The sequence below is a fragment of the Stenotrophomonas sp. CCNWLW57 genome (assembly GCF_037203925.1).
In the GTDB taxonomy this organism is placed as follows: domain Bacteria; phylum Pseudomonadota; class Gammaproteobacteria; order Xanthomonadales; family Xanthomonadaceae; genus Stenotrophomonas; species Stenotrophomonas rhizophila_A.
This window is the reverse complement of the sequence record NZ_JBBCBJ010000004.1, coordinates 343,461-401,131: the sequence shown is the minus strand read 5'-3', so window position 1 is coordinate 401,131 and position 57,671 is coordinate 343,461. Positions and strand designations below refer to the sequence as shown.

The 57,671-nt window shown below is 65.5% G+C and carries 45 protein-coding genes and 1 tRNA gene (2 of these 46 cut by a window edge); 14 read left to right on the top strand and 32 right to left on the bottom strand.

All coding sequences use genetic code 11. The annotated features are described in order from the left end of the window. Nucleotides 1-202, bottom strand: the 5' end (the start) of a protein-coding gene (locus V9K91_RS12280; RefSeq protein WP_249833968.1) for a ferredoxin reductase. Its footprint begins 872 nt before the window's first position; 202 of the gene's 1,074 nt are visible here — the first part of the coding sequence; its start codon is at nt 200-202; its stop codon lies off the left edge, out of view. Nucleotides 203-295: 93 nt separating this feature from the next. Here V9K91_RS12280 and fabR point away from each other — a divergent pair, with 93 nt between their 5' ends. After that, nucleotides 296-961 (top strand): HTH-type transcriptional repressor FabR, encoded by a 666-nt coding sequence (gene fabR, locus V9K91_RS12275; protein ID WP_068850302.1) that lies wholly within the window; start codon nt 296-298, stop codon nt 959-961. Nucleotides 962-965: 4 nt separating this feature from the next. Here fabR and V9K91_RS12270 read toward each other — a convergent pair whose 3' ends face one another. The 5 genes from V9K91_RS12270 to V9K91_RS12250 all read right to left on the bottom strand — a co-directional run bounded on the left by V9K91_RS12270 (nt 966) and on the right by V9K91_RS12250 (nt 10,793). Further along, on the bottom strand, nt 966-4,949 hold the full coding sequence (locus V9K91_RS12270; RefSeq protein WP_306989357.1) for a hypothetical protein: 3,984 nt from the start codon (nt 4,947-4,949) through the stop codon (nt 966-968). 211 nt (nt 4,950-5,160) lie between these two features. Further along, nucleotides 5,161-5,478 (bottom strand): glycine zipper 2TM domain-containing protein, encoded by a 318-nt coding sequence (locus tag V9K91_RS12265; RefSeq protein ID WP_237334345.1) that lies wholly within the window; start codon nt 5,476-5,478, stop codon nt 5,161-5,163. A 176-nt stretch (nt 5,479-5,654) separates the two neighbouring features. Next, nucleotides 5,655-6,629: a DUF1684 domain-containing protein gene (locus V9K91_RS12260; RefSeq protein ID WP_306989359.1), complete on the bottom strand. Its 975-nt coding sequence runs from the start codon at nt 6,627-6,629 to the stop codon at nt 5,655-5,657. A 5-nt stretch (nt 6,630-6,634) separates the two neighbouring features. Continuing rightward, nucleotides 6,635-9,622 (bottom strand): TonB-dependent receptor, encoded by a 2,988-nt coding sequence (locus tag V9K91_RS12255; protein ID WP_306989361.1) that lies wholly within the window; start codon nt 9,620-9,622, stop codon nt 6,635-6,637. After that, complete coding sequence (locus tag V9K91_RS12250; RefSeq protein ID WP_336442818.1) at nt 9,603-10,793, bottom strand: OsmC family protein; 1,191 nt, start codon at nt 10,791-10,793, stop codon at nt 9,603-9,605. The genes V9K91_RS12255 and V9K91_RS12250 overlap by 20 nt, the downstream gene beginning before the upstream one ends. A 173-nt stretch (nt 10,794-10,966) precedes the next feature. Between V9K91_RS12250 and V9K91_RS12245 the strand changes: the two genes are divergently transcribed. After that, the gene (locus V9K91_RS12245; protein ID WP_336442819.1) at nt 10,967-11,371 is read left to right on the top strand and encodes a barstar family protein; all 405 of its coding nucleotides are present in this window, start codon (nt 10,967-10,969) and stop codon (nt 11,369-11,371) included. Between the two features lie 189 nt (nt 11,372-11,560). Here the strand turns inward: V9K91_RS12245 and V9K91_RS12240 are convergent, their stop codons facing one another. Beyond that, complete coding sequence (locus tag V9K91_RS12240) at nt 11,561-12,379, bottom strand: hypothetical protein (RefSeq protein WP_336442820.1); 819 nt, start codon at nt 12,377-12,379, stop codon at nt 11,561-11,563. A gap of 309 nt (nt 12,380-12,688) precedes the next feature. Here V9K91_RS12240 and mutS point away from each other — a divergent pair, with 309 nt between their 5' ends. The 3 genes from mutS (at nt 12,689) to katG (ending at nt 18,481) form a co-directional block, all read left to right on the top strand. Continuing rightward, entirely contained in the window at nt 12,689-15,244 is a 2,556-nt protein-coding gene (gene mutS / locus V9K91_RS12235) for a DNA mismatch repair protein MutS (protein WP_068854588.1), read from the top strand. A gap of 166 nt (nt 15,245-15,410) precedes the next feature. Next, a complete protein-coding gene (locus V9K91_RS12230; protein WP_095363377.1) occupies nt 15,411-16,058 on the top strand; it encodes a DUF937 domain-containing protein in 648 nt (215 codons plus the stop codon). Nucleotides 16,059-16,243: 185 nt separating this feature from the next. Then, nucleotides 16,244-18,481, top strand: coding sequence for a catalase/peroxidase HPI (katG, locus tag V9K91_RS12225; protein WP_068850291.1), 2,238 nt, complete (start codon nt 16,244-16,246; stop codon nt 18,479-18,481). A gap of 60 nt (nt 18,482-18,541) precedes the next feature. Here the strand turns inward: katG and V9K91_RS12220 are convergent, their stop codons facing one another. Together V9K91_RS12220 and V9K91_RS12215 are read right to left on the bottom strand one after the other, a co-directional pair. Further along, nucleotides 18,542-18,952, bottom strand: a complete 411-nt coding sequence (locus V9K91_RS12220) for an RNA-binding S4 domain-containing protein (RefSeq protein WP_068850289.1) — start codon at nt 18,950-18,952, stop codon at nt 18,542-18,544. A 9-nt stretch (nt 18,953-18,961) separates the two neighbouring features. After that, nucleotides 18,962-19,282 carry a hypothetical protein gene (locus V9K91_RS12215; protein ID WP_336442821.1) on the bottom strand — a complete coding sequence of 107 codons (321 nt, stop codon included), beginning with the start codon at nt 19,280-19,282 and terminating at the stop codon, nt 18,962-18,964. 64 nt (nt 19,283-19,346) lie between these two features. Between V9K91_RS12215 and V9K91_RS12210 the strand changes: the two genes are divergently transcribed. After that, the gene (locus V9K91_RS12210) at nt 19,347-20,813 is read left to right on the top strand and encodes an MATE family efflux transporter (protein ID WP_306989372.1); all 1,467 of its coding nucleotides are present in this window, start codon (nt 19,347-19,349) and stop codon (nt 20,811-20,813) included. A gap of 84 nt (nt 20,814-20,897) precedes the next feature. Here V9K91_RS12210 and rplS read toward each other — a convergent pair whose 3' ends face one another. The 7 genes from rplS to ffh all read right to left on the bottom strand — a co-directional run bounded on the left by rplS (nt 20,898) and on the right by ffh (nt 26,524). Further along, nucleotides 20,898-21,305: a 50S ribosomal protein L19 gene (rplS, locus tag V9K91_RS12205; protein WP_068850284.1), complete on the bottom strand. Its 408-nt coding sequence runs from the start codon at nt 21,303-21,305 to the stop codon at nt 20,898-20,900. Between the two features lie 174 nt (nt 21,306-21,479). Then, nucleotides 21,480-22,223 carry a tRNA (guanosine(37)-N1)-methyltransferase TrmD gene (gene trmD / locus V9K91_RS12200; protein WP_093533114.1) on the bottom strand — a complete coding sequence of 248 codons (744 nt, stop codon included), beginning with the start codon at nt 22,221-22,223 and terminating at the stop codon, nt 21,480-21,482. Between the two features lie 3 nt (nt 22,224-22,226). Next, nucleotides 22,227-22,739: a ribosome maturation factor RimM gene (gene rimM, locus V9K91_RS12195; protein WP_095363379.1), complete on the bottom strand. Its 513-nt coding sequence runs from the start codon at nt 22,737-22,739 to the stop codon at nt 22,227-22,229. A 42-nt stretch (nt 22,740-22,781) separates the two neighbouring features. Beyond that, the gene (rpsP, locus tag V9K91_RS12190) at nt 22,782-23,042 is read right to left on the bottom strand and encodes a 30S ribosomal protein S16 (RefSeq protein ID WP_068850278.1); all 261 of its coding nucleotides are present in this window, start codon (nt 23,040-23,042) and stop codon (nt 22,782-22,784) included. A 176-nt stretch (nt 23,043-23,218) separates the two neighbouring features. Next, on the bottom strand, nt 23,219-24,007 hold the full coding sequence (locus V9K91_RS12185; RefSeq protein WP_095363380.1) for an aminotransferase class IV family protein: 789 nt from the start codon (nt 24,005-24,007) through the stop codon (nt 23,219-23,221). Beyond that, nucleotides 24,004-25,080: a nitronate monooxygenase gene (locus tag V9K91_RS12180; RefSeq protein WP_095363381.1), complete on the bottom strand. Its 1,077-nt coding sequence runs from the start codon at nt 25,078-25,080 to the stop codon at nt 24,004-24,006. The genes V9K91_RS12185 and V9K91_RS12180 overlap by 4 nt, the downstream gene beginning before the upstream one ends. Nucleotides 25,081-25,144: 64 nt before the next feature. Continuing rightward, nucleotides 25,145-26,524 carry a signal recognition particle protein gene (ffh, locus tag V9K91_RS12175; protein WP_068850272.1) on the bottom strand — a complete coding sequence of 460 codons (1,380 nt, stop codon included), beginning with the start codon at nt 26,522-26,524 and terminating at the stop codon, nt 25,145-25,147. 96 nt (nt 26,525-26,620) lie between these two features. Between ffh and ccsA the strand changes: the two genes are divergently transcribed. After that, nucleotides 26,621-27,415, top strand: coding sequence for a cytochrome c biogenesis protein CcsA (gene ccsA, locus V9K91_RS12170; RefSeq protein ID WP_068850270.1), 795 nt, complete (start codon nt 26,621-26,623; stop codon nt 27,413-27,415). A 30-nt stretch (nt 27,416-27,445) separates the two neighbouring features. Here the strand turns inward: ccsA and V9K91_RS12165 are convergent, their stop codons facing one another. The 3 genes from V9K91_RS12165 to radA form a co-directional block, all read right to left on the bottom strand. Then, the gene (locus V9K91_RS12165; RefSeq protein WP_336442822.1) at nt 27,446-29,752 is read right to left on the bottom strand and encodes a hypothetical protein; all 2,307 of its coding nucleotides are present in this window, start codon (nt 29,750-29,752) and stop codon (nt 27,446-27,448) included. A 41-nt stretch (nt 29,753-29,793) separates the two neighbouring features. After that, nucleotides 29,794-31,650: an ATP-binding protein gene (locus V9K91_RS12160; protein WP_095363383.1), complete on the bottom strand. Its 1,857-nt coding sequence runs from the start codon at nt 31,648-31,650 to the stop codon at nt 29,794-29,796. Nucleotides 31,651-31,737: 87 nt separating this feature from the next. Then, entirely contained in the window at nt 31,738-33,114 is a 1,377-nt protein-coding gene (radA, locus tag V9K91_RS12155) for a DNA repair protein RadA (RefSeq protein ID WP_093533108.1), read from the bottom strand. Between the two features lie 170 nt (nt 33,115-33,284). On the opposite strand from radA, the gene V9K91_RS12150 reads away from it, so the two are divergent. Next, the gene (locus tag V9K91_RS12150; RefSeq protein ID WP_336442823.1) at nt 33,285-35,342 is read left to right on the top strand and encodes a bifunctional diguanylate cyclase/phosphodiesterase; all 2,058 of its coding nucleotides are present in this window, start codon (nt 33,285-33,287) and stop codon (nt 35,340-35,342) included. Between the two features lie 207 nt (nt 35,343-35,549). Here the strand turns inward: V9K91_RS12150 and cyoD are convergent, their stop codons facing one another. From cyoD to cyoA, 4 genes are read right to left on the bottom strand one after another with little or no spacing between them, the layout of a single operon-like run. After that, complete coding sequence (cyoD, locus tag V9K91_RS12145; protein WP_093533106.1) at nt 35,550-35,897, bottom strand: cytochrome o ubiquinol oxidase subunit IV; 348 nt, start codon at nt 35,895-35,897, stop codon at nt 35,550-35,552. After that, entirely contained in the window at nt 35,897-36,538 is a 642-nt protein-coding gene (gene cyoC, locus V9K91_RS12140; protein ID WP_068850257.1) for a cytochrome o ubiquinol oxidase subunit III, read from the bottom strand. Before cyoC ends, cyoD begins: the two co-directional genes overlap by 1 nt. Continuing rightward, the gene (gene cyoB, locus V9K91_RS12135; protein ID WP_068850255.1) at nt 36,535-38,538 is read right to left on the bottom strand and encodes a cytochrome o ubiquinol oxidase subunit I; all 2,004 of its coding nucleotides are present in this window, start codon (nt 38,536-38,538) and stop codon (nt 36,535-36,537) included. The genes cyoC and cyoB overlap by 4 nt, the downstream gene beginning before the upstream one ends. A gap of 2 nt (nt 38,539-38,540) precedes the next feature. Next, nucleotides 38,541-39,584 (bottom strand): ubiquinol oxidase subunit II, encoded by a 1,044-nt coding sequence (cyoA, locus tag V9K91_RS12130; protein ID WP_068850252.1) that lies wholly within the window; start codon nt 39,582-39,584, stop codon nt 38,541-38,543. Between the two features lie 895 nt (nt 39,585-40,479). Here cyoA and V9K91_RS12125 point away from each other — a divergent pair. Then, on the top strand, nt 40,480-40,812 hold the full coding sequence (locus V9K91_RS12125; protein WP_176472625.1) for a SymE family type I addiction module toxin: 333 nt from the start codon (nt 40,480-40,482) through the stop codon (nt 40,810-40,812). An 80-nt stretch (nt 40,813-40,892) separates the two neighbouring features. Then, entirely contained in the window at nt 40,893-41,399 is a 507-nt protein-coding gene (locus V9K91_RS12120; protein ID WP_336442824.1) for a hypothetical protein, read from the top strand. Nucleotides 41,400-41,414: 15 nt separating this feature from the next. Here V9K91_RS12120 and V9K91_RS12115 read toward each other — a convergent pair whose 3' ends face one another. Both V9K91_RS12115 and V9K91_RS12110 read right to left on the bottom strand, forming a co-directional pair. Beyond that, nucleotides 41,415-42,419, bottom strand: a complete 1,005-nt coding sequence (locus V9K91_RS12115; RefSeq protein ID WP_095363387.1) for a 2-hydroxyacid dehydrogenase — start codon at nt 42,417-42,419, stop codon at nt 41,415-41,417. A 100-nt stretch (nt 42,420-42,519) separates the two neighbouring features. Beyond that, entirely contained in the window at nt 42,520-44,235 is a 1,716-nt protein-coding gene (locus V9K91_RS12110) for a hypothetical protein (RefSeq protein WP_217977542.1), read from the bottom strand. A gap of 510 nt (nt 44,236-44,745) precedes the next feature. Between V9K91_RS12110 and V9K91_RS12105 the strand changes: the two genes are divergently transcribed. The 3 genes from V9K91_RS12105 (at nt 44,746) to V9K91_RS12095 (ending at nt 47,755) form a co-directional block, all read left to right on the top strand. Beyond that, a complete protein-coding gene (locus tag V9K91_RS12105) occupies nt 44,746-45,510 on the top strand; it encodes an EAL domain-containing protein (RefSeq protein ID WP_336442825.1) in 765 nt (254 codons plus the stop codon). A gap of 128 nt (nt 45,511-45,638) precedes the next feature. Continuing rightward, entirely contained in the window at nt 45,639-46,445 is an 807-nt protein-coding gene (locus V9K91_RS12100) for an alpha/beta hydrolase (RefSeq protein ID WP_336442826.1), read from the top strand. 71 nt (nt 46,446-46,516) lie between these two features. Further along, a complete protein-coding gene (locus tag V9K91_RS12095) occupies nt 46,517-47,755 on the top strand; it encodes a GGDEF domain-containing protein (protein ID WP_336442827.1) in 1,239 nt (412 codons plus the stop codon). Nucleotides 47,756-48,120: 365 nt separating this feature from the next. On the opposite strand, the gene V9K91_RS12090 is transcribed toward V9K91_RS12095, so the two are convergent. The 3 genes from V9K91_RS12090 to V9K91_RS12080 form a co-directional block, all read right to left on the bottom strand. After that, nucleotides 48,121-49,272 (bottom strand): Abi family protein, encoded by a 1,152-nt coding sequence (locus tag V9K91_RS12090; protein ID WP_141236228.1) that lies wholly within the window; start codon nt 49,270-49,272, stop codon nt 48,121-48,123. Between the two features lie 262 nt (nt 49,273-49,534). Further along, nucleotides 49,535-49,610 (bottom strand) — tRNA-Thr (locus V9K91_RS12085). A 116-nt stretch (nt 49,611-49,726) separates the two neighbouring features. Continuing rightward, nucleotides 49,727-51,331 carry a hypothetical protein gene (locus tag V9K91_RS12080; protein WP_095363393.1) on the bottom strand — a complete coding sequence of 535 codons (1,605 nt, stop codon included), beginning with the start codon at nt 51,329-51,331 and terminating at the stop codon, nt 49,727-49,729. Nucleotides 51,332-51,560: 229 nt separating this feature from the next. Between V9K91_RS12080 and treA the strand changes: the two genes are divergently transcribed. Next, entirely contained in the window at nt 51,561-53,177 is a 1,617-nt protein-coding gene (gene treA, locus V9K91_RS12075; protein ID WP_095363394.1) for an alpha,alpha-trehalase TreA, read from the top strand. Nucleotides 53,178-53,373: 196 nt separating this feature from the next. On the opposite strand, the gene V9K91_RS12070 is transcribed toward treA, so the two are convergent. From V9K91_RS12070 to lspA, 4 genes are all read right to left on the bottom strand, one after another. After that, nucleotides 53,374-54,060, bottom strand: a complete 687-nt coding sequence (locus V9K91_RS12070; protein WP_095363395.1) for a lysoplasmalogenase — start codon at nt 54,058-54,060, stop codon at nt 53,374-53,376. After that, entirely contained in the window at nt 54,057-55,940 is a 1,884-nt protein-coding gene (locus tag V9K91_RS12065) for a M61 family metallopeptidase (protein ID WP_095363396.1), read from the bottom strand. Before V9K91_RS12065 ends, V9K91_RS12070 begins: the two co-directional genes overlap by 4 nt. Before the next feature lie 370 nt (nt 55,941-56,310). Continuing rightward, nucleotides 56,311-57,261: a 4-hydroxy-3-methylbut-2-enyl diphosphate reductase gene (ispH, locus tag V9K91_RS12060; protein ID WP_217536857.1), complete on the bottom strand. Its 951-nt coding sequence runs from the start codon at nt 57,259-57,261 to the stop codon at nt 56,311-56,313. A gap of 33 nt (nt 57,262-57,294) precedes the next feature. Then, nucleotides 57,295-57,671, bottom strand: partial view of a signal peptidase II gene (lspA, locus tag V9K91_RS12055; protein ID WP_095363398.1) — the 3' portion only. Its footprint extends 142 nt past the window's final position; the window shows 377 of its 519 coding nt (coding positions 143-519); its start codon lies beyond the right edge, outside the window; its stop codon occupies nt 57,295-57,297.

The following is a 57,671-nucleotide window of genomic DNA, read 5'->3' as shown; positions in this document are numbered from 1 at the left end:
CGCGGAAATGCCGGTTCGGGCGCAGGACCAGAGTGACCGCGTCGGCGCTGGCCGCATTGCGGGACACCAGCCGTGCCCGCGCCCGGCGCAGGGTCCATAGCGGATGCAGCCGGCCGGCCCAGAAGTCGAAAAGCTCCTCGGACACCCAGTGGCGGGGCGAAAGGGACGAACGGCGGGCGGCGGGACGAGGGAGTGCGCTCATGACGCCACTATACGGCCGAGCATACAGGTGTGTATACACTTGTATATTGCCCAGACCGGCTATGATTCAGGGACTTGACCGTCTGGCCTCTGGATGACCCCGCCCGATTCGCACCTGACCGTCCACGACGACGCCCTGCCGGCCCGCAAAGCCTCGATTTCACGTGAGGACCTGCTGGCCGCCGCCCTGACCCTGATCGGCCCGCACCGCAGCGTGTCGACCCTGAGTCTGCGCGAGGTTGCCCGCGAAGCCGGGATCGCCCCGAACTCCTTCTATCGTCAGTTCCGCGACATGGACGAACTGACCGTGGCCCTGATCGACCTGGCCGGCCGTTCGCTCCGCACCATCATTGGTGAGTCACGGCAGCGCGCGGCATCGTCGGACCGCAGCGTCATTCGCCTGTCGGTGGAAACGTTTTTTGAACAGCTGCGCGCCGACGACCGCCTGCTGCACGTATTGTTGCGCGAAGGCAGCGCCGGTTCGGATGCGTTCAAGCAGGCCGTCGAGCGCGAACTGAACTACTTCGAAGAAGAGCTCTGCGTGGACCTGATCCGGCTGGCGCATGCCGACAACGGCGCGCTGCTGCATGAGCCGCACCTGGTCGCCAAGGCGATCACGCGACTGGTGTTCGCCATGGGCGGCACCGCGCTGGACCAGCCGCCCGAGCGCGACCCGGAGATGATCGAACAGACCGCGCAGATGCTGCGCATGATCATCACCGGGGCGCGGACGATCGCGGGGTACCCACCAACGCGCTGATCACTCAGGGTTCCTCGGCCGGGTTGCGCGCCGCCGTATCCTCGACCGACATGCTGGACACCAGCCCATCAATGGGCTCGCCGTGGACCTTGATCGTGTATGCGCCGTCCGGGCCGGTCACCGGCGTATCGAAGCTGTTGATCTTTATCAGGGCGCTGTTGGCCTTGATCGCCCGGATGCAAGTATGGCCGAGGCTGACGCCCTGCCCGGTGCCACCGTAGTAGCACAGCTCCATTCCTGGCAGCGGGAAGTGCCAGATTGCCGAGCTTGCGGCGTCGTTTGGACACTCGCTCCCTTCCCCGGCGCCGAAGTCGAAGGCATGGCCATCGAGCACGCGATGCGTGCAGATCTTTCCGGATTGGTTGTTCCTGGAGAACAGCTCCACGTAGCTGTCGCCGAACATGGCCATGCTTGAGATCTTGCCATCCAGCACATCGCTGCCATGCTTCTCCACCTTCACCGTATCGTTGGTATAGCTGCGGTCGAAGCTGCCAACCAGCACGGGGGCATTGATGTCCTTGAGCACGGTGACGAAGGTGTACCCCTGGTCTTTGCCGTGCCCCCAGTTGCCGAATGCCCGGAACATGGTGCCCTTGACAGCCTTCATGATCCGCATCGACTTGATCTCATCGTTGTCGCAACCGTGCGGTCCGTTGAGGTCGAATGGCTGGAAGGGCAGCAGGATTTCGCAGACCACGTCCTCTGTGCCATTGTTGCCTTCGTAAAACACCACCCGAGGCTCGGTGAAATCACCCTCTTCCGTGCCCATCGAGATGCTCGAAACCTTGCCATCCAACACGGTGCTGCCCATCTTGTGGACCGTGTAGCTGGAGGTGGTCAGATTGCGATCGAAACTGCCCACGGTGACGGGAAGCAGGACGTCCTGGGTCAGCGTGATCAACGCATGGCCTTCAGACTGCTGGTGGTCCCACGCCCCATACAGCCGGATCACCGTATCCTTGGGAGCCTTGAGAATGCGCAGTGACCGGATCTCGTCGTTGTCGCAGCCATGCGCGCCCTGCAGATTGAACGGGGAAAATGGAATCGCAACCCGGCACAACTCATCCTGGGTTCCATCGTTCCCTTCGAACGCGACCATCATGCTGTCACTGAAGTCGATCCCGGGCAGCGCTGGCTCGGGCCTAAGCGGGTATTCGCCTACCTTCACGCGGGCCGCGTGCCCCGCGGCAGGCGGAACCTTGTAGACGATGAACTTATTCGTTGCGTACTGCATCTCAACGATCAGGTAGCTTCCATTGGCCAGTGCGCCGCTCTTGAAGACAGGCACGTCGCCGAAATTGACCATGCCATGGACCTCGCCCAGCATGGCATGTTCATGCCCCACGAACGCCGCCTGGACGCCGTACTGCTCGATCATCCTCCTGAATCGTGAGTAGTCGCCTTGCCCCCACTCGCCTCGACGATGCAGGTTGATCAGGATGCGCTTGTCGGCGACGCGCGCGGCACGCAGGGCGCCCTCCAACCAGGTCAATGCATTGCGCACCGCGAACTCGGTGCGACCGTTTTCCCTCATGTTCACGATGGTGCGCTCATACAAGGGGGACTCGTTGAGCTGGATCATCGCCACGTCGCCGACATACACCATGTACGAGTAGCTGCCGTCGTGGACATTGATACCACCGTTGACGTGTTCGCCGTGGTGATAGTCCTGGGTGACGGGCTTGATCTCGTCCACCCACTGAAGCGTATCGCAGATGCTGTCGCGCACGCAGAAGTTCTTGCCCTCTGACAAGCAGATGTCTACGTTGTCGTTGTAGTCGCGATTGCCCAATCCCGGAAGGAACAACGGCTCGCCGTTGCCGCCGGCCAGCGTCGGGTACAGCGCCTGCATGGTGTAGCGCTCGTATTCGAGGCCGCCATCGGTATTGTCGCCATTGACGATCAGCGGAACCGGCCCATCGCTGGCTTTAGCCTTGCGGAACGCACTGATGTCGGCGAACACGGCCTTCAACGTATCGTAGGCCGGGTCGTCGAATGCGGCACCCGGCTGCCCGCGTTTCGTGGTGTCCACTGCGCGCAGCGCCCCGCTGTATTCCGGATCGCTCGCAACCACCAGCCAGCGCGGCGAACGGCTGTTCCAGCCCGCGGTGATGTGACTTTTGAGCGATCGGGTCAGGGTGGGGGCGCAACCCGGCATCGTATTGGCCGGCGGATACGGGAACAGGTTCTCCGCCCACATGCTGGAAATTTTTCCGTCGACGTCGCCGTAGCTGCGGATGCTGTAACTGCCATCGGGCGCGGTGTAGTTGTGGTCGAACGAGCCGATGACGATCAGGGGCAGGTCACGGTGCGCATTGATGCACGTGTGCCCCTCGCTGTGACTTTGATTCCATGCGCCGTAATAGCACACCTCCATGCCAGCCTTCGCCTTGAACCATGCACCCGACCGCGCCTCGTCGTTGATGCATCCCGCTCCATCGCCCGATTCCATGTTGAAGCGCACGTCGTGCGCGATGGGCTTGGTGCAGATGGAATGCTGGCTGAGGTTGTTCCCCTCGAAAAGCGTCATTTCGCTCTTCCCGGCATTGAAGTCTTCGAACACGGCCATGCTCGACACCTTTCCATCAAGCGTGTCGCCACCGAACTTGACCAGTCGCCACCCGTCACCGGAGGCAGCGGTATCGAAACTTGCGACGGTCTGCGGCAGGGTGATGTCGCGGGTGATGTAGATGAAAGCATAGCCCTCCCCACGTACGTGGTGGAACCCGCCGAACAGGCGAATCATGGCTCCCTTCTTCGCCTTGAGAATACGCAGCGAGCGTGCCTCGTCATTGATGCAGCCGGAGTTCCCGCCCAGGTTGAATGCGCTGAACGGAAGCGTCCGCCGACAGATCACTTCCTGGGTCGCATTGCTTCCCTCATAGAGCACTACCGCAGCGTCTGAGAAGTCGATCGGCGGCAGAGGGGGCGGCTCTTTCAAAGGGTACTCGCCAACCAGCCGCCGGGCCGCATGCCCCTCGCCGGGGTGAACGCTGTAGACCAGAAACTGCGAGCTCGCGTAGTCCATTTCCACGATCAGATACGTCTCGTTGAAGAGCGCACCGCTTTGGAAAACCGGCACTGTCCCGAAGTTCTCCGCGGTTCCCGACACATGACCGAGATCCGTGTGATAGTGCCCGGCGAACGCCGCCAGCACGCCGTAGGATTGAATGAGGCGTTTGAAGCGCGCGGCATCCCCGGCGGGCCATGCGTTGCGTTTGTGCAGGTTGAGGAAGATGTGCTTGTTGTCCAGCCGGGCCTTTCGCAACGCGCCTTCGAGCCAACGTAACGAGCTGGTGACCTTGAACTTGATCTTGGGGTCCAAGGGAAGACCGGACCCGGATTCGAACTCGCGCTCGTAGAAGGGCGAGTCATTCAACTGGATCAGGGCCACCGCACCCACGTACACCATGTACGAGTAGCTGCCCTCATGTACGGGCTTGGCATAGTGATAGTCCTCGGTTACCGGCCCTATCTCGTCCACCCAGTGAATGTGGTCGCAGATGGCGTCGCGCGCGCAGCCGTTGTTCACGCAATCATCGACATTGTTGCCGTAGTCATGGTTGCCGAGGCCGGGCAGGATCAACGCCTCTCCCGAGCCGCCGGCGAGCTGCGGAAACAGACCCTGGACGAAGGCGCGCTGATCGCCGTGGGCGTGCTCGGTGATGTCGCCGTTCACCACCAGCGGCACCGGTCCGCTTACGCGTCTCCGGTAGTCGGCGATATCGGCCACCACCCTGCGCAGCGCCTGCGCGGCGCCCGTTGGGTCATGAGGGTTGTCCAGCGTCCGTGGATACTGGCTGTCCGAGGCAAAGATCATCGCCTTGGGCGAACTGGTATTCCATCCGGGCGACATGTACCCGCTGTAATTGGCCGTACTCGTACGATCACAGCCTTCACGATACCCCTGCGGCGTTGACTCGGCAGAAGCAGGGCACGGTAGCGCCACCAAGGCGGCGCAATAGAGCAACCAGGGCAGAACGCGCATAGGAGGAACTCCCCAACGAGCAGGCACCCCCGGCTTCCACAGTATCAGCCGAAGGGACTGCTGCCTCGGATCAAATCCCCCGATTTGCAGTCAAAAAATGCATGCGGTCGTGTTCAGCGCGCGTGAAGACCCCTGCGGACACGGGAACATGGAAAAGGGCTGGCACTTGGCCAGCCCTTGGACTGATGCTGACGCCTTTACTCTCACCGCGTCAGCGGCGATAGCACTGGCGCTCCACCACGCGGTCGCCGTTCTTGCTCTGCGAGTTGCCCTGGATCTGGCGACCAGCCGCGCCGCCGGCTACCGCACCCGCCACGGTGGCGATCTTCTTGCCGCTGCCGCCGCCCACCTGGTTGCCCAGCAGGCCACCGACCACCGCACCGGTGGCGGTACCAGCAATGCGGTTCGGGTCGCGGCTGTTGCGCTGCACTTCGACGTTCTTGCAGACCACCTTGGTGCCATCGTTGAAGCGGCGCCCTTCATCCTTCGGCCCGTAGGTCTGGGCGCTGGCGCTGAACACCGATGCCATCAGGGCGGCTGCACACAGCACGTTTCGGGTAGAGAGATTCATGGTTGGCTCCTCGCTTCATGACGTAGCGCCAGTGTCTGCGCGGTGCCGGGAACCCCTTGTGAAAAGCCGTGGATGTAGCGTCAACGCCGCACGGGCTGTTCAGCCGGCAGCCATTGCCGCATCGTCGGGGAGGATCAGTGGTTGCCCCCTGCATACTTCTTCTCCCCGGCCAGCACCGCCAGCCGCGTGCGTTCGCCATTGCCATCCTGCAGCGCCAGGCGGTTTTCCGGCGGGGGCAGCGGGCACGTGGCGAACTCCGTGTACGCGCAGGGCGGGTTGTGCGCGCGGTTGAAGTCCACCACCACCGTGCCGTCCGCGGCAACCGGGTCGGTGCGCAGGTAGCGCCCCACCCCGTAGGTGAGCCTGCCGGTGGTCTGGTCCTGGAACATCAGGTTCAAGCCTTTGGCCGGATCGCCCAACGCTTCCAGCCGCCACTCATGCCCTTCCTTCTCGAACACCACATAGCCCGGGTTGGGGTTGTCGGCGACCTCGCCCAGCACGTTGACGATGGGCAGCGTCCTGCCTGCCGGGTGCGGGACGAACTTCGCCTGCACGCGCCAGGCTTCATCGGCGGGGAAGAAATCCAGGCCTGCGAAATCCCGGCGTGCCGGTGCGTCGGAATGGCGCACGCGCAGGGCAAGGCGCTGACCGCGCTTGATCGCGGTGATCTGGCCCCTGCCCTCGTCGTAGGCCAGCTTGGTTCCACCGCCTGCCCCCTCCGGATCCAGACGCAGTTCGCCCTGTACCGGCTTGCCGTCAACCGTAATGGGAACGCCCTCGGCGACCTGGAAGTACAGGCCATCGGCGCGCTGCTCCACCTCGCCCAGTCGATCCGGCGCGATGGACAGGCGGATCGCATTGTCCGCGCCCCCACCCACGCTGCGCTTGCCTGCTTCGATCCAGTGCAGCCCGATCAGGCTGGTCCAGCCATCCGGCTTGCTCAGGTCCGCGCTGCGTTCACGGACCCACTGCGTCTGTTGGTCCTGGAAATCCAGCGCCGCGGCTGCGGCCGCGGATGCGGATGGCACCCCTGTGGCCCGGTCCTGCGGACTGCACGCGGTTGCGAGCAGGGTGACCACGAACAGCGAAACGACTGCATGCGTCTTCATGATGTTCACCAGTTCTTCGAAATACCGAGGTGGAGGTAGCGTCCGTAGGATTCGTGAAGCGCGCTCAGGTAGTTGCCGGTGGCGCTCAGCGGCGGCTCTTTGTCGAACAGGTTTCGCGCCCCAACTTCCACTGCGGTGCCACTCAAGCGCCCTCGGGTGAACTCCTTCTTTACCGACAGCGCCCAGCGTTGGGTGGAGCCGACCACGAACGGCGTGCGGTCGGCGTAAGCACCGGCGGTCACGCTGTCGATGTAGTCATCGCGCAGCCGCACCGTCCAGTCCTGCAGGTTCCAGATCAAGGTGGCACTGGCCCGCCATTCCGGCTTCGCGCCGTTGATGCCCACTTCGTTGGCCGCGCCCAGGTCGGGCACGAGGATGTCCAGCTGCCCGCTGGCGATGGCCGCAGCCACCTGCTGTATCTCGGCTGGTTTCTGCTGGGTGTACTCCTTGAGCTGGCTGGCACTGATCAGCAGCGAGAAGTTGCCCCACGACGTTTCCGGCAGGCGCCAGCCGACGTTGTAGTCCACGCCCGACGCGGTGAGCGGCCGACGATTCTGGTAGCGGTTGTAGATGTGCGTCACCACGCCAGCCGGCGCCAGGCCGGAGCCTTCGAACTGCGCGATATCCTCTGCCGTCACCGCCGCCCGCACCACGTTCGGGTTGCTGCTGCCTTCCACCACGCGCAGGTACGCGTCGTACAGCAGTTCCTCGCCCATGGTGCTGATGGGGTTCTCCACCTTCACCCGCCACGCATCCACGCTCAGGCTGATAGCGCCCAGTCGTTCGGGCAGGAACTGCGGCTCGAACACCACGCCCCACGAGGATTGGCGGGTGGTTTCCGGTTCGACGTCGTCGCCGTACGAAGTCACGGAACTTACCGACGGTTTCACCGACGAACCGCTGCTGAAGGCATTCAAGCAGGCGGTGTAATCGGGCTGCGCGCCCTTGGTGACCAACGCATGGCAGCGGACCGCGTCGTTGTTGAAGCCAAAGCCATAGGTCGGCGGCGAGTTCACCAGCTCCAGTCCCGGTGCACGGAAGCCGCCGCTGACCGAGCCACGCAGCAGCAGGCTGTCCACCACCTTCCAAGCCGCTGCCAGTTTAGGCTTGCCGACCTTGCCGGCGTCGCTGTAATCCTCCCAACGGCCGGCAAGCTGCAGGTCGAGCGACTGCACCAGCGGGATGCCCTGCGCCGGGGACACCAGTGGCACCGCGAATTCGATCAGCGCCGATTTGACGTTGCGGCTGCCGCGCACATCCGGGCGCGGGCTGTGGGTGAAGAAGTTGCTGGCGGCGACCGTACCGGTATACCAGTCGGTGTAGGGGTTGCTGCCATCGATGTTCTCGTCGCGGTCATCCCGGCGGCTTTCATACCGGTACTCCACCCCCGCTGCCATGCCGATGTCGCCCGCATACCAGGTCAGCAGGTCGGAGCGGTTCACCTTGAAGTCCCACAGCGCCAGTTCCGTGGTGCCTTCGCGGGTCGCCTCGCCGATGAATGACGAGGTGTCGTACGGCGTGGCATCGCCCACCCGGATGCTGGCGGGGTCGCCGCCGCTGAACGGGTTGTAGGCACTGGCGTCGGTGCGGTTCACCGCTTCGATGAAGGCATCGGTCAGCCCGCCCTGCTGCGTATCGGTACTGCGCGCGCGTGAGTACAGCAACGCGGTTTCCCAGTTCCAGCCGCCCTCGGTCCAGCCACGCACGCCCAGCAGGACCCGCGACTGGTCGTTGTCCACCTTCACCCGGCGGATGCCCGAATCGGCGAACTGGTAGTTGAGCAGCCGGATCGCATCGGCACCACGCAGCGCTTGCGGAACCCAGTATGCATCCGGGCGGATATGCAGCAGGAAGCCATCACCGCCAAAGCCCGACTCGCTGCTCACCCACGATTCGGAAGTAGCACGGTAATAGCCCAGCTCACCGAACAGCTGCACGCCGTCATTGACGTCGAAGCGTCCGGTGGCAAACACGTTGCCCTTGCGGATGGCCGGTGACGTGGTGATGCCCGGCTCGGCCGCCGAATCGTAGTGATAGCGCGTGGGCACCGTGCCGGAGGTCAACGCACCGGTGGTGGGATTGACGTACCAGCTGCCGGTGCGCCGGCTGCCGGTATAGGTATCGAAATGCCCCCACGGCGTTCGGGTGCTGAAGCCGGTGGTCCCGTTCGGGTCCGGCACGCTGGTGCCGTCGCCCAGCGGGCGGCGGCCGTCGGTGGCGGTGAACCAGGCATCGGAATTGAGCTGCGAGGTCCGCCTGGAGAAGCCATAGAGCACCGAAAGGTTGCCGCGCCCTTCGCTGAAATCGCTGCCGAAGTACCCGTCCAGCGATACCTCCTCGCGGTGCCCATCGGCCACCTTGCCGTAGTTCAGGCGAACGCCGCCGCCATCTGCCAGGTTGCTTGGCATCACCAGGTCGACCACGCCGGCCACCGCATCGGAGCCGTAGATGGAGGCCGCACCGTCCAGCAGCAGGTTGACCCGTTCCAGCCCGAAGACCGGAATGGCATTGGCGTTGTAGGTGGTGTCATCGCCGCTGTTGCTGATCGGGTGCTGCACGGTGCGGCGGCCATTGACCAGCAGCAGCGTGTACTTCGAGCCCAGGTTGCGCAGGTTGATGGAGCCCACGTCACCGCGTGCGACGTTGGAGTTCCGGCCTGCGTTGGTGGTGCCTTTCTCCGTAATGGCTACATCGCCAAACTGCGGCAGGCTGCGGAACAGCTCGTTGCCGTTGGTGGCAAGGGTGGCGTCGATCTGCTCGCGATCCACCGCGACCACCGGCAATGCCGCCTGCGCGCCGCCGCCGGCAATCTGCGAGCCGAGCACGGAAACCTTGTCCAGCGTGCGCGCGTTGGAACCCTGTGAAGGCGATCCCGTCGCAGCTGCTTCTTCAGCCGCCTCTGCGGGCTCGGCGGCCTCCACTGCCCCGGTCGGCGCAAGCAGCGTGCACAGGGCAAGCGCCAGATGACTGCGCTTAGCGCGTAGCGTCCGCATATGCGCCTCGCACGATGCTGCCTTCCAGTTTCTGCTCGTCCTTCACCAGGTTGTACAGCGGGCACGTTGCCTCGACCGACTGGCGCAGCGCATCGATCTCCTGTTCCGACGCCGGCGATTCAATCCGCACCTTGTAACGGATGTCGCTGTACCGCGCCGGCGAACGCACGTTGCTGCCGAAGCGCGGGCTCACCTGACCGTCCACGGTCAGTTCCAGAGAATCCAGCAGCACGTTGCGCGAGGCCGCCTGCACTTCGAAGATGTGGGTCAGGCAGGTACCGGTCACGCCGAGCAGATGCTCCTCCACCGTCGGGGCCAGGCCATAGCCGAGCAGGCCCGGCGCGCTGTCATGCAGCTGCTGGTGGTAGCCATCCTTGCCCAGGAAGACGCGGCGCAGGCCGGTACGCGGCTCGACGTGGGCGCGGGCAACCAGCGTTTCCGGCTCGGCCGGCTTGGCCTTGCCGGCGCCCGGCTTCACCTGTCGGGCCAGCACCGCCGGCCGCTTCTCCTCGGTGATGAAGTCGCGCAGGCCCGGCGGCAGCTTGGGATCGCGCTCGGCCGCACTGTGGATGTATTCCACGTCGGCATGGCTGACCTGTTGCGGACGGGTAACCAGGTCGATGGCCGAGGAGTTCTCGTGCACCGCGCGCTTGAGCGCCTGCAGCTGCGCGTCGGTGGCCGGTGAATCGATGTAGGCCACATAGGACAGGTTGTTGGGGTAGGCCAGCGTCTCGCTCTTGCGCTCTGGAATGCTGGTGAACACCACGTCCAGGCCATCCAGCGGCACGCCCTGCACGGCCGCCTGCACGATGTACTCATCGGCCACCGAGCTGGCAAGCGTGCCCACCAGCGAATCCCAGGAGCCGGCGCCAAGGTTGTAGCCGGCGTAGTTGCGGCCGCTGTCGCTGATGTACTGGAACTCGCCGGTCGGCCCGATGCGCAGGCGGCGTACGCCGGAGCGGCTTTCGGCGGTGACTTTGGCGTGGATCGCGGTGGGCGTACCGGGTTTGGCCGACTGGGCCTGGATGGCCTCGTGCTTGGCGGCCAGGTAGCTGCGCAGCGGCGAGGTCTGGTCCTCAGCCGAGGAAACCAGCGGGGCCAGCAGCAGCATGGCGGACAATGCGGTGGTGCCGATTACCTTGAACGGCGTCGTGCAGCGTGCGATGGACATGGGAGAACGGCCTCCGGAGTGGTTCGTGAATAGAAGCCCACTCTTTCATGTCGCATCGCCGCATTTAAATAACCGTTGGCAATTCCCATATACATGCCCGACGCCGCCGCGATTCGACGGATGCGGCGCCACTGCTAGAGTCGTGTTGACCAGGCAGAGAGGGACAGGACTGAATGACCAACACCGATCCACTGGTACTGGTGCTGCAAGGCAGCGCGGTCAGTGACATCCCAAGCTTCTACGCCGAGATCAACCGGGTCTTCATGGCCGGCGAGGATTGGCAGCTCGGGCACAGCCTGGATGCACTGGATGACATGTTGTACGGCGGCTATGGGGTGCTGGCCGGGCACGAAGGCGCGACATTGATCTGGCGGGACATCGAACATTCCCGCAACGCGCTCGGCGAGGAAACTACCCGCGCATGGCTGCAGGCGAAGCTGGATGCAGAAGGCAGTTTCAACGTACGCGCGATCACCGCTCAGCTCGAGGCCCTCGATGCAGGCGAAGGCAAGACCTACTTCCAGATCGTCATGGAGATCTTCGCGGCCCATCCCCGCATCCTGCTGGCAGATCGCTGAGCCTCGCTGGCCGAAGGGCCCCGATGGGTAGGGTCGATTCCCAAACGACCGCACGTAGACGAGCAACGCCCGGTGGCGCATGGGGCGAGACCGGAGCAACGTCACCGTTCAAGCTCATGCATTACCGGGCGTGGATGGGCCATCGGCAGTCGTCTTGCGACCGACCCTACCAGCAGTCGCTTTCCAGAGTTACTCTGGCGGCATACAAGGCCACAATTCCGCCCCTCTCAGCCCAGCCCCCTTGATCGCCTTTGCTACCTCAGGACTTACGAAAATTGCATTAGTGGCTTGGCGTTCAACCCCGAACCGCTGCAAGCTTCGAAAGATTGGCGCGTCCGGCGGGCTTAACGGAGCAGGAAAGAACCCGCGATCGTGCCATGGATGAATCTCTCTCCGGCATTTCTCACAAGGAATCCCTCTCACCCCCCCCATGGAGAGCGGAACCGTAGGCCCTAGATCCAACTGAACCACATCATCCAATGGTTGCCCCTTGGGGTCTTCCACAGGAAGCGCACAAACCCCGAGACCTGAAAGGTGTTCTTTCCAGACAGAGGTCTGCATGAAGCAAGCCTCCTCAATCCAGTTGAGCTTCAAGAAGGCGTTTCGGCCCCACTTCAGGCTCTTCTTAACCCTAAAAGGCGCGACCTGCACTGCCCCCTCCCCACACTTCGAGCAGCGCTCGCTTGTGTCGTAGGTCACCTCGCGATAAGAGAAGTCGTGTTCTGGCTGCGGATACCCGCTGGCATGGACAACAACCAATGCACAGTGAGAAGCAGTATTCACCTCAGAAGCAGTGAACTCTGTAGTCACCGTAGCCCGCCCATCCCACGAGCGAACCAGACTGCATGCCTCGCTCCAGCCCGGCGCGCCTTCAACCGCATGACCAACTCCGATACCACCTGTTTGCGGCAGAGGTCCACCAGAGGGCTCAACCTTGAGCCCCAAGGCAGAAAGTTGGGAACCTCGCGCCTCCGTCCATGCGAAGACGAAGCGGTACTTGATCTTCATGGGGCGATGCTATCAAAGGGGGGGCTTTGCGGCCGGTGATATGCGTCCAGGCGATCATCGGCCGCAACCCGAGTCACCTTTCCGCTTAACGTCATGCGTTACCGGGCGCGGACGTGTCATCGGCGGTCGTCTTGCGACCGACCCTACCGTTCAGTTCGGTGCCTGCCGCAGGCGGAAGCGCCGGTCCCGCGGTCCGGTCCGGGCGGCCTTCGGTGCTGCCCTCCCCTACAATGTGGAGTCCGGCCTGCCCAAGGCCCCGCCACCGATGGACCCCGCGTGACCCAGAAGCCCGCTGAACACACCCCGCTGATGAAGCAGTTCTTTGCCGCCAAGTCCGGCTACCCGGACCTGCTGCTGTTCTTCCGCATGGGCGACTTCTACGAGCTGTTCTACGACGACGCCCGCAAGGCGGCCCGGCTGCTGGACATCACCCTGACCCAGCGCGGCAGCTCCGGCGGCGCGCCGATCCCGATGGCCGGGGTGCCCGTGCATGCCTACGAGGGCTACCTGGCGCGGCTGGTGGCGCTGGGCGAATCGGTGGCCATCTGCGAGCAGATCGGCGACCCGGCGCTGGCCAAGGGGCTGGTCGAGCGCAAGGTGGTGCGGATCGTCACCCCCGGCACCGTCACCGACGAGGCGCTGCTGGATGAGCGCCGCGATACCCTGCTGATGGCGCTGTCGCGTGGCAAGAACGGCTACGGCCTGGCCTGGGCCGACCTGGCCGGTGGCCGCTTCCTGGTCAACGAGGTCGATTCCGACGACGCGCTGGAGGCCGAACTGGCCCGCCTGGAACCGGCCGAGCTGCTGGTGCCCGATGAAGAGAACTGGCCGGAATTCCTCAAGCATCGCAGTGGCATCCGCCGCCGCGCGCCGTGGCTGTTCGACGCCGACAGCGGCCGCCGCCAGCTGCTGGCCTTCTTCAAGCTGCATGACCTGACCGGCTTCGGCATCGACGACAAGCCGCGCGCTACCGCCGCTGCCGGCGCCCTCCTTGGTTATGTCGAGGAAACCCAGAAGCAGCGCCTGCCGCACCTGACCTCCATTTCCACCGAAACGGCGAGCGAGGCGATCGCGATGAACGCGGCCACCCGCCGCCATCTCGAGCTGGATACGCGCGTGGACGGCGATACCCGCAACACCCTTCTGGGTGTGCTGGACACCACGGTCACTCCCATGGGTGGGCGCCTGCTGCGCCGCTGGCTGCACCGCCCGCTGCGCCTGCGCGAGGTGCTGGTGCAGCGCCACGATGCGGTGGCCACGCTGATCGACCGCGGTGCCGACAGTGACGTGCGCGAGGCGTTCCGTGCGCTGGGTGACCTCGAACGCATCCTTACCCGCGTGGCGCTGCGTTCGGCGCGCCCGCGCGACTTCTCCACGCTGCGCGATGGCCTGGGCCTGCTGCCGGAGGTGCGCGCGGTGCTGGCACCGCTGGATTCGCCGCGCCTGGTCGCCCTGCGCGAGGCGTTGGGCTCGCATGACGAGTGCGCGCACCTGCTGGCCTCGGCGATCGCCACTGCCCCGCCGATGAAGCTCAGCGACGGTGGCGTGATCGCGGAAGGCTATGACGCCGAGCTCGACGAACTGCGCCGCCTGTCCACCCATGCCGACCAGTTCCTGATCGACCTGGAACAGCGCGAGCGCGCCAGCAGCGGCATCGCCACGCTGAAGGTCGGCTACAACCGCGTGCATGGCTACTACATCGAAATCAGCAAGGGCCAGAGCGAAAAGGCGCCGGTGCATTACACCCGCCGCCAGACCCTGACCAATGCCGAGCGTTACATCACCGAAGAACTGAAGTCGTTCGAAGACAAGGTGCTGTCGGCGCGCGAACGTTCGCTGACGCGCGAAAAGCTGCTGTACGAACAGCTGCTCGATACGCTGGCGGGCGAACTGGAACCGCTCAAGCAGTGCGCCGCCGCGCTCAGCGAACTGGACGTGCTGGCCGGCTTCGCCGAACGCGCGCAGGCGCTGGACTGGGCGCGCCCGGAGCTGGAAACCGCCCCGTGCCTGCGCATCGAGCGTGGCCGCCACCCGGTGGTGGAAGCGGTGCGCGAGCAGCCGTTCGAACCCAACGACCTCGACCTGCACGCCGACCGCCGGATGCTGGTCATCACCGGCCCGAACATGGGCGGTAAATCCACCTACATGCGCCAGAACGCGCTGATCGTGCTGCTGGCCCACATCGGCAGCTTCGTGCCGGCCAGCCGCGCGGTGATCGGCCCGATCGACCGCATCCTGACCCGCATCGGCGCCGGCGATGACCTGGCACGTGGCCAATCGACCTTCATGGTCGAGATGAGCGAAACCAGCTACATCCTGCACCACGCCACCGCGCAGTCGCTGGTGTTGATGGATGAGATCGGGCGCGGTACCTCCACGTATGACGGCCTGGCGCTGGCCGACGCAGTGGCCCGCCACCTCGCGTACGAGAACCGCTGCTACACGCTGTTTGCCACCCACTACTTCGAGCTCACCGCGCTGGCCGACGAGCAGCACCAAGGCGGCATCAGTGGCATTGCCAACGTGCACCTGGACGCGGTGGAGCACGGCGAGGCGCTGGTGTTCATGCACGCGGTGAAGGACGGCCCGGCCAACCGCAGCTTCGGCCTGCAGGTGGCCGCACTGGCCGGCCTGCCCCGCGCCACCGTGGCCCAGGCTCGGCGACGGCTGGCCGAGCTGGAGCAGCGTGGTGGCGAGACCGTGGCCGCCACCATGGCCCCGCAGGCGCTGGATGCACCGCAGCAGTTCGGGCTGTTCACTGCGCCGTCCAGCAAGGCGCAGGAGGCGTTGGCCGCGATTGATCCGGATGAGCTGACCCCGAAGCAGGCGCTGGAAGCGCTGTACCGGTTGAAGGCGCTGGTGTGAAGCGCACGACCAACGGTCGTGACCTACCGGCTTGGTGCGGGCGCACCCTTTGCCGGTAGCGCCGGCCGTTGGCCGGCCCACGTCGTCCTGGGCCCGGCCAACGGCCGGCGCTACCGTGCTCGCGGCCCGCGTGAAGCCTTCGCATTCCCTTCGTGCAGGCGGCGTTATGCTCCGCCGGTCCCATCCCGGGTCGAAGGAGTCGATCGTGAACACGAACTCGCTCACCGCATCCCTCTTGGAGCAGCTTCAGCAGGGCCAGGGCCTTCAGCAGGTCTCGCAGCAGCTTGGCCTGGACCAGAACCAGACATCGCAGGCCGTCAGGGCGGCGCTCCCGCTGTTCATGGGGGCCCTGGGTAACAATGCCAGCGAACCGCAGGGCGCACAGTCCCTGCTCAATGCCCTTCAGAAAGACCACCTGGCCGGTGGCGGCGGTGGCGGGTTCGACCTCGGCGGCATCCTCGGTGCCGTCCTCGGCGGCGGCGCCGGTGGCCCGGCCACCAATGGCCAGGGCATCCTCGGCCACGTCTTCGGCGGTCAGACCCCGCAGGCCGCCCAGGCCCTGGGCAACAAAACCGGCTTGGACAGCGGCCGCGCCGGCCAGCTGCTGGCAATCCTGGCGCCCATCGTGATGTCGTTCCTGGCCCAGCGGTTTGCACAGCAGGGCAACGCCAGCAACCTCAGCCAGGCGCTCGGGCAGGAAGCCCCACAGGCCGCCAGCGCGGGCGGGATCAGCGGCGTGCTGAACATGTTCGACCAGGATGGCGACGGCCAGTTCGGCCTGAGCGACGTGATGGGCATCCTCAGCAAGCGCTGAAGCACCCGCTGTTACCGGCCGGGCACGGACATCGGCGCGCCCGGCCGGCACACGATAGCTGGCATCTATCACTTCCGTTGATTCAATTAAATTTACCAATCGCCGCACGGCGCTTAGGGTGGATGGGCTGCCCTCGCGCCTCCCGCGAGGCCCATTCCACATTCGCCCTCCACAGGTAACCACCCATGAAAAGCGAAGCGAAGTGCCCGTTCAACCACGCCCTTGTCGGCGATGCCACCACCAACCGCGACTGGTGGCCCAACCAGCTCCGCGTGGACCTGCTCAACCAGCACTCCTCGCGCTCGCACCCGCTGGCTGCCGACTTCGATTACGCCAAGGCGTTCTCCCAGCTCGACTACGCCGCGCTCAAGGCCGACCTCACCGCGCTGATGACCGATTCGCAGGACTGGTGGCCGGCCGACTTCGGCCACTACGGCGGCCTGTTCGTGCGCATGGCCTGGCACAGCGCCGGCACCTATCGCATCGGTGACGGCCGCGGCGGCGGCGGCCGCGGCCAGCAGCGCTTCGCCCCGCTCAACAGCTGGCCGGACAACGTCAGCCTGGACAAGGCGCGCCGCCTGCTGTGGCCGATCAAGCAGAAGTACGGCCAGGCTATTTCCTGGGCCGACCTGCTGATCCTCACCGGCAACGTCGCACTGGAATCGATGGGCTTCAAGACGCTCGGCTTCGCCGGCGGCCGCCCCGATACCTGGGAACCGGACCAGGACGTGTACTGGGGCCGCGAAACCACTTGGCTGGGCGGCGATGTGCGCTACGCGCACGGCTCCGAAGGCGTGGTCGAAGACCATGGCGTGCTGGTGTCCGATGACGATGCCGACGGTGACATCCACTCGCGCAACCTGGAAAACCCGCTGGCCGCCGTGCAGATGGGCCTGATCTACGTGAACCCCGAAGGCCCGGATGGCAACCCGGACCCGGTCAAGGCCGCCATCGACATCCGCGACACCTTCGGCCGCATGGCCATGGATGACGAGGAAACCGTCGCACTGATCGCCGGTGGCCACAGCTTCGGCAAGACCCACGGCGCCGGCCCGGCCGACAACGTGGACGTGGAACCCGAAGCAGCCGGTCTCGAACACCAAGGCCTGGGCTGGGCCAACAAGTTCCGCAGCGGCAAGGGCGGCGACACCATCACCAGCGGCCTGGAAGTGACCTGGACGCGCACCCCGGCGCAGTGGAGCCACGACTTCTTCGAGATCCTGTTCGGCAACGAATGGGAACTGACCAAGAGCCCGGCCGGCGCCCACCAGTGGGTGGCCAAAAATGCCGATGCAGTGATTCCCGACGCGCATGATCCGTCGAAGAAGCACCGCCCGACCATGCTCACCACCGACCTGTCGCTGCGCCTGGACCCGGCCTACGAAAAAATCTCGCGCCGCTTCCTCGAGAATCCGCAGCTGTTCGCCGATGCGTTCGCGCGCGCCTGGTTCAAGCTGACCCACCGCGACATGGGCCCGCGCGCCCGCTACCTCGGCCCGGAAGTGCCGGCCGAAACCTTCATCTGGCAGGACCCGGTGCCGGAAGCGTCGGCAACGCAGATCAGTGCGAATGACGTGTCCGCCCTGAAGCAGCAGATCGCGGCTGCGGGGCTGAGCGTGGGCGAGCTGGTGTCCACCGCGTGGGCGTCGGCCTCCACGTTCCGTGGTTCGGACAAGCGCGGCGGCGCCAACGGTGCGCGCATCCGACTGGCCCCGCAGAAGGACTGGGCGGTGAACCAGCCGCAGCAGCTGGCCAAGGTGCTGGCCGCACTGGAGAAGATCCAGGCCGGCTTCAAGGGCGATGGCGGCGCGCAGGTGTCACTGGCTGATCTGATCGTGCTGGCCGGCAATGTCGGCGTGGAGCAGGCGGCCAAGGCCGGTGGCCATGACGTCAGCGTGCCGTTCAACGCGGGCCGCACCGATGCCAGCCAGGACCAGACCGACGTGGAATCGTTCGCGGTGCTGGAGCCGTATGCCGATGGTTTCCGCAACTACGTGAAGGGCCGCTACAGCGTGCCGGCCGAGGCGCTGCTGATCGACAAGGCGCAGCTGCTGACCCTGACCGGGCCGGAGCTGACCGCGCTGGTGGGCGGGCTGCGCGTGCTGGGTGCGAACGTGGATGGCAACACCCAGGGCGTGCTGACCGAACGGCCGGGCACGTTGAGCAACGACTTCTTCGTCAACCTGCTGGACATGCGTACGCAGTGGAAGGCCAGCGGCGATGGCTATGAAGGCATCGATCGCAACGGTGGCGGTAAGCGCTGGACCGGCAGCCGCGCCGACCTGGTGTTCGGCTCCAACTCGGTGCTGCGCGCGATTGCCGAGGTGTATGCCAGTGCGGATGGCGAGAAGAAGTTCGTCAACGACTTCGTGGCTGCCTGGGCGCGGGTGATGGAGCTGGACAGGTACGACCTGCACCGGTAACGCGGGTTTGGGGGCGCACGACCAACGGTCGTGCGCTACCTGTTACGTCGCGCCCACGCATTACATCGCGTCAAGATCGCCCAGGGCCTTGATCAGCCGGCGCGCGCGCTTGTCGGGGCGGTGCTCCGGTGGGAGGTAGCCGTTCTTCATTGCCGCGCGCTGGGCACGCTGCTCCGCCCTTCGCGCCCGCGAGGCTTCGCTTTCTTCGTACAGCTGCTGCGCCACCGGCGCCGGGCCGCGCAGGTCGCTCAGGCCGCGCACCTGCACGTCATACACCTCATCGCCACGGCTGATCTGCAGCTGCTCGCCTACGCGCACCGCGCGCGAGGACTTGGGGCGCTGCCCGGCCACGTCCACCTTGCCCGTTTCCACGGCCTGCTTGGCCAGGCTGCGGGTCTTGAAGAAGCGTGCGGCCCAGAGCCACACGTCCAGCCGCACGGAGGCGGCCACCAACGGTTGTGCTTCGGTCATGCGGTTGGTTCAGCTCCCCGGCTCGGCCGGTCGTCGATTCAGCGGTTGCGGTTCCGACGGGTTGCCACGGCACCCGGTGCCACCAATCAGTACGGGTACCCCCGCATCCAGATCGCGGCGCTGGCTGCCGACCTGGCATTCCGGTCGGTCCATCGGCCGTACCTGCGCGTCGCGCAGGCGGTCGTCTGTACTCGAACATGCGGGCAGCGCGACGGCAATCAAGAGCGCCAGCACGGTGGGGATGAACCGGTCAGCCAAGCGGGTCCGGCGCCGTCCCGTGCCGGGTACAGCTGTCGCGGCGATCGTGCAGTGAGACGCGGAGGTGCGCATCGCGATATCCCGTTGATGGGCGTGGTGCTAGTGTGCCGCTGTCCCGCCTTGATCTCCAGAGCCCATGGCCAAAGCGCCGCTTGACCTGACCACCGGCCCGATCGGGCGCAACCTGTTCCTGTTCGCCCTGCCGATCCTGGCGGGCAACATCGCCCAGTCGTTGAACGGCTCGGTGAATGCGGTGTGGGTGGGCCGCTTCCTGGGCGAGGCGGCGCTGACAGCTACCGCCAACGCCAACAACATCATGTTCTTCCTGATCGGTTCGGTGTTCGGCATCGGCATGGCCGCCACCATCCTGATCGGCCAGGCGATGGGCGCCAAGGACATCCCGCAGGCGCGGCGGGTGATGGGCACCAGTGCCACCTTCTTCATCGGGCTGTCGGTGGTGATCGCCATCGCCGGCTGGTGGCTGTCGCATCCGCTTCTGGCGGCGATGGGCACGCCTGCCGCGTCCCTGCCGCTGGCCGAGGCCTACCTGCGCATCATCTTCCTGGCCATGCCCACGCTGTACGCGTTCGCCTTCCTCAGTTCGGCACTGCGCGGCGTCGGCGATTCGCGCACGCCGTTCCGCTTCCTGCTGCTGTCGGTGGTGCTGGATATCGGCTTCAATCCACTGCTGATTTTCGGCATCGGGCCGTTCCCCAAGCTGGGGATCGCGGGCGCGGCGTGGGCCACGCTCATCGCGCAGACGCTGTCGCTGATCGGCCTGCTCTGGTACATGCGCAACAAGCGCCATGTGTTGTGGCTGGGGCGCAAGGACATGCGGCTGTTCAAGATCGACACGGAAATCCTGCGCGCGCTGGTGGTCAAGGGCGTGCCGATGGGCCTGCAGATGGTGCTGATTTCGCTGTCGATGATCATGATGATGACCATGGTCAACAGCTACGGCACCGATACCGCGGCGGCCTATGGTGCCTCGCTGCAGTTGTGGACCTACGTGCAGATGCCGGCGATGGCGATCGGTGCGGCGTGTTCGTCGATGGCCGCGCAGAACGTGGGCGCGGGCAACTGGTCGCGGGTGCGGGGCACCGCGCGCAGCGGCGTGCTGTACAACTTCCTGCTGACCGGCGTGTTGATCCTGCCGCTGATCCTGCTGGACCGTTACTCGCTGGCACTGTTCCTGCCCAGCGGCAGCGAAGCGCTGGACGTGGCGCGCCACCTCAACCACATCGCGGTGTGGTCGTTCCTGTTCTTCGGCGTGAACTTCGTGATCTCCGGCGTGGTGCGCTCCACCGGTGCGGTGATTCCGCCGCTGCTGATCCTGGCCGCCTCGTTGTGGGGAATCCGGGTGCCGTTCGCCGAGCTGCTGCAGGATCAGTGGGGCGCCGATGCGGTGTGGTGGAGTTTCCCGGTGAGTTCGTTCTGCGCGATGTTGATGTCGCTGGCGTATTACCGCTGGGGCGGCTGGCGCAAGGCGCGCATGTTGCCCGCCCATCGCCAGGAAGTGGCGGCGCCCGCGGAAATTCCCGCATCGCCGCCGTCGCCGGTCGCCGATCCTGCGCCGCCGATTGCCGCGGTCGAACGCGGTTAGATGGCGCAGAAACGCAAACGGCCACCCGAAGGTGGCCGTCTGGTTGGGTAGGTACCGACCGCCGGTCGGTACCCTACGCCGGAATTACTGGGCAGCCTTGGCAGCCAGGCGCGCGGCCTTGGCCTGCGCAGCAGCAGCCAGATCTTCCTTGATGCGGGCAGCCTTGCCTTCCAGGCCACGCAGGTAGTACAGCTTGCCGGCGCGGACCTTACCACGACGCTTCACTTCGACCGAGTCGATGATGGCGCTGTGGGTCTGGAAGACGCGCTCGACGCCGTAGCCGTGCGAGATCTTGCGGACGGTGAACGCGGAGTTCAGGCCGGCGTTCTTGGTGCCGATCACGACGCCTTCGTACGCCTGGACGCGCTCGCGGTTGCCTTCCTTCACCTTCACGTTCACGACAATGGTGTCGCCCTGGCTGAACTTCGGCAGCTCGCGGGTGATCTGGGCGGATTCGAAGTCCGAGAGGATGGTTTTGTTCAACTTGCTCATGGGTGCACCGATTGTGTTCGTTCGGGTGGGCGTGTCGTTTCGACAACGTAGGCTCATGCAGTCACCGGACTGTGCTGCACGTTTTTTGTAGGGTTTCCACCGTCAGGCGTCAAAGGCCTGATGGGAATCCGCAATTCTAACCATTCTTCGGGGCAGTTACCACCCCAGCGGGCGTTACGGCAGTTCGGCCCTTGCCTGGTCCAGCAGGATCCGGTCGGCCTTGGACAGGCTGGCCTCGTCAAGCAGGTCCGGGCGCCGCAGCCAGGTCCGCAGCAGCGACTGCTGGCGGCGCCAGCGGGCGATGGCCGCGTGGTTGCCCGAGCGCAGCACGTCCGGGACATCGCCCCATTCATGTTGCGCCGGCTGGCTGAAATGCGGGCAGTCCAGCAGCCCCTGCGGGCCTTCGAAACTGTCCTGGGCGGCAGACTCGGCGTCGTTCAGGGCGCCTTCCTGCAGCCGGGTAACGGCATCCACGATCACCGCCGCGCCCAGCTCACCGCCGGACAGGACGTAATCGCCAATCGAGATTTCCTCGGTGACCTCGGCCGCCAGGAAGCGCTCGTCCACGCCCTCATAGCGCCCGCACAGCAGGATCATGCGCGGCAACGCCGCCAGTTCCCGGACCTTGGCCTGGGTCAGCGGCTTGCCCTGCGGGCTCAGGTAAATGACCGGCGCCGGCGCCGGGTCGGCCGCCTTGGCCGCGGCCAGGCAGGCGCGCAGCGGCTCGATCAGCATCACCATGCCCGGGCCACCGCCGAACGGACGGTCGTCCACCCGGCGATAGTTGCCCTCGGCGTAGTCACGCGGATTCCAGCCATGCAGGTCCAGCAGGCCGCGTTCGGCCGCCCGGCCGACCACGCCCAGCGCGGCAGACTGCGCCATGAACTCCGGGAACAAGGTGATGACGTCAATGCGCACCGGTCAGAACTCCGGGTCCCAATCAACGATGACCAGGTTGGCCTCGAAATCCACCGATTTCACGAAGTCCGGCTGCACGAACGGAATCATCCGCTCACGGTCGCCCTGCACCACCACCACGTCGTTGGAGCCGGTCGAGAACAGGTGCGATACCCGCCCCAGTTCGACGCCATCCACGGTACGCACCTGCAGACCTTCCAGATCGACCCAGTAATACTCGTCGGCCTTCGGCGGCGGCAGTGCGCTGCGTGCTACATAGACTTCGGTTCCGTACATCGACTCGACCACATCGCGGTCGGTGATATCGGGAAACACCGCAACCAGGTGCTTGCCGGACTGACGTCCGCGCGCGCCCTTGAGGGTGCTCTCCTGGCCGGCGGGCGTGCGCAGGATCCAGGGCTGATAGTTGAATATGGCGGTACGCGGCTCGGTCCAGGACTCGAGCTTTATCTCGCCTCGCACACCAAAAGCGCCGACAATCCTGCCCAGCAGGATGCGGCGCTCGGTATCTTTCATCTGTATATGCCGACGGGCCGCGCCAGGCGCGGCCCTTCAGGATCAGGCCGCAGCGGCCTGGGCCTTGGTCGCTTCCTTGTACAGGTTGCGAACCTTGTCGGTCAGCTGGGCGCCGTTGGCAACCCATGCGTCGACCTTCGGGATATCCAGCACGATGCGGGCTTCGGCGCCCTGGGCAACCGGGTTGTAGTAACCCACGCGCTCGATGTTGCGGCCGTCACGCGCGCTGCGCGAGTCGGTCACGATGATGTGGTAGAACGGACGCTTCTTGGCGCCGCCGCGGGTCAGTCGGATCTTGACCATGGTGTTGCTTCCTCTATTGCCCAGTCGCCAGGATGGCGCGGTAAGCCGGCGATTATAGCGGCGGGGTGCGGGCATTCCAAGCCTGCCCGGGCGGGGGAACCTGAATTGGTCGTTCAGGCCGGTTGAGCAGGGTTGCAGGCGCCGCTTGGGCCGGCCAACGGCCGGCCCAGGCGGTCTCACCCCAACACGGAATCCCACGGCGCCTGCAACAACACTGCCTTGGCTTTTCCGCAGACTGCCTCCGACCCCGGGAACGCCACTCCATCAATGCTCCCGATCGGCCACACCCCCGCAGCATTGCAGGCAATGGCGGCGTCGAACCCGGCCAGGTCGTCCAACCGCACCGGCGCCAGCTGCGGCTCCCTGCCCCACCCCGCCTGCAGCAGGCGCTCCTGCGTTCCGCGCAATGCCGGGGCCTGCGGCCACACCAGGTCTCCACCACGCCCGAACGCGATGTTCCAGGTGGTGCCTTCGCTGATCGCACCCTGCGCATCCACGAATACTGCATCGTCGTACCCGGCCTGCAGCGCCTGCCGACGATGCTCGAACAACGGGAACGTGCCTACATGCTTGAGGTGAGGCAACTCGCGCTGGTACACCACGCTGCGCACGCGGCGTGCCGTTGCCGGCAGCGTCACCGGCGCCGACACCGCCACCAGCACATCCACCGGCACAACCTGCAGCGGCTGGCGGAAATCGAATACCTGCGAGAACACCGTGACCCGCACCGAGGCATCGACCCTGCCCTCGGCCTGCAGCGCGTGCGCGATCCAAGCCTGCACCTGGGTGCCATCCAGCGTGCTGCCAAACAGTTCCTCGGTGCCCTGGCGCAAGCGCCGCAGGTGCAGGTCGAGCCCCTGCACCGCACCGCCGCGCACCTGCAGCGAGGTGAAGTGGCCGTAGTTGACCAGCGCGCCGGCCAGATCGTCGGCGCTGGCGCGGTGGCCGTTGCAGTACACGCTCATCCCAGCAAGCCGCGCGCGTCGGCCCACAGCGCCTGCAGCACTTCGGCCGCCGGCTTGTCGGGCGCCATCCAGGCCGATTGCCCGGCCCACGCCTGCATCGCGTCGATGCGGTGTTCGCGGTTGGCCTGGGCGCGCATCGGCGCGGTCAGGCCGCGCTGCACCGGGTACGGGCGCGGCGGCGGCGCGGACGGAGCGGCGGCTGCACGCACATAGGGTGTCGCCAGGCCACGGCCGAGCCGGCCGCTGAAGGCACGGGTCGGCCAGGTGTCTTCCGGTTCGGCGGCCGCCAGCGCCTGCGACCAGGCCGGGTCGATCGCGCACTCGGGCGTGCGCAGGAACGCGGTGCCGATCTGCACCGCGCTGGCACCCAGCATCAGCGCGGCGGCGATGCCGCGTCCGTCGGCGATGCCGCCTGCGGCGATCACCGGCACCTGCAGGCGGTCGGCCAGGCGCGGCACCAAGGCGAACAGGCCCACCAGTTGGCGCTCGGCAGCCGCCGGATCAAACGCGCCACGATGGCCACCGGCCTCGAAGCCCTGCGCCACGACCGCATCGGCACCCGCAGCCTCGGCGGCCAGGGCTTCGGCCAAGGTGGTGGCGCAGGCGAACCAGGCGATGCCGGCGTCTTTCAGGCGCTGCACCTGGGCGGCGCTGAAGACGCCCATGATGGTGGAGGCGACCGCAGGTTTGGCGGCAATCAGTGCATCGAACTGCGCATCGAAATCGGCCGGGCCGGCGTCGGCGGCATCTGCCGGCACTTCCGGGCCCCACTGTGCGAGAAACGCCCGGGTGGCGGCTTCGGCGTCAGCATCGCGCGCGGGCGCGGCATCCGGGATCCACACATTGACCTGCGCCGGCCCGCTGGACTGGGCGCGGAAGGCATCCATCCAAGCCACGATGTCCTGCGGCTGCGAGAGGACCGCGCCCATCGCGCCCATGCTGCCCGCGTTGGCCAATACCGCAGACAGCGGGACCGGACAGGCGCCGGCCATGGGGGCGAGCAGAATGGGAGACTGCAACGAGAAACGCCGACAGAAACTGTCGGCGCGTTCGAGGATTCGCGGGTCGGTCATGCGGGGCGCACCTTGGGGTCGACCTTTACAGTCTACGCCGGGCGTCCCGCTGACCGGCGCTTGATCAGCGGAACGGCATGCCGCCGCGGCCGCCCATGGCACCCATCATGCCCTTCATGCTGCGCATCATGCCCTTCATGCCGCCGCCGGCCATCTTGCTCATCATCTTTTCCATCTGCTGATACTGCTTCATCAGCTTATTGACGTCGGCCGGAGTCAGGCCGGAACCGCGCGCGATGCGGGCACGGCGCGAGCCGTTGAGCAGGCCCGGGTTGCGGCGTTCCTTCTTGGTCATCGAATTGATGATGGCGATCATGCGCGGCACTTCCTTGCCCTGGCTGACCTGCTGCTTGAGGTGCTCGGGGATCTGGCCCAGGCCCGGCAGCTTGTCCATCAGGCCGCCGATGCCGCCCATGTTCTGCATCTGCTCGAGCTGGTCGCGCATGTCGTTCAGGTCGAACTTCTTGCCCTTGGCGACCTTCTCGGCCAGCTTCTGCGCCTTGTCCTTGTCGACCTGCTGCTCGACCTGCTCCACCAGCGACAGCACGTCGCCCATGTCCAGGATGCGGCTGGCGATACGGTCCGGGTGGAACACGTCCAGGCCGTCGGGCTTTTCGCTGACGCCGACAAACTTGATCGGCTTGCCGGTGATGTAGCGCACGCTCAGCGCGGCACCGCCACGGGCGTCACCGTCGGTCTTGGTCAGCACCACGCCGGTCAGCGGCAGCGCTTCACCGAAGGCCTTGGCGGTGTTGGCCGCGTCCTGGCCGGTCATGGCATCGACCACGAACAGGGTTTCAGCCGGGTTCACCGCCGCGTGCAGGGCCTTGATCTCGGCCATCATCGCTTCGTCGATGGCCAGGCGGCCGGCGGTATCCACCAGCAGCACGTCCACGAACGACTTGCGCGCATCATCGATGGCCGCGCGCACGATGGCTTCGGGCTTCTGGTCGGCGCTGGACGGGAAGAACAGCACGCCCACCTGGTCGGCCAGGGTCTTGAGCTGCTCGATCGCGGCCGGACGATAGACGTCGGCCGACACCACCATCACTTTCTTCTTGCGCTTTTCCTTCAGGTGCTTGGCCAGCTTGCCCACCGTGGTGGTCTTGCCCGCACCCTGCAGGCCCGCCATCAGGATGATGGCCGGGGCCGGCACATTGAGGTTCAGGTCGGAGGCGGCCGAGCCCATCACGGCGGTCAGCTCGTCGCGCACCACCTTGATCAGCGCCTGGCCCGGGGTCAGTGACTTGAGCACTTCCTGGCCGACCGCGCGCACCTTGATGCGCTCGACCAGGGCCTGCACGACCGGCAGGGCGACGTCGGCTTCCAGCAGCGCGATGCGGACTTCGCGGGTGGCCTCGCGGATGTTTTCCTCGGTGAGGCGACCGCGGCCACGCAGCCGCTCGATGGTGCCGGAGAGGCGCTGGGTCAGGGACTCGAACATGGAGGCAACCTGTTCAGAACGAAAGACAAAGAGACGCACAGTATAGCGGGTCCGCCGCACTCCCCCGACGGCCCGGGGGTATGCGAAACTGACACGATGACAATCGTTCTCATCGCGACCCTGCTGTACCTGGCCGCCACCGCCCTGCTGGTGCGCGCGGTGGTGCGCGATGACGCCAACCGCTCGCCCACCTGGCTGTGGCCGGCGGTGCCGGCGATGGTCCTGCACGGCAGCTACCACGCACTGGTGGCCCTGCACACCAGCGGCGGGCCGGACATGCACTTCTTCGCGGCGCTGTCCCTGGTCGGGCTGGGCATGGCCTGGCTGACCTCGCTGGTGGCCGCGCGCGGGCGCATGGCCGCGCTTGGCGTGCTGGTGTTCCCGATGGCTGCGGCGGTGTTGTGCGTCTATCACGGCTATGGGCATGCGCCCAGCCGCCCGCTGGGCTGGCAGCTGGCCACCCACGCCTGGATGGCGCTGCTGGCCTACGCCACCCTGAGCGTGGCCGCGCTGCTGGCGATCATGCTGTGGCTGCAGGAACGCGCCCTGCGCCGCCGCGATTTCCGCCCGTGGCTGCGCGCCCTGCCGCCGCTGGCAGACCTGGAAGCCCTGCTGTTCCGCGTGATCGCGGTGGGCTTCGCGCTGCTCACGCTGACCCTGCTCACCGGCGTGCTGTTCGTTGACGACCTGCTCGCGCAGAAGCTGGTGCACAAGACCGTGCTCAGCGTGCTGTCGTGGATCGTCTTCGGCACCCTGCTGATCGGGCGCCGCCGCTATGGCTGGCGCGGCGCCAAGGCCGTGCACTGGACCCTCACCGCCATGGCGCTGCTGCTGCTGGCATTCTTCGGCAGCCAGTTCGTCATCGAACTGGTGTTCGGGCGCGCGCGCTGATCAACCGCCGCGGCGCGCCCGCTGCATCGCTTACAGCCCGTAACGCGCGATCACATCAAGGTGCCGCTGTTCGTCCTGGCCGCAGGCTTCGGCCAGGCGCAGCCAGCACATCCGATGCGGCCAGCCGGCGGTGGCCTCAAGCAGGAACCGGTGCAGCGCCAGCGGAGGCGCCTCCTGTGGCTGGGCGAGGGTGAACAGCACCCCCGGCAGCGGCGCGCCGTCGGCCTGGGTGTCGGCAAGCTGGTAGTCGTCCGCGCTGTGGGTCCACAGCTTCCAGCCGCGGTCCTTGACCGCGTCGGAGAACGCCGCCCAGGCCTCCTCGCCCGGATGCACGCCATCCACCAGCCAGCTCGCCGCATGTCCCCCGCTTTCCAGCAGATGGACTTCGGCGTAGGTAGGCATGAAGCGACGGCGTTCTTCTTCATCTTCCGGTGCCGGATGCACCAGTTCGGCGTCGAACACCACCCAGTCGTCCACACGCTGGCGCCGGTTGGCTGGCGCGTTCTCGACGATGCGCGCGGTGACCGGGCCGGTCCGGCGCGCGTAGTACTCGATCGGGTCGCCACCGTCCATGCAGCGGATGATCACCCAGCCGAAGTTCTCTTCGACGGGGCCTTCGGTGCTGTCCAGTTCCATGCCGACCGCGGCGGCCGATGTACGCACGGCTGCCCAGTCACGAGCCGCGCTGGCTGCCGTCATATGGTCCCAGTGTGCGCTGCGCGGTTCCTCCAGGACCTCGGTGAGGTGGCGGTACTGCGCGGCGGCGTCCGGGAAGCGCTGCATCGCCATCAGGGCCATCGCCAGCAGATTGCGCGCGCCGTGCGAACCGGGCGACAGCGCCAGCAGCGCCGAGCAGGCCTGCTCCAGCGCGGCCCAGTCGGACTGCTTCTGCGCGATCTGTGCCTGGCACCACAGCGCGAACACCGGCACCTGCGCCTGGTAGTGCTGCACCAGCCGTTCCAGCTCGCCCAGGTCGCCACGCTGCACCAGCAGCCGCATCAACGAATACGCCGGGGAGGCATCTTCGTGCGGGTGGCGCTGCACGAACGCCCACAGCAGGGCCAGCGCCTCCTCCTCGGCACCGCAGGCCGCAAGCGCCGAGGCGGCCACGTCCAGCAGGGCCGCATCATCGGGCCGCGCCGCCACGGCCTGCAGCAACCACTGCGCCTCGTGCTCGGGGTCGCGCCCTTCGTTCTGCGCCCCCTCCCCGACCAGCCAGTCCAACAGGGCCTCGGCGGGCACGGGCAGGGCGGCCACAGCGGGGGCGGCCTCGATGCGCGCGGCCATCGCCGCCACGGCATCGCGGGCGCCCAGGTCCTGGCGCAGGCCATCCAGGTGTTGGCGGGCCAGCGCCAGGTGGCGTTGCGCGGTCCACACCGCGCCACGCTGCAGGGCCATGTCCACGCACAACCCGGCAATCTCGATCACGAAACGGTGCGCGCCCACCTGGGCGTAGTGCGCCAGGGTGGCGCTCATCCGGCGCCCCAGGTCCCAGCCGTTGCGTTCGGGCGCGCTGCGCACCAGCAGCGCCGCCGTGTGCGCCCACATGCGCCGGTAATTCGGCGACACCTGGTTCCACGGCACCAGGGCCTCCAGCGCCTCTTCATCGCGCCCCAGCTGCGCCAGCGCCCAGGCACGCGAGAGCCGACGTGGCACGGTGCAGTTGGCCGGCTCATAGTCGCCTTCGGCCTCCACCTCGGCCTGGCGCGCGTCGATCAAGGCCAGGGCCTCGGCGGCACGGCCGCTGGCCAGCAGGATCTTGATGCGCATTTCGGGGAAGCTGTCGTAGACCTTGCCGCCATGCGCCAGCACGGTACCGGCCTGTACGTCCAGGTAGTCCAGTGCGCCCTGGGAATTTCCATCATCCAGCAGCGCGTCGGCCTTCTCGCAACTCAGGCACTGGAAGCAGGCCCAGCTCGGGTCGATCCGCCCCAGGGTTTCTTCGCACACCTCGATGCGTTCGGGCACCCAGCCCGGACCATCGATGTTGCCGTAACACGCGGCCAGGTCCTGGGTCACGCACACCGACTGTGGGCACTCCACCGTGTCGGCGCGGTGCGCGCGTTCGAACAACGCCACCGCATCACCCAGCGCCGACTCGCCCTCCAGCCGGTTGCCGACCCGGTTGCGCATCTCCCAGTGGCCCACGAACACGTCCAGCCATGGATTTCCAAGCGTCTTGCCGAGCGCACGCGCTTCGGGCAACAGCGCATCCACGCGATCGATGCGCAGCTCGCAGACCTCGTCGGTCAGCCGGGTGAGCAGCTGCGCGCTCTGCGCCTGCCCTGCCTCACCCAGATCGTCCTGCAGTTTTTCCACCCAGTTCCAGATATCCATGCGGTCGTGCCGTCCTGTAATGCGTAAAGAAAATCGAAATGTCAGCGCGGCTGCAGCATCTGCTGCAGGGCCTCGGCGATGTCACCGAACGCGCGGTTGAGGTCACTGCTGGCCGCGCCGCCGTCCTGCGCACGTCCCTGGGCGCTGACGATCACCTTCAGCGAGCGCAGCAGCCGCGCGGCGGCCTCGGCCTGGGGATTGCCGGCGCGCATGGCCGCCAGCAGCGCCTGCACGGCCGGGTTGTCCAGGTTGAGATACAGGCGCGAGGGTGCACGTGCGACGATGCGGGCAGTGAACTGCCGCGCCAGGCGCAGCGCGGCCATTGAAACGCGCTTGTCGTTCTCGTCGTCTTCGAGGCGGCGCTTCAGCTCGGCCTCGCGATCGGGCACCACCACCACCGGCAGTTCAGCCGGGCTGAAGTGCGCCGGCAGCAGCTGCTCGCCATCGCCCAGGTGGGTCTGCAGCCACGCCAGTTCGGCCTCGGGCAGCGTGTCGGTCTGGAACAGCGCGCGATTGCCCTGCTCGGTGCCCAGCTCCACCAGGCGCATGCCCTTGGCCTGGGTCCAGCGCCGCAGGAACGGCACCACGGCATAGCGGTTGCCATGCGCCACCGGCACGCCCATCGCGCGGAACAGCATTTCCTCGAAGCCGCCACCACTGTCCAGGATCACGTGGACCGCGCCACGCGACGGCAGTTCACTGGCGCGGATGTCGCCCTGCGAGCTGGGCACGCGCACGTGCTCGAGCAGCAGCTGGAACAGCCGGTCATCGCAGAGCGAGGCGCCCAGCAGCGCCTCGTTGTGCCGGGCCAGGATGCGCCGCCAGGCTTCGGGCTGCTGCCGGGCGATGTCGACCAGCCCATCGATGAGTGCCTCGCCGAGCGCATGCTGCACCGCGCTGTAGATGTCGTCGCGCTGAAGGTCCTCGCGACTGGCGGTGGGGGTCAGCCGGCTGGATTCGATCACCCCGCCAATGAACCCGGCCCACGGCGGCAGCAGGTCGCGTGCGTCGTCGTCGAGCAGCATCCCGCGCACGAATACCGACAGGTTGCGGTTGTCGCTGGTGCCGTAGGTCGCGCCGTCCTGCACCCACAACAGCCCCACCGCGTCGCTTCCGCCTTCGGCGCGCAGCGGCATGCAGGCAATCGGCTCGAAGCTGCGCTCGAAGTGCGCGGCAAACTCCAGCGCGCGGCGCTGCGCCTGCAGCGGATGCAGCGTCACGCCCGCCTGCGGGCGCCACGGCGGCGGCTCGGGATTGATCGCACGCGCGTCATGGCCGATATGGATGGGTTCGCCCAGCAGCGCGCAGTAGCGGCCCAGGATGTCGCGCAGGGTCTGCTCCTGGGCCAGGTGCGTGTAGCTGCCATGCAGTTCCAGCACCACCTCGGTACCCACCGCACGCGGAGGCATCGGCGATACCGTGTACTGCTCGGCATTGCTGGACACATAGCAATGGCCCAACCCGGGTTGTTGGTAGGACGTGGTGCGCACGGTGACCCGGCGCGCCAGCACGAACGCGGACAGGAAGCCCAGCCCGAACATGCCGATCAGCCCCTCGTCATCCTCGCCCGCCTGGCGCAGGCCACGGGTATAGCCCACGCCGACGGTGGCCAGATAGTCGTGGATTTCCTGCTGGGTCAGGCCCGCGCCGGTATCGACGATACGTACGATGCCGTTCACCGGATCGCCATGCACCTCGATCCGCCCGGCCTCCTGCCAGTCCGCCTGTTCCAGCCGACGTCGCACCAGCGAATCATGCGCGTTCTGCACCAGTTCCCGCAGCGCCACCACCGGGGTGGAATACAGGTGTTTGCCAAGGACCGTCATCAATCCGTTGAGGTCGACACCAGCGCGACGGATCTCGCTGGCGCCCTGCGTGTCCAGGGGAGTCGCTTGCATGTAATCGTTTTCTCTGGCGGGAACGGAAAACTAGCACAGCCCGGCCACGGTTTGCCTGCGCGGCCGCATGCGCCGGAAATGCCCGATTCAGATCGCGTCGATCGCTTCGGACAACCGCTCCACGGCGATGACTTCCATGCCCTTGACGCTGCCGGTCTTGGGCGCATTGGCCTTGGGCACGATCGCGCGCTTGAAGCCGTGCGTGGCCGCTTCGCGCAGGCGGTCTTCGCCGTTGGGTACCGGGCGGATCTCGCCGGACAAACCCACTTCGCCAAAGGCGATCGTCTTTTCCGCCAGCGGCCGGTCCTGCAGCGAGGACAACACGGCCAGCAGTACCGGCAGGTCCACGGCGGTTTCCTGCACCCGGATGCCGCCCACCACGTTCACGAACACGTCCTGGTCACCCACCAGCACCCCGCCGTGACGGTGCAGCACCGCCAGCAGCATCGCCAGGCGGTTCTGTTCCAGGCCCACTGCCACGCGGCGTGGATTCGACAGCGGTGAGGCATCCACCAGCGCCTGCACTTCCACCAGCAGCGGGCGGGTGCCCTCGCGGGTGACCATCACGCAGCTACCCGGCTGCCGGGTGCTGCCGCCGGACAGGAAGATCGCCGACGGATTGGACACTTCCTTCAGCCCCTTCTCGCCCATTGCGAATACGCCCAGCTCGTTCACCGCGCCGAAGCGGTTCTTGAACGCACGCAGCAGGCGGAAGCGGCTTCCGCTCTCGCCTTCGAAATACAGCACCGCATCCACCATGTGCTCGAGCACGCGCGGGCCGGCAATGCCGCCCTCCTTGGTTACATGCCCCACCAGGAACACGGCCGTACCGGTTTCCTTGGCAAAGCGCACCAGCCGCGCCGCGCTCTCGCGCACCTGGCTGACCGAGCCCGGGGCGGCGGTCAGCGATTCGGTCCACAGCGTCTGCACCGAATCGGCCACGATCAGCTTCGGCCGCGCCGCGCTGGCGTGCTGCAGGATCGCTTCGACCTGGGTTTCGGCCAGCGCGTTGACGTTGTCCAGCGGCAGGTCCAGCCGCACCGCGCGGCCGGCCACCTGCGACAGCGATTCCTCGCCGGTGATGTACAGCACCGGCAGCGTGGCGGCCATCTTCGCCACCGCCTGCAGCAGCAGGGTCGATTTGCCGATGCCCGGGTCACCGCCCACCAGCACCACCGCGCCTTCGACCAGGCCGCCCCCCAGCACGCGATCGAATTCGCCGATGCCGGTGCTTACCCGCAGGTGCTCGGTCTGCTGCACGTCCTTGAGCGCCATGATCTTCGGCGCATCGACCTTGCCGGCCCAGCCCGAACGGCGCGCGGCCGGCGACTTGGTGGCCGCGGCGCTTTCCAGCGTGATCTCGCTCAGCACGTTCCAGGCGCCGCACTCGGTGCACTGCCCCTGCCATTTGCTGTATTCCGCGCCGCATTCGCTGCACACGTAGGCGGTAAGCCGCTTGGCCATGTCAAATCCAATTCATCGTCTGTCGGGCAGGATAGCCGAGCCACGTCGCAGCAACCGAGACGCGCGCCCAACCGCCGGCTGAACGCCCCCGCTCAACCTTGCCCCGCCCCGGCCGATACCGTGGCGGGCGCCCGCGCCTTTCCCTTCCCCATGTACATCCAGGCTTTTCCATGACCGGCACCTACAGCCAGAGTCTCGTCGTTTTCTCGCTGCTGGTTGCCATCCTCGCTTCGTATACCGCGTTGGACATGGCCGGCCGGCTGGCCAGTACCGAAGGCCGCGTGGCCCGCTGGTGGCTGGCCGGTGGCGCCGCCGCCATGGGCCTGGGCATCTGGTCCATGCACTTCGTGGCCATGCTCGCCTTCCACCTGCCGATCCCGGTCGGCTACGACCTGGCCATCACCCTGTATTCGCTGGCCGCGTCGGTGGGGGCCTCGGCCTACGCGCTGTGGCTGGTCTCGCGCCCGGAACTGCCGTGGCCGCGCCTGATCGCCGGCGCGGTGCTGATGGGCCTGGGCATTGCCTGCATGCACTACCTGGGCATGGCCGCGATGCGCATGGAGCCGGGCATCGAGTACGACCCACTGTGGTTCGCCGCCTCGCTGCTGATCGCCATCGTCGCCGCCGGCGCCGCCTTGTGGATCGCCTTCCGGCTGCGCACCCAACAGCGCCGTACCGGGCTCCTGCGCGGGGCGGCCTCGCTGGTGATGGGCCTGGCCATCGTGGGCATGCATTACACCGGCATGGCCGCCGCCAACTTCCCGGAAGGCAGCATCTGCGGCGCGGTGTACGCCAACGGGCTGGATACCAAGTGGCTGGCGGTGCTGGTCATCGTCACCACCCTGGCCACGCTGGGCATCGCGCTGATCGCCTCGCTGTTCGACCGCCAGATGCGTACCCGCACGGGCCTGCTGGCCGATTCGCTGGCCCAGGCCAACGAAAAGCTGCTGCAGGCCGCGCTGCACGACCCACTCACCCAGCTGCCCAACCGCATGCTGCTGCAGGACCGCATCGAACAGACCATCGAAAAGGCCAAGCGCCGCAACTTCAGTTTCGCGGTGATGTTCTGCGACCTGGACGGCTTCAAGGCCATCAACGATGCCTACGGCCACCAGCTGGGCGACAAGCTGCTGATCGAGATGAGCAGGCGGGTCAACGGCCTGCTGCGCGCGCAGGATACCTTCGCCCGGCTGGGCGGCGATGAGTTCGTCATCGTGTTCCAGCTGGATGTGCCCGAGGATGCCGCGGTGGTGGCCGAGCGGATCATCGCCACGGTGGCCGAGCCGTTCGAGATCGACACGCTGGACCTGCAGGTCACCGCCAGCTTGGGCATCGCGATGTACCCCACCGATGCCACCACCGAGCGCGAGCTGATGGCGCATGCCGATGCGGCCATGTACCACACCAAGGACTCGGGGCGGAACGGGTATACGTTCTTCACCGAATCGATGCACGTCAGCGCCAACCGCCAGCTCAAGCTGCTGCAGGAGCTGCGCCGCGCCCTGCAGCGCGATGAGATGGTGCTGCACTACCAGCCCAAGTTCCGCGCCGATGGCGGCGGGGTGATCGGCGCCGAAGCCTTGGTGCGCTGGCAGCACCCGGGGCTGGGCCTGCTGGGACCGGACACCTTCATTCCGATTGCCGAGCGCAGCGGGCTGATCCTGCCGCTGGGCGACTGGGTGCTGGACCAGGCCTGCGCGCAGCTGCGGCAGTGGCATGACGCCGGGCACGCAACGTGGTCGATGGCGGTGAACCTTTCGCCGCTGCAGTTCTCATCCACCATGCTGCTGGACACGGTAAAGGCGACGCTGGAGCGGCACGGCCTCGCCCCGCACCACCTGACCCTGGAAGTGACCGAGACCACGGCCATGCAGGACGTGGAAGCCAGCCTGCAGATCCTGCACGGGCTGACCGCGATGGGGGTGAAGATTTCCATTGATGATTTCGGCACGGGCTATTCGAGCCTGCTGTACCTCAAGCGCATGCCGGCGACCGAACTGAAGATCGACCGCGCGTTCGTGCGCGACCTGGAAGACAACGCCGAAGACGCGGCGATCGTGTCCTCGATCGTGGCGCTGGGGCGTTCGCTGCAGCTGCAGATCGTAGCCGAGGGCGTGGAAACCGCCGGGCAGCGCGACTACCTCAACGAACTGGGCTGCGACCTGCTGCAGGGTTACCACTTGGGCAAGCCGGTGGATGCCGAGGCGTTCCTGCGCAACGCCGCATAACCGACCAATGGCGCCGATCGTTTGGGGCCCACCGGTAGAGCCGACCGGTAGAGCCGACCGGTAGAGCCGACTGTTAGTCGGCTGCTCTTCGCGCGGACCCGCCCCTGCATTCTTCATGCATGGCGTTGCCGACTAACAGTCGGCACTACCACAAACAAAAAGGCCGCCCTTCCGGGCGGCCTCTTCGTTTGCATCACCCCCAAAGGGTCAATGCATCATGTGCACGTTCATGTTGTGCATCACCCACAGCGTGCCGGCGACGATGATGCCGATCACCACCACGGTGAAGGCCGCCGCGCTGACGTTCCAGCGCTGTTCCGACGAGCGGTTCAGGTGCAGGAAGAAGATCAGGTGCACGAAGATCTGCAGGATCGCTGCCACCACGATGATGACGCCCGTGGTGAAGACCGGCAGGCCACCCTTCATCACCGCCCAGAACGGAATGATGGTGAGGACGGCGGCCAGCAGGAAACCGACCAGGTACGACTTGACGCTGCCGTGGCTTTCGCCCGCGGCGCCATGGCCGTGGTCGTGTGCGTGAGTGTCATGTGCCATTACAGCGCTCCCTTCAGGTAGACGACGGAGAACACGCCGATCCAGATCAGGTCCAGGAAGTGCCAGAACAGGCTCAGGCACGCCATGCGGGTCTTGTTGGTCGGGGTCAGGCCGTTCTGCTTGATCTGGATGAACATGATCAGCAGCCACAGCAGGCCGGCGCTCACGTGCAGGCCGTGGGTGCCCACCAGCGCGAAGAACGCCGACAGGAACGCACTGTGGTCCGGACCGAAGCCCTCATGGATGAGGTGGTTGAACTCCCACACTTCCATGACCATGAAGCCGAAGCCCAGCAGCCAGGTCAGGCCCAGCCACAGGTACATCTGGCCAACCTTGTGCTTGTGCAGCGCGATCATGCCCAGGCCGAAGGTCAGCGAGGACACCAGCAGCAGCGTGGTTTCCCACGCGACGAAGGTCAGGTCGAACAGGTCCTTCGGACCCGGGCCACCGTTGGTGCCGCCGGCCAGCACGATGTAGGTCGCGAACAGGCTGGCGAAGATGAGGCAGTCGCTCATCAGGTACACCCAGAAACCGAAGACGGTGTTCTCGCCGGTGTCGTGGTGTTCGTGGTCATCATGGCCATGGGCCGCCGCGTGTGCGGCGTGCCCGTGGTTCACGTTGTTGGCGATAGTGCTGCTCATGCCTGCAACTCCGATTTCACCAGACCCTGCGCCTGCAGGTGACGGCGGTGCTCATTTTCGATCCGCTCCACTTCGGCAGCCGGCACGTAGTAATCCACGTCCTTGTCGAAGGTGCGCCAGATGAAGGTGCCGATCATGCCGACCAGGCCAACGATGGCCAGCCACCAGATGTGCCAGATCATCGCGAAGCCGAAGACCAGGCTGAAGGCACCAATCACCACACCGGTACCGGTGTTGCGCGGCATGTGGATGTCGGTGTACTTGGCCGGGCGTTCCCACGCCTCACCACGCTGCTTGCGTTCCCAGAAGTCGTCCAGCTCGGTGACCTTGGGCAGCGAACCGAAGTTGTAGAACGACGGCGGCGAAGAGGTTTCCCACTCCAGCGTACGGGCATCCCACGGATCGCCGGTCAGGTCGGCGGTCTTCTTGCGGTCGCGGATGGACACGGCCACCTGGATGATCTGGCACAGGATGCCGGCGCCGATGATGAACGCACCGACCATCGCAATGACCAGCAGCGGCTGGTATTCCGGGTTCGGGTAGCTCTGCATGCGGCGGGTCATGCCCATGAAGCCCAGGATGTACAGCGGCATGAACGCCACGTAGAAGCCGATGAACCAGCACCAGAACGCGCGCTTGCCCCAGGCCTCGTTGAGGCGGAAGCCGAACATCTTCGGCCACCAGTAGGTGATACCGGCGAACATGCCGAACACCACGCCGCCGATGATGACGTTATGGAAGTGGGCGATCAGGAACAGGCTGTTGTGCAGCACGAAGTCGATGGCCGGGATCGCCAGCATCACGCCGGTCATGCCGCCGATGGTGAAGGTGACCATGAAGCCGATCGTCCACAGCACCGGGCTGGTGAACTGCACGCGGCCGCGGAACATGGTGAACAGCCAGTTGAAGATCTTCACGCCGGTGGGAATGGAGATGATCATCGTCGTGATGCCGAAGAAGGCATTGACGTTGGCACCCGAACCCATGGTGAAGAAGTGGTGCAGCCACACGATGAACGAGAGCACGCCGATGGTGGCCGTGGCGTACACCATGCCCTTGTAGCCGAACAGCGCCTTGCGCGAGAACGTGGCGATCACTTCGGAGAACACGCCGAAGGCCGGCAGCACCAGGATATAGACTTCCGGGTGACCCCAGATCCAGATCAGGTTGATGTACAGCATGGCGTTGCCGCCACCGTCATTGGTGAAGAAGTGCGTGCCCAGGTAACGGTCCAGGGTCAGCAGCACCAGGGTGACGGTCAGCACCGGGAAGGCGGCGATGATCAGCACGTTGGTGACCAGCGCGGTCCAGGTGAACACCGGCATGTGCATCAGCTTCATGCCCGGGGTACGCATCTTCAGGATGGTAATGAAGAAGTTGATACCGCTCAGTGTCGTGCCTAGACCTGCTACCTGCAGGCCCCAGATGTAGTAATCCACGCCTACCCCTGGACTGAACTCCTTGCCCGACAACGGCGGGAAGGCCAGCCAGCCGGTCTGCGCGAATTCACCCACGCCCAGCGAGATCATCACCAGGCCCGCGCCCGCCACGAACAGCCAGAAGCTGAGCGAGTTGACGAACGGGAAGGCCACGTCGCGCGCGCCGATCTGCAGCGGCACCACTACGTTCATGAGGCCGGTGATCAGCGGCATCGCCACGAAGAAGATCATGATCACGCCGTGGGCGGTGAAGATCTGGTCGTAGTGGTGCGGCGGCAGGAAGCCTTCGGCGCCGTTGGCGGCGATGGCCTGCTGGGTACGCATCATGATGGCGTCGGCAAAGCCGCGCAGCAGCATGACGAAGGCGACGATGAGGTACATCGCGCCGATCTTCTTGTGGTCAACCGAGGTGAACCACTCTTTCCAGAGATAGCCCCACAGCTTGAACTTGGTGATCAGGGCCAGCACGAGCAGGCCACCGATCCCCGCGCCAACCAGCGTGGAGATGATGATCGGGTCGTGCGGGATGTCAGCGAATGTCAGTTTGCCCAACGGATTCATGCTTATTCTCCCGAGCCTGCGTGGCCGGCGTGACCGGCGGCGGCGTGCTCGTCTGCAGTGTGTTCGGCATGGTCGGCCGGCATGTCATGGGCACCGGCCGGCATCTCGTGGCCTTCGTGGCTTTCGCCCGCAGCGCCGTGCGACATGCCCTTGTGATCCATGGCCTTGTGGTCCATGCCGTAGTGCTGGTTGTCACCCATGTGGCGGGCAACGACCCAGTCGAACAGACCGGTTTCGGTGGTACCGAAGTAGGTCACCGGGTGCCAGTCGTGGTTCTTCTCGGCCACGAGCGCGCCAAAGGCGGCCTGGTCCATCGGGGTGCTCTGCGCACGCACCTTGGCCAGCCATGCCTGGTATTCGGCTTCGGTCACCGAGTTGGCGTCGAAATGCATCTTGCTGAAGCCCGCGCCGCTGTAGTGCGAGGACATGCCCGGGAAGGTGCCGGTCTCGTTGGCGATCAGATGGAGCTTGGTCTCCATGCCGGTCATCGAGTAGATCATGCTGCCCAGGTGCGGGATGAAGAAGGCATTCATCACCGAATCGGACGTGATCTTGAAGTTCAGCGGGGTGTTCACCGGGAAGGTGATTTCGTTGACCGTCGCGATGTTCTCTTCCGGGTAGATGAACAACCACTTCCAGTCCAGCGAAATGGCTTCAATCACCACCGGCTTGGTCTGCGAGTCCAGCGGACGGTACGGATCCAGCGAGTGCGACGAACGCCAGGTCAGCACGGCCAGGACCAGCACGATCATGCAGGGGATCGACCAGACAACCACTTCGATCGCGGTGGAGTGCGACCACTTCGGCTCGTAACGGGCCTTGGTGTTTGAGGCACGGTACTTCCAGGCGAAGGCGAGGGTCATGATGATGACCGGCACGACGACCAGCAGCATCAGCACGGTGGCCGTGATCAGAAGGGTCTTCTGGTCGTGGCCGACCTGGCCCTTCGGGGCCAGAATGGCCGAGCTGCAGCCCGTCATGAACACGGACAACGCGAACAGCAGGCCCGGGCGCAGCCAGCGCCCAAGGGATTTCAACGGAATCATCGGTCGATCCAATTGCGTAGGGAATGCCTTCTCAAGCGCGCCCCTCCGGCCAAAGCCGGGTGTACCGCTCCCAAGGGGGCGGCACGGAGGACGTTCATGTCAGCCCCCTAATTTTATGCCGTCACGCACCATTTAAGAAAGGCATTGACAATGATCTGGCGCAGGAAAGGCCCGAAAACGGCTGCGACACGTTGTCGCACTGCGCGCAGACCGCCCGGATCAGCACAGCCGGAGCGACATGTATAGACATGAATCGTTCACGGCAGCGATCGGTGCCACTGGCCCTGCCCGGCCGCCCGACCCACCCGAACCCGTCCTCGCGCGCACCCGGGTGCACCCCGAACGAACACCGGACTGCCGGGCCCCGGGCACACGTCCGTCGGACACCGGGCCGCCACGCGCCGTAGGGTCGGTTCCCAAACGACCGCCCTTGCACCACCCACACCCGGTAACGCATGAAACCTGATCAAAACCGCTCTTGATCTCCCCCGCCCCACCCGCCACTCCGCGCCCACCGGACCGATTACGACGCCCCGAAACACGCTCCAAACCAAATGATGCGCGTCGGCGAAACAATGATTTTTGTGCCCTGGCTCACACACAAACGCCGCAATTCCCGCATTTCCGTGCCACACCCGACAACCAGTAGATACAGCCTACTGAAATCGCAAACCCAACAGACACAAACGATTTCGCTTCTTCGTCGACCGCGGGCAAGGTTCTCCCCGGAGCTCAAAACTCCGGTGAGCCAAAATTATGGATGTCCCATGTCGGGAGGGTGGCTAATACAAGACCCCTCACGGGGGAATACACCCGCCGTCTGGTTTGCACGGTTTTGACCTCCCGACGCCCTCGCCCTCACCGGCGAGGGCCATTCCCTGTTGGAGGAGCGAAGATGAAACCCAAACCCGTCCAGTGGCCCGAAGACGAAGAAGAAGTCGTTCTGCTGCTACCCCGCTGCGCACCCAGCTATTCCCCCAGCTACTACCACAACGTGCGTGCCGTGCCCCAGATCGGCGAACAGGACCGCGATCACTTCGGCCCGCTCCCCTTGGTGACCCTGCGCGGCGCCTGGCTGCGCAAGTTCGGGTTCGAAGTAGGCGTGCACGTAAGAATTGAAGCCACTCCCGGGCAGATTCTCCTGCGCCCGCTGTGGAATGACGATCCGCCCGTGCGCGAGAATATCGAGAAGCCCGTCGTGCGCTATGTCGAAGTGGAAGATCGGTAACCTGGGACTAATTGACAGCCACCAGATACTGACCTAGCGTCCGAGCTGCCGTTCCCGCGTCCAGACACCAGGAAGTCTCAATGAACGTAATGTTGATTGGCGGTTCGCTTTTGATTGGAACGATTCTGCTGAGCTCGATTCCGCAGGCGGCCACGGCCGCCGCACCGGTTGAACAGACCTCTTTGGCAGTAACGCAGATTTCAACGGACGTCGACAAGACGTCCTTTGTCGAGCGGCTTACCGCGACCTTCCAGACAATGGCCGCCTCGGAATCCACCGAGGCACGTGCCGCAGGCATCCAGTACCTGGACGCCATCAAACAACCTGGCATTTCGGGCCTGATCGAGCAGTTCTCCTACCCGCTCGATGCAGGCGGATCGAGCGTGATTGCGAAAACCACGGATGCTCCCTGGCAGCCGGGATCGACCCGGGTAAGCCAGTGGTGCGGAAAGAGCAGTGGCTACCTCCATGTCTACCAGGTGACAGAGAAGTACATGGAAACCACGCGAAACGGCAGTTCACGCTCCTGGGTACCGGTGCAGAACAGCGCGACGATGGTTGCAACCTGTCCCGACAAGCTGGCCTGATCCCTGCGGGCGAGCCTAGGCAGCAACCACCCTGTTCTGGCATTCCGCCCCGCTGGCGAAATCGCACAGGTTGCGCAGGGTGATGCTGCAGATTTCCTGTAGGGCTTCAACCGTAAAGAAGCCCTGGTGCCCGGTAACCAGCACATTCGGGAAGGTCATCAGGCGCTGGAAGAGATCGTCATCGATGATCTCGCCGGACAGATCCTGGAAGAACAGCGCGCTTTCCTGCTCGTACACATCAATGGCCAGGTGGCCAAGATGCCGCGACTTCAGCGCGCGCACCACCGCATCGGTGTTGACCAGCGCGCCGCGCGAGGTATTGATCAGCATCGCGCCGGGCTTCATCAACCCCAGCGATTCCTCGTTGATCAGGTGATGGGTCTGCGGCGTAAGCGGGCAATGCAGCGACACGATGTCCGAGCGGGCCAGCAGTTCCTCCAGCGCCACGTAGTGGCCCACCGCCGAGAACTCTGGCGACGGGTAAGGATCGTTGCCCAGCACGGTGCACCCCATCCCGTTGAAAATACGCGCCGTCGCCAGCCCGATCTTGCCGGTGCCCACGATGCCTACGGTCTTGCCGTGCAGGGTGCGGCCCAACAGCCCATCGAGCATGAAGTTGCCCTCGCGCACCCGGTTGTAGGCACGGTGGGTCTGCCGGTTGAGGGTCATGACCAGCGCCAGCGCATGCTCGGCCACGGCCTCGGGCGAGTACGCCGGCACCCGGGCCACCAGCAGGCCCAGTTCCGCAGCAGCTACCAGATCCACGTTGTTGAACCCCGCGCAGCGCAGCAGGATCGCCCGCACCCCCAGCCCATGCAGGGCCCGCAGCACGGGCGCATCCAGGCGGTCGTTGACGAACACGCAGACCGCATCGAAACCCTGGGCCAGGCCGGCGGTCGTGGCGTCCAGCGCCGCATCGAAATAGGCCAGCTCAAATCCCTGCCCGGCGTGGTCGCGCGCATTCGCTTCATCGAGGAAACGGCGGTCGTACGGGCGGGCGCTGAACACGGCGGTTTTCATGGGATAGCCTTGGGCATGCGTGATCCCCAGTAAACCAGAACCCCGCACAGGATAGAAACTCCCATGCAACCGGTCTGGCGCAAGCGTCTGCTGACGGCCGCTACGGCCGCGCCGTCGTGCCACCACCACCGATCTTGAGCCGCTTGACGGCGAATACCCCGCCGATCATCAGGTCACCGTTATCCATGACCGTGGTGATGCCGCCCAAGGCGTTCCAACGACGGCTGTCGTCCGGGAAAACCCAGCGCGACTTGATCTCGCCCGTCGTCCAGTCCAGGCCCACATACTGGTAGACGCCCTTGTCCTTGTGCGCGGCGTACAGCAGCCCGGTTGCGGCCGAGACCACCGGCACCATGATGTCGGTGTTATCGACCTCATGGTTGATCCAGGCCTTCTCGAACGCGTCCTTGTCCGGATTCCAGTTGAACTTCTGTATGCCAATCGGCGCCGGCCGGGTGATCCCGCCGGTGAACGCGTTGCCCGGACCCGCCGGAAGCGGTTTGGGATACGTACTGTTGAGGAATGCGACGCCGTATCCCAACACATTGGGTGAGGGCTCGATGGTCATCTGGCTGATATCGATGCGGATCTGGTCGGCGATACGGTTGGACTGGGTGCCCGGCTTCTGCTGGAAGCCTGCCGGAATCGCGTCGCGCCAGAACGCCACTGCGTTGCTGCCGGTTTCGGCCGCATCGGCGATCACGATCAGTTTGTCCGGGTCGCTGCCGAATCCCATCAATGTCGGGGTGGTGCCCGAGCCGCGCGAGATCGCACCCATCGCCAAGGCTTTTTCGCCGGGCATGGAATCGTAGGCGGACGACCAGGCGCCGTCCTTTTCGTCGGTGGACAAAGTGGTCCCATTCCAGATCACCTTGTTCATGTGCTTCTCGGTGACCACGTAGATGCCATTGTTCTCATCGATCACGATGCTGTTGTCGACGGCCTCGCCATTGAAGGTCACTGACGCCTTCACGTTCAGATCCCGGTCCAGGATGATCAACGCTCCCGGCGCGGCTGCCGCTAGGAAGCCGTCGTAGGTCATGTTCAGGCCGATGATGCGGGTAACCGACCTGGCGACGTCTGCCGGCAGGCCCTTGGCTACGTCGGCCGTCTTTACGATCCGCGGCGGGTCACCGACTAGGTTGCCATCGGTTGTCTTGAGCACGTGGGTGCCCCCGTACACGCAGTAGTGGTTGCCGTCGCGATCAAACAGGTTGTACACCCCGTTGATGCCGCTTTCCATGTTGAGGCCGGCGGCACCCAACCCCTTCAGCGCATCCAGAATCTTCGTCTCGTCCTTGGCCCGGTAGGCGGCGTCCAGCTGGGTCAGTGCGGCATCCAGCGCAGTGGGCGTAGCCATTGCGGCGGATTTTTCAAAGCCGGGGTAAGGCAATAGTCCGCCCACCGCTTCGAACGCGTCACCGGTCACCCGGATCTTCTGCACACCCACCGCACCGCTGGCAAAGGCGATCACCTCCCCGCCCACCCGCTTCATGGTGGGATTGGAGGTGATCAGCGTGGGCACGGTCGCTACGTCCGCCGCAGTCAGGTTCCTGCTGCCGACGGGCCCTGCGATCAGCACCGAATCGGTTGCCGCTGGATTGAAGTGGGAGGTCGGGTAGACGCTCTCCGCCAGCCACGGGTTCGGTGGCGGCATGTTGAGTGGTGTTGCTGCAGGCGGCTCCGCGGGGCGGGCAGCCGCAGGTGCTGGGGTGGGAGTTGTGCTCGTGGTCTCGCGGTTGCATGCCTGAAGAAGCAGCGCGAGGATCAAACCCAGACCGACAGCCGGAGCCGCGTCCCACATCCTGGTCGTCATCTTCGATTTCCCTGCTGACCTTGACGAATGTCAGCTTCCACCGGGCCAACCGATGTCGCCTCAGCAAAGGCACGGTCGGTCGGCCGGTATTTTTACTTAGCGGCCGTATTGCATCGCGAGATGCGGCCGCGTCAGCCGCGCGCGAGGGACATATGGCCACCGCCCGTCTCAACCTGTGACTCTGGCCGACACTACGATCTGCGCCATGAGCACAGTTCACGACCATAGCACCCCCAACGAACCACCGAACCGCCGCGCCGAGCGCCCGGAGATGTTTGGCCACCTGTTCATGGGGCCGGACCAGCGCTCCCCCCTTGAGCAACGGGAGGCGGAGCGCAGGGAGCGTGCGCGTCGCACCGGGAAAGGACGTCGAGACTGGTGGAAGCGCGAACCACCGCCAAGCGGCTGAGGATGCGGCTTGAAGGGCAGGCGCCAACGGCGCGGCATCCACATGCCCCTGATCAGGCATCGGCTAAGCTTCCCGCCTGACCTGAAGACGGACCCCACTGCATGCCCTCTCCCCCCTCACGAGCCGGATGTGCCTTGTGCCGTGATGCGGAGCCGCTGCCGTTCGACTTCAGCTACGCGTTCCAGCCCATTGTCGACATACAGGCGCGCAAGGTGTTCGCGCACGAAGCGCTGGTACGCGGTCCGGCGGGCGAACCTGCCGACACGGTGCTGTCGCGCGTGACCGCCGAGAACCGGTATTCGTTCGACCAAGCGTGCCGTGAAAAGGCCATCCGGATCGCGGCCGGGTTGCAGCTGCCGTCCTGTCTTTCGATCAATTTCCTGCCCAATGCCATCTATCGGCCGGAAGTATGCATTCGTTCCACCCTGCAGGCGGCCGAGCGGTATGGCTTTCCAGTAGAGCGGATCATCTTTGAGACCGTGGAGGGCGAGCAGGTCAGCGACGGCAAATGGCTGGCCGAGATCCTGAGCGAGTACAAACGTATCGGCTTCAAGACGGCGATTGATGATTTCGGCGCTGGCTTCGCCGGCCTCAACCTGCTGGCCGATTTCCACCCGGATATCGTCAAGCTGGATATGGCGTTGATCCGCGGCATCAACCATAGCCGGTCGCGACGCGCGATCGTGGCCGGGGTGATCTCCATGTGCGACGAGCTGGATATCGAGGTGATCGCCGAAGGAATCGAAACCGCGGATGAGGCGCGATGCCTTTCCGATCTTGGCATCCGCCTGATGCAGGGCTATTGGTTTGGCCGCCCACGACTCGAGCAGGCCGCTGGCGAGGCTGACATTCCCTGGGGCGTCTGACGGCGCGGACTGCGGCCCTGACGCCGAGGTTAACAGCGGCCGGTCGAAACCCAGGCACGCGCCGATGTGTCATGGACCCGCATGCCAGCCTGGCCTAGTATCGGCAGCTGCCGAATGCCCATGACTGGATGTGCGTGAACAGCTTTGAAAGATTCAATGGCCGCCGTAGCGGCAAGGGCAGTCAGGTCGCCATCCTTGCCCATGGCTTCGGAACCGACCAGACGGCCTGGAGCGCCCTGCGCCCGTGGTTCGAGGCGCGCTACGAGGTAGTGTCGTTCGACCTCGCCGGTTGCGGACCCAACGGCGCGGACACCTACGATTTCGACCGGCACGGTTCGTTGTTCGGCTATGCCGACGACCTGCTGGAGATCATGGACGACCTGGCGCTGCGCGACTGCGTGTATGTCGGCCATTCCATGAGCGGCATGATCGGTGCGGTGGCCGCGGTGGCCCGCCCGGAACTGTTCGACCGGCTGGTCACCGTGGGGGCTTCGCCGCGTTACCTGGATGACACCGGCTACACCGGCGGCTTCCAGGCAGCGGATCTGGAAAACCTGTTCGACAGCATGAGCGCCAACTACCAGGCCTGGGTGGCCGGGTTCGCGCCGATGGTGGTGGGCGTGGACAACGGGGAGGTGGTGGCCGACTTCTCACGCACGCTGTTCCAGATGCGCCCGGACATCGCGCTCAATACTTCGCGCACGATCTTCAATTCCGATATGCGATCGCTGGCCGCGCAGCTGACCCGACCTGTGCACGTGATCCAGACCGCGGTCGACATGGCCGTACCGGTGCAGGTCGGTCATTGGCTGGAAGCGGCCATTCCGACCGCCACGCTGGATATCATCGATGCCGAGGGGCATCTTCCGCACATGACCGCCCCGGATGAAGTCGTCCGCATCCTCGAGCACCGCCTGGCGGGCAACGTAGCATGAGCACTACCGACAGCGACGCCCTCGCCGGCCTGTGCCACTTCGCCCAGCTCGCTTCCGGTGCGGATCTGGTCATGGCGGTGGAGATTGAAGCCAATGGCTGGGCGGGTTGGGCCGCTTCATTCCCGGCCATGCCTTTTTCCGGATTCAGCCTGGCCCGTAGCGGCATCCTGGAGCACGGCTGGTCGGGGGAACCTGCGGCCGCCGCCGGATTCCGCCTGCCCACGGCCCTGCTGCATGTATTAAACGGTCCACCGGCGCGGCTGCTGTTCGTGCCCGCGCCATCCCTCGGCGCGCCGCTGAGCGGCCTGCTGGTGCTGTGGAAGGGCGAGCCGTCCGCCACGCATTTGACCCCACAGGTTCCGCTGCTGGCCACGAGCGTCGCCCGGCTGCTGTCGGCCCGGCGCGAAAAGCTGCGCGAAGTGACGGTGCAGAACCAGTTCATCGATCTGGTCGAGAGCGTGCCCGCCGGCATCGTGCTGATGGAAGGCGACGGCGTAAGCGCAGTGATCAACGAGCGTGCCGCCGACCTGCTGGGCTGCCCGCCCGGTAACCAGCGCGCGCGCGACCTTGCCGAACCCATGCGTACCCTTCGGCAGCGGTGCGACAACCACGCCGAGCTTGAGCAGGCTTACGGCGCGCAGGTGGGCAATGTCAGTTTTGCTTCCACCTTGAACTGGGCGCTGGGCGAACGCACGATCGAGGTGGACACCCATCCCGTACGTGGGAACGGCGAATACGGCCGCATCTGGCTGTTCACCGACGTGACCGCCGAACTGCTGATGGCCGCCGAGCTGCGCCGCCTGGCCGCCTCCGACCCGTTGACCGGCATTCCCAACCGGCGCCACTTTGAGGAGCGCTCCGCGCAGATCATCGCCGCACGGGAAGCCACCGGTCATTCGGTGGCCGTGCTGATGGTCGACGTCGACCATTTCAAGAAAATCAACGACAGCCACGGTCATCCTGCGGGCGATGAAGTGCTGAAGGTAGTAGCCAAGCGCTGCCGGGAGGCGCTGCGCGAGCGCGACCTGTTCGCGCGCTTTGGCGGGGAGGAGTTTGTCGCGCTGCTGGCGGCGCCTGCCGTTGAGGATGCGCCCGCGGTGGCCGAACGGATGCGCCAGGCCGTGGCCGCCACGCCGATTGATGTTGGCGATGCACGCATCAATGTGACGGTGAGCATCGGGGCCGCACTGGGCGAAGCGCTGCCGGGGAGTGACCAGCCGCTGCTGGCCGAATTGATCGCGCGCGCGGATGAGGCGCTTTACCGGGCCAAGGCGGGCGGGCGTAACCGGGTCAGCATGGCGGCGGAATAGGCTCAATCGCTCGTTGATGCAGTTGTCATCCGAAAGACTGAAACTGCCTGGCGCCCCGTAACGGGTGGGACCCACGCACGCAGCCGTGGCCATGCACAGCACCACCTTCACTTGGGCACGCGTTGACAGCTGGCGCGCTCCCTCTCCATCACTTGCCGGGGCGGCGGCGGGAATTGACGAAGAGGACGACGGCCACGATGGCTGCAGCCGGGATCGCCAACATGACGAGCACGATCAGCCAATGCCAGAGTGAGAAGCTTCCCATGTGGTCATGTCTCTTTGAAGTAGATTCCAACCTTATCCCGAATTGAGCATGCATTCGACATTTCTGGGACGACGGCAACGTCGGGGGCCTGTGGGTTGAGTCAGATATCCGACATTAGTTCCAGCATCTCGTCCGTGAAGCGCTTACGTGTTTCGGATGATTTTGGGCCGTTTGGCATTGAGAGGATCGTCTCCCGCGACACTGCGAACGCCTCTAGCGTGGCGGTACAGACGTCTTCCAACACTGGCTCTTTTGTCAGCGGAGGAGAGGCAATGGCGAACTTTCCTCTCGGAAAACCCTCTTCGGGAAAGCCCATGGACTTCGGCGTTAGACCAGGCAAGCGCGGCATGGTATCGATCACATCCGCCACCTTGGTCAACCACTGCGAGCCTGGTCCGATCGCCTTCAACAAAAACCAGACGACGCCGATCAATCCGTAAAGGCGCTCCTTCGCACGCAGATCCAGATTCAGCTCATTAAAATAGCCACGGCGCGGCAGCATGAGAACACGCGGATTGGGACGATTGCTTAAACGTGCATGATGCGCGCAGCGGTTCCGGACCACGTTCAGATTGATTAGCCAGTTGTCCACAACATTTCTCTCAACAACGCCAAGACGTTCGCAGATGCTGTCCTGGTGACTTGGATTCAATATGCTGTAGAACTTTGAGATCGCGCCGAAGTCCCACGCTTCGCTGGCAACCCATGTCGGAATCGGCTTTCCCGCCTTGAGGTGCGAGCGGATGCTTTCCTCGTGGCTCTGGGCTATCAATTTTTCGTGCCGGTCCAACCAGCCTTCATACAGCGGCAGCATGCCGGGCGGATTACCTGGTTGGGCCACCAGGGCTGACTTCACGACATTTGCACGATCCAGATGGGCAAGAGGATCATGTCGCCCCAACTCGTGTGCAATGACGGTCCTCAAATGGATTTCGATGCGCTCCAGTGCATCTCCCATCAGCACTCTGAGGGATTTATCCATCAGGTAGAACTGGAATACGGCCTCGAATGAGGTGTCGGCCTGAAACTCATCCAGCTGATGAAATACTTTTCCCCGCTCGTTGCGCTCTATCCAGAAACGCCGGGAAGAGTGCCAATAGCCCGAAAGATGGTAGTAGCCCACCTGTGCGATTTTACGTATCGCCCTGTCTCTGTCGCCGATGATCATCCCTCGCGATTCAAGGATGTCGACCAGATCGGGATAATCCTTGAACGGCTTTACCGCAATGGCGGGTGTCTTGGCTTCTGTCACGTCCCGGTGATCCGAATTTCAGGCAAAAAAAAGGCCAAACCGTCACTGACGCTGGGTCAGGAGGGGATTTGGCTCTGTTGGCCGGGATACTATGTTAGGTGGACCTGCCAGTCAACTGTCATTGTGACTGCAAGGAGCGCAGCATTTTTGACAGGTCAAATGCGACCTTGCGCAATTGAAGAGGCGGTTTCCGACGTAGTCCCGTGAGGTCGAAACACTGAAAACGAAAAGCCCCGACCAAGGCCGGGGCTTTTGCTGCAACTGGTGCCGGAAATAGGAATCGAACCTACGACCTACGCATTACGAATGCGCCGCTCTACCAACTGAGCTATTCCGGCTGAGCAGGCAATTCTAAGGGGGTGGGCGCCGGGGGTCAATCTGCCTTGGCGGAACCGCCCCGGCCGGCTGAACGGGCCCTACCGAGCCGCAGGGCGGCCAAGCCTGCCCCCTCCCCTCACTGCGCGGAGAACTCGACCTTCCAGCTGCCATCCCGCAGCGCGAAGATGCTGGAATCGGCGGCCAAGCACAGCACCGGTGCCTCGACACCCACTCGCATGGGTTTGCAGTTGAAAGGCGCTTCGCCGGTCATGTCCCAGTCGTTCTTCTGCGACGAATAGGCATAGAGCTCCCAGACCCCACCCCAGGTATTGACGTTCCAGCGAGTCGCCCAGCCTGAGGCAGCGGTATCCATCTGCACATCGTAGATGACATAGGGCGGCCGGCCGATCTGCTGCCAGCTCTCGCCACGATCCGTCGAGTAATAGACCTTCGAGAAGGCTCCCTGGCTCCAGAGCGCCGCGAGCACCCCCGTGGAAGGGTTGACCCGTAGTGAGGACGTCCGCTCCCTGGGCGCGATGGACTTCCAACGCCCGGTGGCCAGATCGAGTCGCTGCGGCGTGTTGCCCGCCAACAGATAGTAGTCGCTGCCCGCCAGTTGTCCCTGCGCGCCCAGCCAGCCCCACATGTCTTTTCCCTCCAACGACAACTCGCGGGAGAGCGTCAGGTCACCCAGGTCATCGCGCTGCGCGACGTACACGCGAAGGCGCATTGCCTTGGCCGGTGGCTGCAGTCGCGGCGCCAGCGGGATGCGCCCTGGTACAAAAGCATCGGCATTTTCTGCGGTGGTCACGACCCAGCGGCCGCCCGCGTGATCGATGTCCACAACCGAGCGCATGCTGCCCAGCGCCGCGAGCTCGGCCCAGGTGGAGCCGCCATCGCGGCTTTCGCGGATGTAGCCGTCATCGCTCCCGCTAACCAGGCGTCCGTCGTGCGCCTCCACCGCCATGATCTTGCGCACGGTGTCCATGCCGACGTTGCTCCACTGGCCGTCCCGCGTGCGCTTGCGCAGCTGCCCGAAGTCGGCAGGAAAATACATGGTGCCGTCGGCGAGAATGGCTGGCTCGTCCTGTACCGGTACGGTGACTGTTCGGATCAGGCGGAGAAACGCATCAGGATCCTTGGCCGATGTCAGCGCTTCAATCGTGGACGTCTTGTTGACCTTGCGATCATAGGCCATCAGCAGATTGACGATGGGGCCCAGCCCGGTATCCGGATTGCCCGCCTCCATGGCCGGCGACAGCGACAAGGTGGCAGGGCGGAGCGGTACGGGGTCGGTCAGCAGCGAGGCGAACGGTTGCGCCGCTGCGGCCACCCTTCCCGGATGCTCGTCATGGGTGAGAGGGACGACCACGGTCTTGTAACCACCCACATTCACGGCAACGTAGTCGCCCAGATCCGTGACCCGGCCAGGCTTGACCTCGAAGATCGGGCCGTCCTTCCACGGCAGAAAGCCCCATCCCGTAATACGATAGTTGCCCGCCGGCAACCACATGCCCAGCGCCTGCATGCTGGCAACGGCCGGAACGGCGGCCGCCATGTCGATACGGATCTCGCGCTTGCTGCCCACCGGGCTGACAACGAGTACATCGCGCCCGCCCTTGGAGAACGACGCATAGGCATAGCCATGGGTCGCCACCAGTTTGGCCGGTTCCTGTGGTGCACTCACTGCGATACCCGGCACTGCGAACAGCAGAACCGCCGTCAACAACGTGCTGCGCATACGATCTCTCCCTGAAGTCCGGTCACACCGACCGGCAGGCTCAAACGACACTGGAATGAGCGACATCCTTGAAGGCACGACGCTCCCCAGCGACGTGCCCACGGGAGATGGTAGCGGGTTCGTCTGACTGCGTGAAGATCGCGCATCGAGGCGCGACGGTTCAGCCCGAGCCACCCCGCGTTGACGTGACCGCCCGTAAAGTGCGTGGACCATCATCTGGAGGCCCCGCATGTCCCCCTGTGACCGCCTGCCCGGCCTGCTGATCGCCTCATTGCTGTTCGCCACCACGGCTGCGGCCGAGGTCACTGTGCCTGCGCCGCCTGACCAGCGGTGGCAGCCCCTGTTCCAGCAGGTGCAGCGCGGCCACCTGTTCAAGGACCAGAAGACGTTCGCCGATGCGGTGCCGAAATTGGATGCCGACGCACTGCTGGCCGAATGGGGCCAGGCCCAGGCGCAGCCCGGCTACGCCCTGCCCGCCTTCGTGGCCACGCACTTCACCGTTCCCACGGAGTCAGCCGCCTACGTACCGCCAGCCGGTGAAACCCTGCGCGCCCACATCGAGGGCCTGTGGCCGGTGCTGACCCGGACCACCGACACCGTGGACCCGCGCGGTTCGCTGCTGCCGCTGCCCAAGCCTTATGTGGTGCCAGGCGGGCGCTTCCGCGAGGTGTACTACTGGGACAGCTACTTCACCCTGCTTGGCCTGGCCTCCAGCGGGCGCTGGCAGCAGGTGCGCGACATGGTGGACAACTTTGCCTGGCAGCTGGACCAGTACGGGCGTATCCCCAACGGCAACCGCAGCTATTACCTGAGCCGGTCGCAGCCGCCATTCTTCAGTTTGATGGTGGATCTACTGGCGACGCATGAGGGGGATGACGCGTATCGCCGGTATCTGCCGCAGCTGCGCACCGAGCATGCGTTCTGGATGCGTGGGGCGGAAGGGTTGGCGCCCGGTGCGGCCAGTGAGCGGGTGGTGCGGATGAATGATGGGAGCGTGCTCAACCGCTACTGGGATGCGCGGGCGGTGCCGCGTACCGAGTCGTGGACGGATGATCTGGCGACGGCGGCCACGGTGCCGGATCGCGCGCCTTCGCAGGTGTATCGCGATCTGCGGGCCGGGGCGGAATCGGGGTGGGATTTCAGTTCGCGGTGGCTGGTGCATCCGGCGGAGCTGGGAAGCATCCATACCACCGAGATTGTGCCGGTGGATCTGAACAGTCTGTTGTTCCATCTTGAGACGACGATTGCGCGGGCGAGTCGTGCGGCGGGGGAACGTTCTGTGGCGCGCGCTTTCGAACGCCTGGCCGAGCAGCGCAAGCAGGCGATCAACGCGCTGCTGTGGGATGAGCGGCAGGGGTGGTATGCGGATCGGGATCTGGAGCGCGGGACGCCCCGCCCTGCGCTTACGGCTGCGGCGTTGTTCCCGCTGTGGCTGCAGGTGGCCAGCCCAGCGCAGGCAAAGCGGACCGCACAGGCGGTGGAGGTGCAGCTGGTGCGCGAGGGCGGATTGCTGACCACCACAGAGAACACCGGGCAGCAATGGGATGCCCCCAACGGTTGGGCGCCGCTGCAGTGGGTGGCAGTAGATGGGTTGCAGCGCTACCAGCAGGACGCACTGGCGCGGCAGATCGGGGTGCGCTTCCTGCGCACGGTGCAGACGGTGTATGACCGCGACGGCAAGCTGGTCGAGAAGTATGTCGTGGATGGCTCAGCCGGCGGAGGGGGTGGCGGTGAGTACCCGTTGCAGGATGGGTTTGGGTGGAGCAATGGGGTGGCGTTGGCGTTGTTGGATCGGTTGTGTGATGAAGGGAAGCGGTGTGAGTCGGCGGGGGATGTTGGGGAGTGATCACGCGAAGAGCGCATCTCCGGCCGGGGTCATGCGTTACAGCAGTGATTGGCAGGGTCGGCGGTCGTTTGGGAACCGACCCTACCAGAGCCGTGCCGTGCCGGCAGCACAGGTAAAGCCGCCGCCACGGCCGCGTCATGCAGACAGTAATGCCAGTCGTCCAACCCCGGTCATGCCAACAGGTGCGTGCGAGCCGTTATGGGACCGAGCGGGCTATACAGTATTGCGCTGCGTAGTAGGTGCTTAGTACGCACAGGGTTGCGGCTGGGAGGCCGCCGCCGAAGCGGTCCCAGGCCAGTACCGAGTCGCTGATGACGAAGAGGACTGCGCCGATTGCGGCCCAGCGGGCGCTTGTGGGCGCCGATGGTGTTGCCGCGTTCTTCATCCATGCGCGCGCCAGGGCGAGTGTGGCCATCAGCGCGAGCACTACCACGTAAACCACTACCGGGATGCGCAGGTCGTTGGGGAGCAACGGCCATAGGCCGGCCAGGTTGATGCCGGCGAATACGGCCAGCAATGCGGCTGCAAACAGCATGCCCCGCCCTGCCCTGAAGCCTTCGCGGAAGGCGACGATGTAGCAGACGTGCGCGAGCAGGAAGGCAATCAGGCCAGGCACGAAGGCGTCGAACGGCAGCATCAGGGCGATGTCGCCGATGCAGGAAAACGCCATTCCAAGCAGGATCGCGCGGGCGTAGGTGCGGTGGGCGGAGGGCGTGTCGGCTGCCGACCAACGGTCGGCACTACGGAGCGCCATGGCTGCTATCAGCAGCGTGGCCAGCGGCTTGGCGATCCAGTGCAGCCAGCGGCCGTCGCCGTCCAGCGACGCGCCGATGATGGCGGCTACCGCCGCCAGCAGAATCGGCACGTCGCGGCGCAGGTTCATCGCGCTTTCCAGAGCTCGGCCAGGCGGTCGGGCTTGCCGGCGATGCGCTGCAGCGAGGGGTACTGCAGGCCGCCGTGGTAATCGAGCTTGATGGTGTCGATGCGGTCGAAGTTGCGCACCAACAGAGTGAGCGGGGCCTTGTCGGTCTTGGCGGCGGCCACCGCGTCCTTCAGGTCCTCGCCTTTGAACACGCGACCGTTGAGCGCCAGCAGGCTCATGCCCGGGGCCAGGCCGGCGTTGAAGGCGGGGCTGTCCCACAGCACGTCGGTGATGGCGCCGCCGTCGGTGACGGCCACGCCCAGCGAGTACAGCAGGTTGGTGTTCTTGGCGCGGGTTTCCTGCGCTTTAAAGGCGTCGTTCGGGGTATCGGTGTAGACCAGCTTCCACCCAGCCGCTTCCAGGCCGCCGGTGAGCGGGCCGTGGCCGTCCAAGCGCTCGCGCAGGAAGCTGGCCCAGTCGTACGGGGCGATGCCGTTCAAGGTGCTGACCACTTCTTCGAACGTATACGGGTTCACGTTCCAGTCGCCGTCGTGCATGCCGAAGAAGGCCTTGGCGAAATCATCGATGCTGCGCTTGTTGCCGGTCAAGGCGCGCAACTTGCCTTCCACGTCCAGCCACACCATCTGCCCGCCGGAGTAGTAGTCCTCGCTCATCTGGTAATTGCGGAACGCCAGGGCGCGGCGCTGGGCGATGGTGGGGTCGTTGGTGGTGTCCTGCAGGTTGCGCCAGGCCAGGCCGGGGCGGCCGCGGTCGTAGGTGGCCGCCACGTTCGCCAGCATGTCGCGGGTCTGGTCGGTGCTCCACAGGCCCGAACGCGCGGCCAGCACGTGGCCCCAGAACTGGGTCTGGCCTTCGTACAGCCACAGCAGGCTGTCGCCCATGGGCACGTTGAAGTTGGCGGTGGTCAGGTCGGCGCCACGGCGGTACTTGCCGTTCCAGGAGTGGTTGAATTCGTGCGGCAGCAGGTCGCGGCCGAGCCAGGTCTTGTCCCACTCGGTGAAGTAGCCGGTATCGCCGCTGTTCTCGCTGGAGCGCTGGTGCTCCAGGCCGATGCCGCCGAGCTTGCTGGTGAGCGCGAGCAGGAATTCGTAGCGGTCGAAGTGGCGTGCGCCGTAGAGCTTGTACATCTGCTGCACCAGCGCGCGGTGCGCCTGCAGCTGTTCGGGCTTGGCCACCAGCGATTTGGCGTCGTCGGCGAACACGTTGAGGTGCACGGGCACCTTGGCGCCGGGGTCGAGGTCGAACTGCTGGTAGTGGCGGCCGGCGAACAGCGGCGAGTCCACCAGGTGGTCGTAGCTGATGGGCTTGAACACCACGGTGTCGCCATCGCGGCGCTCGGTGTCCAGCGCGGTGGCGTAGGCCCAGCCCGGCGGCAGGGTGACGCTGGCCTGGGCCTGGATGTTGCGGGTGATCACGCCGGCCGGGTACAGGGAGTTGGCGTTCCACTGCAGGTTGAGCATTTCCGGGGTCATCACCACGCGGCCCTGCCCTGCGCCCTGCGAGGAAAGGAAGTTGAAGTTGGCGACGACTTCACTGGCGCCCTGCGGCACGTCCACGGTGAAGGCGTACACGTTGTACGGGTCGCGCTTCCACGCCAGCGGTTTGCCGTTGGCGGTGACCACCAGGCCGGCGAGTTTGTCGATGGGGCCGCTGGGGGAATGCGCGCCGGGCAGCCACTGTGGGTACAGCAGGGTCAGCGGTCCGGGTTGGGCCGGCACGGTGGCCTTGACCTTGAAGATGCGGCGGCCGATGTCGCGTGCGTCCACATCGATGCGCAGCGTGCCGGGGAAGGCGACGTCCTGCGGCGGGGGTGTCTGCGCGTGCACGCCGGTGGCAGTGGCGGCGAGAAGCACGGAGAGGACGGCGGCACGCAGTTTCATCGAAGACGGTTCCGGCATACGAAAGGATCGATGCTAGACCTGCGTGGGGCACAGCCCCATGGCCAAAGGTCATGCCTTCGCCGCGTGGAGAGTTGTTATCGGCAGTCGATCGGGATGCGACCCTACCGGCGGGTGGCCAACATTCGTCGCACGTTCGGCGCGCACGGTTGATTGATCCCGCTCCCGATGGGCACGTAACAATTCGTAGGTCCGGCCGTTGGCCGGACACCGCGCGCAGCGCGGCGCAAGCGTCCAGCCGCGCGCGACCCCGGCGGCCACAATCCCTCCGGCGTTTAAACGTTCCGAAGACATCCGCCAGGAGTTCGTGACCCCTGATCGAAAGGCAGCCGGCCAACGGCCGGCGCTACCGTCAGCTGATGAGGCGCAGCCTCAATTCCTTCGGCAGTGCAAACACCATCGATTCGGGTTCGCCTTCAAGCTCGCCGACGCCGGTGGCACCCAGCTCCTTCAGCCGCTCGATCACACCATCCACCAGCACCTGCGGCGCGGAGGCGCCGGCGGTGAGGCCGATGTGCTTCTTGCCCAGCACCCAGGCCGGGTCGATCTCGTCGGCGCCGTCGATCAGGTACGACTCCACGCCATCACGGCGCGCCAGTTCGCTGAGGCGGTTGGAGTTGGAGCTGTTCGGCGAGCCCACCACCAGCACCAGGTCGCAGCGCTTGGCCAGGTCGCGCACGGCGTCCTGGCGGTTCTGGGTGGCGTAGCAGATGTCGTCGTTCTTCGGGCCCTGCATGGCCGGGAAACGCGTACGCAGGGCTTCGATGATGCCGCGGGTGTCATCCACCGACAGCGTGGTCTGGGTGGTGTAGGCGAAGTTGTCCGGCTGCTTGAGTTCCAGCGTAGCCACCTGCTCCACATCTTCCACCAGGTAGATGGTGCCGCTGCCGGCTTCCTGCTTCCACTGACCCATGGTGCCTTCCACTTCCGGGTGACCGGCGTGGCCGATCAGCACCACGTCGCGGCCGGCACGGCAGTGGCGCGCCACTTCGAAGTGGACCTTGGTCACCAGCGGGCAGGTGGCGTCGAACACCTTCAGGCCACGACGGTCCGCTTCCTGGCGCACGGCCTGGGAAACGCCATGGGCGCTGAAGATCACCGTGTTGCCATCGGGTACTTCGTCGAGTTCTTCGACGAAGATCGCGCCGCGCTGCTTGAGGTCATCCACCACGAATCGGTTGTGCACCACTTCATGGCGCACGTAGATGGGCGCGCCCAGCGTTTCGATCGCGCGCTTGACGATCTCGATCGCACGATCGACACCGGCACAGAATCCACGCGGGTTGGCGAGCAGCACATCCATCAGACAGGTCTCCCGGCAGCGGCCGGCGGTGGGTTACGGGTTGGCATTATCCGCCTTTTTCGCGGCCTTGCCGTCGAACAGGCCGAACACAGCGATGCCGATGGCACCGACCACGATCGCCGCATCGGCGATGTTGAACGAGGGCCAGTAGTGCTCACCCACGTACCACTGGATGAAATCGACCACGTGGCCGTGTACCTGGCGGTCGATGACGTTGCCGATGGCCCCGCCGATCACCAGCGCGTACGGCACGGCGCTGCGCCAGTGCGCACGCGGGGTGCGCGACAGCCAGAACGCCATCAGGCCGCTGATGCCTACCGCCAGCGCGGTGAAGAACCACAGCTGCCAGCCACCGGCATCGCTCAGGAAACTGAACGCTGCGCCGGTGTTGTAGGTGCGGTACCAGTTCC

Bases quoted from the DNA above. Each gene is read 5' to 3' on its own strand.
- V9K91_RS12185 (WP_095363380.1), bottom strand. From the start codon at position 24,007: ATGAGCGTGTACTGCAACGGCCACCGCGCCAGCGCCGACGATCTGGCC.
- V9K91_RS12180 (WP_095363381.1), bottom strand. From the start codon at position 25,080: ATGACCGACCCGCGAATCCTCGAACGCGCCGACAGTTTCTGTCGGCGT.
- V9K91_RS12080 (WP_095363393.1), bottom strand. From the start codon at position 51,331: ATGCGCAGCACGTTGTTGACGGCGGTTCTGCTGTTCGCAGTGCCGGGT.
- V9K91_RS12215 (WP_336442821.1), bottom strand. From the start codon at position 19,282: ATGCGCACCTCCGCGTCTCACTGCACGATCGCCGCGACAGCTGTACCC.
- fabR (WP_068850302.1), top strand. From the start codon at position 296: ATGACCCCGCCCGATTCGCACCTGACCGTCCACGACGACGCCCTGCCG.
- V9K91_RS12245 (WP_336442819.1), top strand. From the start codon at position 10,967: ATGACCAACACCGATCCACTGGTACTGGTGCTGCAAGGCAGCGCGGTC.
- V9K91_RS12065 (WP_095363396.1), bottom strand. From the start codon at position 55,940: ATGAAACTGCGTGCCGCCGTCCTCTCCGTGCTTCTCGCCGCCACTGCC.
- cyoB (WP_068850255.1), bottom strand. From the start codon at position 38,538: ATGAATCCGTTGGGCAAACTGACATTCGCTGACATCCCGCACGACCCG.
- radA (WP_093533108.1), bottom strand. From the start codon at position 33,114: ATGGCCAAGCGGCTTACCGCCTACGTGTGCAGCGAATGCGGCGCGGAA.
- cyoC (WP_068850257.1), bottom strand. From the start codon at position 36,538: ATGAGCAGCACTATCGCCAACAACGTGAACCACGGGCACGCCGCACAC.
- V9K91_RS12255 (WP_306989361.1), bottom strand. From the start codon at position 9,622: ATGCGGACGCTACGCGCTAAGCGCAGTCATCTGGCGCTTGCCCTGTGC.
- ccsA (WP_068850270.1), top strand. From the start codon at position 26,621: ATGACAATCGTTCTCATCGCGACCCTGCTGTACCTGGCCGCCACCGCC.
- V9K91_RS12150 (WP_336442823.1), top strand. From the start codon at position 33,285: ATGACCGGCACCTACAGCCAGAGTCTCGTCGTTTTCTCGCTGCTGGTT.
- rpsP (WP_068850278.1), bottom strand. From the start codon at position 23,042: ATGGTCAAGATCCGACTGACCCGCGGCGGCGCCAAGAAGCGTCCGTTC.
- V9K91_RS12160 (WP_095363383.1), bottom strand. From the start codon at position 31,650: ATGCAAGCGACTCCCCTGGACACGCAGGGCGCCAGCGAGATCCGTCGC.
- V9K91_RS12105 (WP_336442825.1), top strand. From the start codon at position 44,746: ATGCCCTCTCCCCCCTCACGAGCCGGATGTGCCTTGTGCCGTGATGCG.
- V9K91_RS12110 (WP_217977542.1), bottom strand. From the start codon at position 44,235: ATGACGACCAGGATGTGGGACGCGGCTCCGGCTGTCGGTCTGGGTTTG.
- V9K91_RS12120 (WP_336442824.1), top strand. From the start codon at position 40,893: ATGAACGTAATGTTGATTGGCGGTTCGCTTTTGATTGGAACGATTCTG.
- V9K91_RS12250 (WP_336442818.1), bottom strand. From the start codon at position 10,793: ATGTCCATCGCACGCTGCACGACGCCGTTCAAGGTAATCGGCACCACC.
- V9K91_RS12230 (WP_095363377.1), top strand. From the start codon at position 15,411: ATGCTCCGCCGGTCCCATCCCGGGTCGAAGGAGTCGATCGTGAACACG.
- rplS (WP_068850284.1), bottom strand. From the start codon at position 21,305: ATGAGCAAGTTGAACAAAACCATCCTCTCGGACTTCGAATCCGCCCAG.
- V9K91_RS12240 (WP_336442820.1), bottom strand. From the start codon at position 12,379: ATGAAGATCAAGTACCGCTTCGTCTTCGCATGGACGGAGGCGCGAGGT.
- mutS (WP_068854588.1), top strand. From the start codon at position 12,689: ATGAAGCAGTTCTTTGCCGCCAAGTCCGGCTACCCGGACCTGCTGCTG.
- V9K91_RS12220 (WP_068850289.1), bottom strand. From the start codon at position 18,952: ATGACCGAAGCACAACCGTTGGTGGCCGCCTCCGTGCGGCTGGACGTG.
- cyoD (WP_093533106.1), bottom strand. From the start codon at position 35,897: ATGGCACATGACACTCACGCACACGACCACGGCCATGGCGCCGCGGGC.
- V9K91_RS12100 (WP_336442826.1), top strand. From the start codon at position 45,639: ATGTGCGTGAACAGCTTTGAAAGATTCAATGGCCGCCGTAGCGGCAAG.
- katG (WP_068850291.1), top strand. From the start codon at position 16,244: ATGAAAAGCGAAGCGAAGTGCCCGTTCAACCACGCCCTTGTCGGCGAT.
- ispH (WP_217536857.1), bottom strand. From the start codon at position 57,261: ATGGATGTGCTGCTCGCCAACCCGCGTGGATTCTGTGCCGGTGTCGAT.
- V9K91_RS12265 (WP_237334345.1), bottom strand. From the start codon at position 5,478: ATGGCATCGGTGTTCAGCGCCAGCGCCCAGACCTACGGGCCGAAGGAT.
- rimM (WP_095363379.1), bottom strand. From the start codon at position 22,739: ATGAAAGATACCGAGCGCCGCATCCTGCTGGGCAGGATTGTCGGCGCT.
- V9K91_RS12165 (WP_336442822.1), bottom strand. From the start codon at position 29,752: ATGGATATCTGGAACTGGGTGGAAAAACTGCAGGACGATCTGGGTGAG.
- ffh (WP_068850272.1), bottom strand. From the start codon at position 26,524: ATGTTCGAGTCCCTGACCCAGCGCCTCTCCGGCACCATCGAGCGGCTG.
- V9K91_RS12270 (WP_306989357.1), bottom strand. From the start codon at position 4,949: ATGCGCGTTCTGCCCTGGTTGCTCTATTGCGCCGCCTTGGTGGCGCTA.
- V9K91_RS12125 (WP_176472625.1), top strand. From the start codon at position 40,480: ATGAAACCCAAACCCGTCCAGTGGCCCGAAGACGAAGAAGAAGTCGTT.
- V9K91_RS12115 (WP_095363387.1), bottom strand. From the start codon at position 42,419: ATGAAAACCGCCGTGTTCAGCGCCCGCCCGTACGACCGCCGTTTCCTC.
- cyoA (WP_068850252.1), bottom strand. From the start codon at position 39,584: ATGATTCCGTTGAAATCCCTTGGGCGCTGGCTGCGCCCGGGCCTGCTG.
- V9K91_RS12070 (WP_095363395.1), bottom strand. From the start codon at position 54,060: ATGAACCTGCGCCGCGACGTGCCGATTCTGCTGGCGGCGGTAGCCGCC.
- treA (WP_095363394.1), top strand. From the start codon at position 51,561: ATGTCCCCCTGTGACCGCCTGCCCGGCCTGCTGATCGCCTCATTGCTG.
- V9K91_RS12210 (WP_306989372.1), top strand. From the start codon at position 19,347: ATGGCCAAAGCGCCGCTTGACCTGACCACCGGCCCGATCGGGCGCAAC.
- V9K91_RS12260 (WP_306989359.1), bottom strand. From the start codon at position 6,629: ATGAAGACGCATGCAGTCGTTTCGCTGTTCGTGGTCACCCTGCTCGCA.
- V9K91_RS12095 (WP_336442827.1), top strand. From the start codon at position 46,517: ATGGCGGTGGAGATTGAAGCCAATGGCTGGGCGGGTTGGGCCGCTTCA.